The organism is Variovorax sp. KBS0712, from assembly GCF_006323185.2.
Classification (GTDB): Bacteria; Pseudomonadota; Gammaproteobacteria; order Burkholderiales; family Burkholderiaceae_C; genus Variovorax; species Variovorax boronicumulans.
In genome coordinates, this window is record NZ_VCCD02000005.1 from 110151 (window position 1) to 167821 (window position 57671).

48 protein-coding genes (2 of these 48 cut by a window edge) are annotated in these 57671 nt (G+C 66.4%); 20 read left to right on the top strand and 28 right to left on the bottom strand.

From position 1 onward, the window contains the following. Positions 1 to 891, top strand: partial view of a Bug family tripartite tricarboxylate transporter substrate binding protein gene (locus FFI97_RS31225; RefSeq protein ID WP_139700544.1) — the 3' portion only. Its footprint begins 99 nt before the window's first position; the window shows 891 of its 990 coding nt (coding positions 100-990); its start codon lies off the left edge, out of view; its stop codon occupies positions 889 to 891. A 110-nt stretch (positions 892 to 1001) separates the two neighbouring features. On the opposite strand, the gene FFI97_RS31230 is transcribed toward FFI97_RS31225, so the two are convergent. The 4 genes from FFI97_RS31230 to FFI97_RS31245 are packed head-to-tail and all read right to left on the bottom strand — an operon-like array spanning position 1002 to position 3366. Further along, positions 1002 to 1259 carry a hypothetical protein gene (locus FFI97_RS31230; RefSeq protein ID WP_062473877.1) on the bottom strand — a complete coding sequence of 86 codons (258 nt, stop codon included), beginning with the start codon at positions 1257 to 1259 and terminating at the stop codon, positions 1002 to 1004. Between the two features lie 19 nt (positions 1260 to 1278). Then, positions 1279 to 2052, bottom strand: a complete 774-nt coding sequence (locus tag FFI97_RS31235; RefSeq protein WP_139700546.1) for an SDR family NAD(P)-dependent oxidoreductase — start codon at positions 2050 to 2052, stop codon at positions 1279 to 1281. Between the two features lie 58 nt (positions 2053 to 2110). Beyond that, on the bottom strand, positions 2111 to 2590 hold the full coding sequence (locus FFI97_RS31240) for a hypothetical protein (RefSeq protein WP_062473882.1): 480 nt from the start codon (positions 2588 to 2590) through the stop codon (positions 2111 to 2113). A gap of 11 nt (positions 2591 to 2601) precedes the next feature. Then, positions 2602 to 3366 carry a Crp/Fnr family transcriptional regulator gene (locus tag FFI97_RS31245; protein ID WP_062473884.1) on the bottom strand — a complete coding sequence of 255 codons (765 nt, stop codon included), beginning with the start codon at positions 3364 to 3366 and terminating at the stop codon, positions 2602 to 2604. Positions 3367 to 3450: 84 nt separating this feature from the next. Between FFI97_RS31245 and FFI97_RS31250 the strand changes: the two genes are divergently transcribed. The 7 genes from FFI97_RS31250 to FFI97_RS31280 all read left to right on the top strand — a co-directional run bounded on the left by FFI97_RS31250 (position 3451) and on the right by FFI97_RS31280 (position 11787). Continuing rightward, positions 3451 to 5415, top strand: coding sequence for an AMP-dependent synthetase/ligase (locus tag FFI97_RS31250; protein WP_139700548.1), 1965 nt, complete (start codon positions 3451 to 3453; stop codon positions 5413 to 5415). After that, positions 5412 to 6197, top strand: coding sequence for an ABC transporter ATP-binding protein (locus FFI97_RS31255; RefSeq protein ID WP_062473888.1), 786 nt, complete (start codon positions 5412 to 5414; stop codon positions 6195 to 6197). Before FFI97_RS31250 ends, FFI97_RS31255 begins: the two co-directional genes overlap by 4 nt. Positions 6198 to 6199: 2 nt before the next feature. Beyond that, positions 6200 to 7129 carry a branched-chain amino acid ABC transporter permease gene (locus FFI97_RS31260; protein ID WP_070062998.1) on the top strand — a complete coding sequence of 310 codons (930 nt, stop codon included), beginning with the start codon at positions 6200 to 6202 and terminating at the stop codon, positions 7127 to 7129. Position 7130: 1 nt separating this feature from the next. Further along, positions 7131 to 8195 (top strand): branched-chain amino acid ABC transporter permease, encoded by a 1065-nt coding sequence (locus FFI97_RS31265; protein ID WP_062473892.1) that lies wholly within the window; start codon positions 7131 to 7133, stop codon positions 8193 to 8195. 68 nt (positions 8196 to 8263) lie between these two features. After that, positions 8264 to 9595: an ABC transporter substrate-binding protein gene (locus FFI97_RS31270; RefSeq protein WP_139700550.1), complete on the top strand. Its 1332-nt coding sequence runs from the start codon at positions 8264 to 8266 to the stop codon at positions 9593 to 9595. Between the two features lie 85 nt (positions 9596 to 9680). Continuing rightward, entirely contained in the window at positions 9681 to 10493 is an 813-nt protein-coding gene (locus tag FFI97_RS31275; protein ID WP_062473897.1) for an ABC transporter ATP-binding protein, read from the top strand. 46 nt (positions 10494 to 10539) lie between these two features. Continuing rightward, on the top strand, positions 10540 to 11787 hold the full coding sequence (locus FFI97_RS31280) for a phenylacetate--CoA ligase family protein (protein ID WP_139700552.1): 1248 nt from the start codon (positions 10540 to 10542) through the stop codon (positions 11785 to 11787). Here the strand turns inward: FFI97_RS31280 and FFI97_RS31285 are convergent. Both FFI97_RS31285 and FFI97_RS31290 read right to left on the bottom strand, forming a co-directional pair. After that, a complete protein-coding gene (locus FFI97_RS31285) occupies positions 11778 to 12731 on the bottom strand; it encodes a hypothetical protein (protein ID WP_139700820.1) in 954 nt (317 codons plus the stop codon). The genes FFI97_RS31280 and FFI97_RS31285 overlap by 10 nt on opposite strands. 16 nt (positions 12732 to 12747) lie before the next feature. Then, positions 12748 to 13932: a M48 family metalloprotease gene (locus FFI97_RS31290; RefSeq protein ID WP_139700553.1), complete on the bottom strand. Its 1185-nt coding sequence runs from the start codon at positions 13930 to 13932 to the stop codon at positions 12748 to 12750. Positions 13933 to 14136: 204 nt separating this feature from the next. Between FFI97_RS31290 and FFI97_RS31295 the strand changes: the two genes are divergently transcribed. Then, positions 14137 to 15111 carry a tripartite tricarboxylate transporter substrate-binding protein gene (locus FFI97_RS31295; protein ID WP_139700556.1) on the top strand — a complete coding sequence of 325 codons (975 nt, stop codon included), beginning with the start codon at positions 14137 to 14139 and terminating at the stop codon, positions 15109 to 15111. 80 nt (positions 15112 to 15191) lie between these two features. Here the strand turns inward: FFI97_RS31295 and FFI97_RS31300 are convergent, their stop codons facing one another. Continuing rightward, positions 15192 to 17318 (bottom strand): carboxypeptidase regulatory-like domain-containing protein, encoded by a 2127-nt coding sequence (locus FFI97_RS31300; RefSeq protein WP_139700558.1) that lies wholly within the window; start codon positions 17316 to 17318, stop codon positions 15192 to 15194. 181 nt (positions 17319 to 17499) lie between these two features. Between FFI97_RS31300 and FFI97_RS31305 the strand changes: the two genes are divergently transcribed. After that, the gene (locus FFI97_RS31305) at positions 17500 to 18483 is read left to right on the top strand and encodes a helix-turn-helix transcriptional regulator (protein ID WP_139700559.1); all 984 of its coding nucleotides are present in this window, start codon (positions 17500 to 17502) and stop codon (positions 18481 to 18483) included. Positions 18484 to 18548: 65 nt separating this feature from the next. Here the strand turns inward: FFI97_RS31305 and FFI97_RS31310 are convergent, their stop codons facing one another. Further along, positions 18549 to 20681, bottom strand: a complete 2133-nt coding sequence (locus tag FFI97_RS31310; protein ID WP_139700562.1) for a PQQ-dependent dehydrogenase, methanol/ethanol family — start codon at positions 20679 to 20681, stop codon at positions 18549 to 18551. 143 nt (positions 20682 to 20824) lie between these two features. Between FFI97_RS31310 and FFI97_RS31315 the strand changes: the two genes are divergently transcribed. From FFI97_RS31315 to FFI97_RS31330, 4 genes are all read left to right on the top strand, one after another. Then, on the top strand, positions 20825 to 22084 hold the full coding sequence (locus FFI97_RS31315; protein WP_139700564.1) for a helix-turn-helix domain-containing protein: 1260 nt from the start codon (positions 20825 to 20827) through the stop codon (positions 22082 to 22084). A gap of 266 nt (positions 22085 to 22350) precedes the next feature. Further along, positions 22351 to 25383 (top strand): type VI secretion system Vgr family protein, encoded by a 3033-nt coding sequence (tssI, locus tag FFI97_RS31320; RefSeq protein WP_139700566.1) that lies wholly within the window; start codon positions 22351 to 22353, stop codon positions 25381 to 25383. An 84-nt stretch (positions 25384 to 25467) separates the two neighbouring features. Then, positions 25468 to 30573, top strand: a complete 5106-nt coding sequence (locus FFI97_RS31325) for an RHS repeat-associated core domain-containing protein (protein ID WP_185993761.1) — start codon at positions 25468 to 25470, stop codon at positions 30571 to 30573. A 3-nt stretch (positions 30574 to 30576) separates the two neighbouring features. Continuing rightward, positions 30577 to 30966 (top strand): hypothetical protein, encoded by a 390-nt coding sequence (locus FFI97_RS31330; protein WP_139700570.1) that lies wholly within the window; start codon positions 30577 to 30579, stop codon positions 30964 to 30966. Here FFI97_RS31330 and FFI97_RS34205 read toward each other — a convergent pair. The 20 genes from FFI97_RS34205 to FFI97_RS31425 form a co-directional block, all read right to left on the bottom strand. Further along, positions 30926 to 31273 carry a hypothetical protein gene (locus tag FFI97_RS34205; protein ID WP_260685234.1) on the bottom strand — a complete coding sequence of 116 codons (348 nt, stop codon included), beginning with the start codon at positions 31271 to 31273 and terminating at the stop codon, positions 30926 to 30928. The two genes, FFI97_RS31330 and FFI97_RS34205, sit on opposite strands and share 41 nt — an antisense overlap. A 315-nt stretch (positions 31274 to 31588) precedes the next feature. After that, positions 31589 to 32749 carry an ROK family transcriptional regulator gene (locus tag FFI97_RS31340; protein WP_139700572.1) on the bottom strand — a complete coding sequence of 387 codons (1161 nt, stop codon included), beginning with the start codon at positions 32747 to 32749 and terminating at the stop codon, positions 31589 to 31591. Between the two features lies 1 nt (position 32750). Continuing rightward, on the bottom strand, positions 32751 to 33554 hold the full coding sequence (locus FFI97_RS31345; protein WP_095747145.1) for an ATP-binding cassette domain-containing protein: 804 nt from the start codon (positions 33552 to 33554) through the stop codon (positions 32751 to 32753). A gap of 1 nt (position 33555) precedes the next feature. Further along, positions 33556 to 34746: a sugar ABC transporter permease gene (locus FFI97_RS31350; protein ID WP_095747146.1), complete on the bottom strand. Its 1191-nt coding sequence runs from the start codon at positions 34744 to 34746 to the stop codon at positions 33556 to 33558. A 139-nt stretch (positions 34747 to 34885) separates the two neighbouring features. Continuing rightward, positions 34886 to 35908: a D-xylose ABC transporter substrate-binding protein gene (gene xylF, locus FFI97_RS31355; RefSeq protein WP_409574661.1), complete on the bottom strand. Its 1023-nt coding sequence runs from the start codon at positions 35906 to 35908 to the stop codon at positions 34886 to 34888. A gap of 263 nt (positions 35909 to 36171) precedes the next feature. After that, the gene (locus FFI97_RS31360; RefSeq protein WP_139700573.1) at positions 36172 to 38730 is read right to left on the bottom strand and encodes a hypothetical protein; all 2559 of its coding nucleotides are present in this window, start codon (positions 38728 to 38730) and stop codon (positions 36172 to 36174) included. Beyond that, on the bottom strand, positions 38727 to 39380 hold the full coding sequence (locus tag FFI97_RS31365; RefSeq protein ID WP_221937728.1) for a DUF4376 domain-containing protein: 654 nt from the start codon (positions 39378 to 39380) through the stop codon (positions 38727 to 38729). Before FFI97_RS31365 ends, FFI97_RS31360 begins: the two co-directional genes overlap by 4 nt. A 25-nt stretch (positions 39381 to 39405) precedes the next feature. Next, a complete protein-coding gene (locus tag FFI97_RS31370) occupies positions 39406 to 46089 on the bottom strand; it encodes a hypothetical protein (protein ID WP_139700577.1) in 6684 nt (2227 codons plus the stop codon). A gap of 155 nt (positions 46090 to 46244) precedes the next feature. Next, positions 46245 to 46661 carry a DUF6950 family protein gene (locus FFI97_RS31375; protein ID WP_139700579.1) on the bottom strand — a complete coding sequence of 139 codons (417 nt, stop codon included), beginning with the start codon at positions 46659 to 46661 and terminating at the stop codon, positions 46245 to 46247. Further along, positions 46658 to 47281 carry a hypothetical protein gene (locus FFI97_RS31380; RefSeq protein WP_139700581.1) on the bottom strand — a complete coding sequence of 208 codons (624 nt, stop codon included), beginning with the start codon at positions 47279 to 47281 and terminating at the stop codon, positions 46658 to 46660. The genes FFI97_RS31375 and FFI97_RS31380 overlap by 4 nt, the downstream gene beginning before the upstream one ends. Then, positions 47278 to 47901, bottom strand: coding sequence for a hypothetical protein (locus tag FFI97_RS31385; RefSeq protein ID WP_139700583.1), 624 nt, complete (start codon positions 47899 to 47901; stop codon positions 47278 to 47280). The genes FFI97_RS31380 and FFI97_RS31385 overlap by 4 nt, the downstream gene beginning before the upstream one ends. Next, entirely contained in the window at positions 47898 to 50597 is a 2700-nt protein-coding gene (locus tag FFI97_RS31390) for a phage tail tape measure protein (RefSeq protein ID WP_185993762.1), read from the bottom strand. The genes FFI97_RS31385 and FFI97_RS31390 overlap by 4 nt, the downstream gene beginning before the upstream one ends. A gap of 119 nt (positions 50598 to 50716) precedes the next feature. Then, the gene (locus FFI97_RS31395; protein WP_139700586.1) at positions 50717 to 51067 is read right to left on the bottom strand and encodes a DUF1799 domain-containing protein; all 351 of its coding nucleotides are present in this window, start codon (positions 51065 to 51067) and stop codon (positions 50717 to 50719) included. 17 nt (positions 51068 to 51084) lie between these two features. Continuing rightward, positions 51085 to 51435: a hypothetical protein gene (locus FFI97_RS31400; RefSeq protein ID WP_095950412.1), complete on the bottom strand. Its 351-nt coding sequence runs from the start codon at positions 51433 to 51435 to the stop codon at positions 51085 to 51087. Positions 51436 to 51502: 67 nt separating this feature from the next. Next, on the bottom strand, positions 51503 to 52432 hold the full coding sequence (locus tag FFI97_RS31405; protein WP_139700588.1) for a hypothetical protein: 930 nt from the start codon (positions 52430 to 52432) through the stop codon (positions 51503 to 51505). A gap of 62 nt (positions 52433 to 52494) precedes the next feature. Next, on the bottom strand, positions 52495 to 52974 hold the full coding sequence (locus tag FFI97_RS31410; RefSeq protein WP_139700590.1) for a hypothetical protein: 480 nt from the start codon (positions 52972 to 52974) through the stop codon (positions 52495 to 52497). 174 nt (positions 52975 to 53148) lie between these two features. Continuing rightward, on the bottom strand, positions 53149 to 53421 hold the full coding sequence (locus tag FFI97_RS31415) for a hypothetical protein (RefSeq protein ID WP_235944287.1): 273 nt from the start codon (positions 53419 to 53421) through the stop codon (positions 53149 to 53151). Further along, positions 53418 to 54068 (bottom strand): hypothetical protein, encoded by a 651-nt coding sequence (locus FFI97_RS34210; RefSeq protein WP_260685236.1) that lies wholly within the window; start codon positions 54066 to 54068, stop codon positions 53418 to 53420. Before FFI97_RS34210 ends, FFI97_RS31415 begins: the two co-directional genes overlap by 4 nt. Then, the gene (locus FFI97_RS31420; RefSeq protein WP_095950431.1) at positions 54065 to 54640 is read right to left on the bottom strand and encodes a lysozyme; all 576 of its coding nucleotides are present in this window, start codon (positions 54638 to 54640) and stop codon (positions 54065 to 54067) included. The genes FFI97_RS34210 and FFI97_RS31420 overlap by 4 nt, the downstream gene beginning before the upstream one ends. Positions 54641 to 54754: 114 nt before the next feature. Next, on the bottom strand, positions 54755 to 55477 hold the full coding sequence (locus tag FFI97_RS31425; protein ID WP_221937729.1) for an XRE family transcriptional regulator: 723 nt from the start codon (positions 55475 to 55477) through the stop codon (positions 54755 to 54757). A 167-nt stretch (positions 55478 to 55644) separates the two neighbouring features. Here FFI97_RS31425 and FFI97_RS31430 point away from each other — a divergent pair, with 167 nt between their 5' ends. From FFI97_RS31430 to FFI97_RS31450, 6 genes are all read left to right on the top strand, one after another. After that, complete coding sequence (locus FFI97_RS31430) at positions 55645 to 55908, top strand: helix-turn-helix domain-containing protein (RefSeq protein ID WP_139700824.1); 264 nt, start codon at positions 55645 to 55647, stop codon at positions 55906 to 55908. Between the two features lie 112 nt (positions 55909 to 56020). Further along, positions 56021 to 56173, top strand: coding sequence for a hypothetical protein (locus FFI97_RS33730; protein WP_185993763.1), 153 nt, complete (start codon positions 56021 to 56023; stop codon positions 56171 to 56173). Next, positions 56173 to 56592: a hypothetical protein gene (locus FFI97_RS31435; RefSeq protein ID WP_144004552.1), complete on the top strand. Its 420-nt coding sequence runs from the start codon at positions 56173 to 56175 to the stop codon at positions 56590 to 56592. Before FFI97_RS33730 ends, FFI97_RS31435 begins: the two co-directional genes overlap by 1 nt. Next, the gene (locus FFI97_RS31440) at positions 56589 to 57014 is read left to right on the top strand and encodes a hypothetical protein (RefSeq protein ID WP_139700593.1); all 426 of its coding nucleotides are present in this window, start codon (positions 56589 to 56591) and stop codon (positions 57012 to 57014) included. The genes FFI97_RS31435 and FFI97_RS31440 overlap by 4 nt, the downstream gene beginning before the upstream one ends. Beyond that, on the top strand, positions 57011 to 57397 hold the full coding sequence (locus FFI97_RS31445; RefSeq protein ID WP_139700595.1) for a hypothetical protein: 387 nt from the start codon (positions 57011 to 57013) through the stop codon (positions 57395 to 57397). The genes FFI97_RS31440 and FFI97_RS31445 overlap by 4 nt, the downstream gene beginning before the upstream one ends. Positions 57398 to 57408: 11 nt before the next feature. Further along, on the top strand, positions 57409 to 57671 hold the 5' portion of the coding sequence (locus FFI97_RS31450; RefSeq protein ID WP_095950404.1) for a DUF3164 family protein. Its footprint extends 358 nt past the window's final position; 263 of the gene's 621 nt are visible here — the first part of the coding sequence; it begins with the start codon at positions 57409 to 57411; its stop codon lies off the right edge, out of view.

Sequence of the window (57671 nt, forward strand, 5' to 3'; positions counted from 1 at the left end):
GCCAAGCCGATCCGCATGGTCGTGCCCTTCCCGCCCGGCGGCGGCACCGACATCCTGGCGCGCCTGGTCGCGCAGAAGCTCACCGAGGCCAACCACTGGACCGTGGTGCCCGACAACCGCGCGGGCGCCGGCGGCACCATCGGCATCGCCGAGGCCGCGCGCGCCACGCCCACGGGCTACGACATCGTGATGGGCCAGAAGGACAACATGGTCGTCGCGCCCTGGCTCTACAAGAGCCTGAGCTACAACCCGGTGAAGGACCTCACGGCCGTGGCCCACGTGGCCTACACGCCCGTGGTGATCGTCACGCAGGCCAACTCGAAGTTCAAGACGCTGGACGACGTGGTGAAGGCCGCGCGCGCCGCGCCCGACACCATCACCTACGGCTCGCCGGGCAACGGCACCACCATCCACCTGGCCGGCGAGATCTTCAACGGCGCCGCCAAGATCAAGATGCGCCACGTGCCCTACAAGGGCTCCAACGCAGCCATGATGGACGTGCTCGCGGGCAACGTCGACCTGATGGTGTCGTCGGTGCCCTCGGCCATGGCGCAGATCAAGGCCGGCAAGCTGCGCCCGCTGGCGGTCACCTCCGCCAAGCGCAGCACCTCGCTGCCCGACACGCCCACAGTGGCCGAGCTGGGCTACAAGGACTTCGACGTGAGCACCTGGTACGGCGTGTTCGTGCCGGCCGGCACGCCCAAGGACATCGTCACCACGCTGAATGCGGCAGTCAACAAGCTGCTGGCCACGCCTGAAATGAAGGCGGCCATCATTGCCCAGGGCGCCGAGCCGCAGAGCATGACGCCGGAGCAGTTCGGTGCGCTGCTGAAGACCGACTACGAGAAGTGGAAGGGGATCGTGCAGGCCTCGGGCGCGACGATCGAGTAAGAGGGGTTTTCACCAGGAACACCGCGGAACCGGCTTTGCCGGGCCGCTGGTGTTGCCCCCGGCAGGGGGTTGGCGAAGCGACACGAAGTGCGCGAAGCCTGGGGGCGAGCTCAATCAGGCACGAACTTGGCGTTGAAGATCTCGACGTCCGCCGCATCCTCGAACGTCGCCACCTGCCCCATCTTTCCGTCGCTCATGCGGCAGGCCGAGAACAGGCTGTAGCGGCCCTTGAAATAGAACTCGTCCATCACGATCAGCGCGTACGGGTACGGCACGAACACCTGGTGCTCGAAGACGATGCGGTGCACGTTCCTCGGCGACGGGAAGAGCTTGTATTCGACGGTGTCGATGGACTTTGCGGTGGCCATGATGTGGTCGTCGCCGCGTTCAGGCCGGGTCGCGCACGTCGGCCACGGGGTTGCTGCCGAAGTCCGCGCGCGCCAGGTAGGCGAGCACCTTGGCCGCAGCGCTCTGGGGGCTGTCGAGCCGGCCTTCTTCCTTCATGCTCACGAAACGCGTGCGGTCCGGGAACTGTTCGGCCGACGCGCCGCGCAGCTGCACCTGCATGTCGGTGTCGATGATGCCGGGCGCCAGCGACACGATGCGCGTGCCGTTCGGTGCATGCACCTCCTCGAGCGCCACGGCGCGCGAGAAATGGTCCATGCCGGCCTTGGCCGCGCAATACGGCGCCTGGCTGCCCAGGGCGTTGCGGCCCAGGCCCGACGAGATGTTCAGCACCTTGCGCGCGCCGCGCCATTCGCGCGTGCCGCCCAGGAAAGCGGCCGTGAGCAGCATCGGCGCCTCGAGCCCGATGCGCAGCGCCTGCGCCAGTTCGGCCGGCACGGCGCGCGACAGCGGCGCGGGGTTGCCGACGGTGCCGGCGTTGTTGATGAGCGTGACGCTGTCGAAGCGCTGGCCGTCCAGCGTGCGCAGCCAGTCCGACAGGCGCGCCGCGGCGGCGACCGGGTCGGACAGGTCCTGCTCCCATTGCGTCAGTTCGGCACCGCCGGCCTTGGGGGCTTCGGCCAGTTCGGGCGAGGACTTGCGCGCAATGCCGAGCACCGTGTGGCCAGCCTGCAGCAGCTGTTCGGCCATGGCACGGCCCAGGCCGCGCGAGGCGCCGGTGATGACGGTGAGGTGGGAAGAGGCGGAGGTGGTCATGGTTGTGTAGGGGCAAGAGAAGGCCGCAAGGCTAAGGGATATCGAAAGGCCGCGCGCGTCAGCCGGTACGGAACTGGGCGCGCAGGAAGTTGCGATGCCGGGCGATGTGCTGCAGCTGCGCGGGTGCGATGGAGCCGCCGAGGTCGACCTCGTCCGCGCCGTTGAGCACCGCGTTGGCGTTCGCCATGGCGCGGGCCACGACCTCTTCCTCGCTCACGCCGAGCTGCGCCGCCAGGTCGAGCGCGACGCGGCGCATGGCGCGCTGCGACAGCATCCACATCGCGCCGAAGCGGTCCCAGGCCAGCGCGGCCTCTTCCGACTTCTCGCGGTCGGCCAGGATGTCCTTGAGCGGGCGCGCCAGGATCTCGTTGAGCGCGTCGATCTGTTCGCCCAAGGCCTCGGCGCGGTCGATGGCTTCTTCCAGCGTCGGGCCGTCGTCTTCCTCGTTGCGGGCCTGCGTGGCCTGTTGCTGCTGCGGCGGAAGAAAGCTCGCCTGTGCGTCGGCGGGAACGATCTGCAGGTGGTCGGAGAGGGCCATGTTTTTTTCTTTCAGTTCGAAGTGCTGTTGTTCTTGCGGCTGGACATCGCGGTGGCGCGCAGGCCCGGCAGGTCAAGCACGCGCAGGCCACCGTACTCCACGCGGATCAGCCCCTGCGCCGACAGCGCATTGAGCGCCTCGTTCACGCGCTGGCGCGACAGGCCGACAAGGTACGCAAGTTCCTGCTGCGTGATGCGCAAGACCTCGCCCACGCCGGGGTACAGCACCGGGTTGAACAGCGACACCAGGTTGCGCGCCACGCGTGCGTCGGGGTTGTTCAGGCGGTCGATCTCCAGCGCCGCGATGAACTGGCCCAGCCGCTCGTTGAGCTGGTTCATCACGAAGCGGTTGAAGCCGATGGAGTGGTCCAGCAGCCAGTGGAAGCTCTCGATCGGCAGCCCCGCCACGAGGCTGCGGCGCAGCGCCTGGATGTTGTAGCGGTAAGGCTCGCGCTTCATCACCGTGCCCTCGCCGAACCAGCCGCCGGGCGGCACGCCGGTGTAGGTGACCGAGCCGCCGTCGGCGTTGTCGTTGCTCATCTTCAGGAGCCCCTCGACCACGCCGAACCAGTAGGTGGGCGAACGCCCGACGCGGCACACCAGGTCGCCGGGCTCGGCCTCGCCCACCACGAGCGTGGCCTCGGCGCGGCGGCGCTCGGCGGGCGTGAGCGTGGGCAGCCACGGAATGCCGTCGAGTTCAGCGGCATTGGCAGGGCGCACGCGGTCCTTGATGGAACCGCCGAGCACGTTCTGTGGGTTGAGGTTGCCAGGAGGCATCGGGAAACTCCGGGGAGTAGTGTCCCTAGGATTGTCGTTGGAACGACAACCGGGCGTCAAAGTGGGACCTACGATCCGGCCACTGTGCAAACCACCGCCCCCACCTTCCCCCGTCTGCTGCTCGCGCATGCCGAGGCCCGTCCCGAGGCTCCCGCCGTGCGCGAAAAAGACCTTGGCATCTGGCAAACCTGGACCTGGAACGCCGTGGCGCAGGAAGTGCGCGAGATGGCCTGCGGTCTGGCAAGCCTTGGCTTCAAGGCCTTCGACAACCTCGCGATCGTCGGTGCCAACCGACCGCACCTGTACATGGCCGTGCTCGCCGCGCAAAGCCTGCGCGGCGTGCCCGTGCCGCTGTACCAGGACGCGGTCGCCAGCGAGATGGTCTTCATGCTGAACGACGCGAGCATCGAGTTCGTGATCGTCGAAGACCAGGAGCAGGTCGACAAGCTGCTCGAATGCCGCGAGCTGCAGCAAGGCCAGGAGGGCCAGCAGCAGGGCATCCGCCACATCATCTACGACGACCCCAAGGGCCTGCGCCATTACGAGCAGCCGGGGCTCATGAGCTACGAGCAGCTGCGCGAGCTGGGCCGGGCCTTCGACAAGGCCAACGCCGGCTACTACGACCGCGCCGTGGCCAGCGGCGAGGCGTCCGACGTCGGCGTGATCCTCTACACCTCGGGCACCACCGGCCGCCCCAAGGGCGTGTGCCAGACGCACGCCAGCTTCATCGCGGCGGGGCGCGGCGGCGTCGAGACCGACAAGCTCGGCCCCGGCGACAACATCATGAGCTACCTGCCGATGGCGTGGGTGGGCGACCACCTGTTCTCGGTGGCGCAATGGCTGGTGGGCGGCTTCACGCTCAACTGCCCCGAGTCGGCCGAGACGGTGATGAACGACATGCGCGAGATCGGCCCGAGCTACTACTTCGGCCCGCCGCGCACCTTCGAAGGCCTGCTCACGGCCGTGTCGATCCGCATGGAAGACGCGGCCGCGCCCAAGCGCTGGCTGTATGCGAAGTTCATGGCGCTGGCGCAGCGCGTGGGCGCCGACATCCTGAACGGCGCACCGGTGAGCACCGGCGACCGCTTCATGTACAGCCTGGGCAACCTGCTCATCTACGGCCCGCTGCGCAACGTGCTGGGCATGAGCCGCATCCGCGTGGCCTACACGGCCGGCGCGGCCATCGGGCCCGACCTGTTCCGCTTCTACCGCTCCATCGGCGTGAACCTCAAGCAGTTCTACGGCCAGACGGAGACCTGCGCCTACGTGTGCCTGCAGCAGGACGGCAAGGTCAAGCTGCAGACCGTGGGCACGGCCGCGCCGGGCATCGAGCTGAAGATCGCCGACGACGGCGAGGTGCTGGTGCGCGGCGTGTCGGTGCTCAAGGAGTACTACAAGCGCCCCGATGCCACCGCCGAGGTGCTCGACGCCAACGGCTACTTCCACACCGGCGACGCGGGCGTGCTCGACAGCGAAGGGCACCTGCGCATCATCGATCGCGCCAAGGACGTGGGCCGGCTGGTGGGCGGCGCGATCTTTGCGCCCAACTACATCGAGAACAAGCTCAAGTTCTTCCCGCAGATCAAGGAGGCCGTGTGCTTCGGCAACGGCCGCGATGAGGTCTGCGCCTTCATCAACATCGACTTCGAGGCGGTCGGCAACTGGGCCGAGCGCCGCGGCCTGGCCTACGGCGGCTATGTGGACCTGGCCGGCAAGCCCGAGGTGCTGACGCTGGTGGCCGAGTGCATCGCCAAGGTCAACGCCGACCTCGCGGCCGAGGACGGCATGGGCGAGACGCAGATCGCGCGCTTCCTCGTGCTGCACAAGGAGCTCGACCCCGACGACGACGAGCTGACCCGCACGCGCAAGGTGCGCCGCGGCTTCATCGCCGAGAAATACGCCGTGCTGGTCGATGCGCTGTACGGCGGCAAGACCGCGCAGTACATCGAGACCCAGGTCAAGTTCGAGGACGGACGCACGGGGGTTGTCAGCGCCACGCTGAAGATCAACGACGCCAAGACCTTCCCCATCGTGAAGGCCGCCGCATGAGCAATCGGAAAATTGGCGACGTCATCCTCGACGTCCAGAACATCTCGCTGAGCTTCGGCGGCGTGAAGGCGCTGACCGACATCAGCTTCAACGTGCGCGAGCACGAGGTGCGGGCCATCATCGGCCCCAACGGCGCGGGCAAGAGCTCGATGCTGAACTGCATCAACGGCGTGTACTGGCCGCAGCAGGGCTCCATCACCTTCCGTGGCCAGACCTTCAAGCACATGAACTCGCGCCAGGTGGCCGAGATGGGCGTGGCGCGCACCTTCCAGAACCTGGCGCTGTTCAAGGGCATGAGCGTGCTCGACAACATCATGACCGGGCGCAACCTCAAGATGAAGAGCGGCCTGTTCGCGCAGGCGCTGCGCTGGGGCCCGGCCGAACGCGAAGAGCTGCAGCACCGCGAGTTCGTCGAGCACATCATCGACTTCCTGGAAATCCAGGCGCACCGCAAGACGCCGGTGGGCCGCCTGCCCTACGGCCTGCAAAAGCGCGTCGACCTCGGCCGCGCGCTCGCGATGGAGCCGCAGGTGCTGCTGCTGGACGAACCCATGGCCGGCATGAACGTGGAAGAGAAGCAGGACATGAGCCGCTTCATCCTCGACGTGAACGACGAGTTCGGCGCGACCATCGTGCTCATCGAGCACGACATGGGCGTGGTGATGGACATCTCCGACCGCGTGGTGGTGCTGGACTACGGCAAGAAGATCGGCGACGGCACGCCGGATGAAGTTCGGAACAACGAAGACGTGATCCGGGCATACCTCGGCGTGGAGCATTGACCATGGGATTTTTCCTCGAAACTCTTTTCGGCGGCCTCATGGTCGGCATGCTGTATTCGTTGATCGCGATCGGCTTCGTGCTGATCTACAAGGCCTCGGGCGTCTTCAACTTCGCGCAGGGCGCGATGGTGCTGTTCGCGGCGCTGGCCATGGCGCGCTTCGCCGAGTGGTTCCCGCAGTGGTTCGGCTTCCAGAGCCAGATCCTCGCGAACATCCTGGCCTTCATCGCGGCCATGGCCGTGATGATCGTGGTGGCCTGGCTCATCGAGCGGCTGGCGCTGAGCAAGCTGGTGAACCAGGAAGGCATCACGCTCCTGATGGCCACGCTGGGCATCGCCTACTTCCTGGACGGCGTGGGCCAGACGATCTTCGGCAACGACATCTACAAGATCGACGTGGGCATGCCCAAGGAACCGCTGATGGTGCTCGAAGGCACCTTCCAGGGCGGCCTGCTGCTGAGCCAGGAAGACCTGATCGCCGCGCTGGTGTCCGCCGCGCTGGTGGTGGTGCTGGCGATCTTCTTCCAGAAGACCGCCACGGGCCGGGCGCTGCGCGCGGTGGCCGACGACCACCAGGCCGCGCAATCGATCGGCATTCCGCTGTCGCGCATCTGGGTGATCGTGTGGTCGGTGGCCGGCTTCTCGGCACTGGTGGCCGGGATCATCTGGGGCTCCAAGCTCGGCGTGCAGTTCTCGCTCTCGCTGGTGGCGCTGAAGGCGCTGCCGGTGGTGATCCTCGGCGGGCTGACCTCGATCCCCGGCGCCATCATCGGCGGCCTGTTGATCGGTGTCGGCGAGAAGCTGTCTGAAATCTATCTCGGCCCCATGCTCGGTGGCGGCATCGAGATCTGGTTTGCCTATGTTCTAGCACTGGTCTTCCTGCTTGTGCGGCCCCAAGGGCTGTTCGGCGAAAAGATCATCGATCGGGTCTGACATGTTCTACAGAGAAAACGGCCAGTTCAAGTCGAGCTACCGCGCCGACCAACAGATCTTCCCGATCGCGCAGGACCGCCTGGCGATCCTGGTGCTGCTGCTCGTGGCGTTCGTCGTGGTGCCGATGGGCGTGTCCGACTACTGGATGCGCGCCATCCTCACGCCCTTCCTGATCCTGTCGCTGGCGGCGCTGGGCCTGAACATCCTGGTCGGCTACTGCGGCCAGATCTCGCTGGGCACCGGCGCCTTCATGGCGGTGGGCGCGTATGCGGCCTACAACTTCCAGGTGCGCATCGACGGCATGCCGCTCATCGCCTCGCTGCTGCTGGGCGGGCTGTGCGCGACGGTGATCGGCGTGCTGTTCGGTATTCCGAGCCTGCGCATCAAGGGCCTGTACCTGGCGGTGGCCACGCTGGCCGCGCAGTTCTTCACCGACTGGGCGTTCCTGCGCATCCAGTGGTTCACCAACAACTCGTCGTCGGGCTCGGTGAGCGTGGCGGGGCTGAACGTGTTCGGCGTGCCGATCGAGTCGCCGGTGCAGAAGTATTTGTTCTGCCTGATCTTCGTGGTGGTGTTCGCACTGCTGGCCAAGAACCTGGTGCGCAGCGCCATCGGCCGCGAGTGGATGGCGATGCGCGACATGGACGTGGCCGCCGCGGTGATCGGCATCCGCCCGGTGTACGCCAAGCTCACGGCCTTCGCGGTGAGCAGCTTCATCGTCGGCGTGGCCGGCGCGCTGTGGGGCTTCATCCACCTGGGCGCTTGGGAGCCGGCGGCGTTCAGCATCGACCGCTCGTTCCAACTGCTGTTCATGGTGATCATCGGCGGGCTCGGCTCGATCATGGGCAGCTTCTTCGGCGCCGCCTTCATCGTGCTGCTGCCGCTCTTCTTGAACCAGCTGCCGGGCTGGCTGGGCTTCTCGATCTCGACCGCACTGGCCTCGCACCTGGAGACCATGATCTTCGGCGCGCTGATCGTTTTCTTCCTGATCGTGGAGCCGCACGGCCTGGCACGGCTGTGGTCCACGGCCAAGGAAAAGCTGCGGCTGTGGCCCTTCCCGCACTGACAAGTTCTTGTTTGTTGTTGTTCGTTCGTAAAAACCCGGCACCGAGGTGCCCACAAAAGGAGACAGGCATGACACTGAAATCGCTCGCTCTGACCGCCGCCCTGGTGGCCAGCACCCTCGGCGCGGCCTTCGCGCCTTCGCTCGCGCAGGCCCAGGCCAAGGAACAGTTCTTCCCGCTGCTGGTGTACCGCACCGGCCCCTACGCGCCCAACGGCACGCCCTGGGCCAACGGCAAGCAGGACTACATCAAGTACATCAACGCCACCGGCGGCATCAACGGCGTGAAGATCACGTACGAGGAATGCGAAACCGGCTACGCCACCGACAAGGGCGTGGAATGCTACGAGCGCCTGAAGGGCCGCCCGGGCGTGACGCTGTTCGATCCGCAGGCCACCGGCATCACCTTCGCGCTGACCGACAAGGTGCCCACCGACAAGATCCCGCTCATCACGCTGGGCTACGGCCTGTCGGCCTCGCAGGACGGCGGCGTGTTCAAGTGGAACTTCCCGCTCATGGGCTCCTACTGGACCGCGGCCGACATCCTGATCCAGCACATCGGCAAAAAAGAAGGCGGCATGGACAAGCTCAAGGGCAAGAAGATCGCCCTCGTGTACCACGACTCGCCGTTCGGCAAGGAACCGATCCCGCTGCTGCAGGAGCGCGCCAAGCAGAACGGCTTCGAGCTGTCGCTGATCCCCGTGACCGCGCCGGGCGTGGAACAGAAGTCGGCCTGGCTGCAGGTGCGCCAGTCGCGTCCCGACTTCGTGCTGCTGTGGGGCTGGGGCGTGATGAACTCCACCGCCCTGAAGGAAGCCGTGGCCACGGGCTACCCGCGCGAGAAGATGTACGGCGTGTGGTGGGCCGGCGCCGAACCCGACGTGAAGGACGTGGGCGCCAACGCCAAGGGCTACAACGCGCTGGCGCTGAACACCTCGGGCACGCAGCCCAAGGTGATCCAGGACATCCTCAAGCAGGTGCACGACAAGGGCCAGGGCACGGGTCCGAAGGACGAAGTGGGCTCGGTGCTCTACACGCGCGGCGTGATCATCCAGATGCTGACCATCGAGGCCGTCAAGCGTGCGCAGGAGCGCTTCGGCAAGGGCAAGGTCATGACCGGCGAGCAGGTGCGCTGGGGCATGGAGAACCTTGCACTCGACCAGAAGAAGCTCGACGCACTGGGCTTCTCGGGCGTGATGCGTCCGGTGAGCACCTCGTGCCAGGACCACATGGGCTCGACCTGGGCGCGCGTGCACACCTGGGACGGCGCCAAGTGGGGCGGCATGTCCGACTGGTACGAGGCCGACAGCCAGATCATCAAGCCGATGGTGAAGGCGGCTGCCGACAAGTACGCCGGCGAGAAGAAGCTCACCCGCCGCGAAGCCGCGGACTGCCAATCCTGATGCACTGAGTGCCGTGGCGGCTCGCAAGAGCCGCCATTCGCAAGGACGGCGATGTGCCGTTCTTGCGAATGCTTCGGACCACACCATGAGCGAACCCAAGATCCTTCTCAACGTCAACGGCATCGAGGTCATCTACAACCACGTGATCCTCGTGCTCAAGGGCGTGTCGCTGACCGTGCCCGAAAGCGGCATCGTCGCGCTGCTCGGCGGCAACGGCGCCGGCAAGACGACCACGCTGCGCGCCGTGAGCAACCTGCTCGCGGGCGAACGCGGCGCCGTGACCAAGGGCACCATCGAGCTGCGCGGCGAGCGCATCGAGGCGCTGTCGCCGGCCGAGCTGGTCAAACGCGGCCTCATCCAGGTGATGGAGGGCCGCCACTGCTTCGCCCACCTGACCATCGAAGAGAACCTGATGACCGGCGCCTACACGCGCACCGACGGCAAGGCCTCGGTGCAGGAGACGCTGGAGAAGGTGTATGCGTATTTCCCGCGCCTGAAGACGCGCCGCACCTCGCAGGCGGCCTACACCTCGGGCGGCGAGCAGCAGATGTGCGCCATCGGCCGCGCGCTGATGGCCAACCCGACCATGGTGCTGCTGGACGAGCCCTCGATGGGCCTGGCGCCGCAGATCGTGGAAGAGGTGTTCGAGATCGTGAAAGACCTGAACACCAAGGAAAAAGTGACCTTCCTGCTGGCCGAGCAGAACACCAACATGGCGCTGCGCTACGCCGACTACGGCTACATCCTGGAGAACGGCCGCATCGTGATGGACGGCGAGGCCAAGAGCCTGCGCGAGAACGAGGACGTGAAGGAGTTCTACCTCGGCGTAGGCGGCGCGGACCGCAAGAGCTTCCGTGATGTGAAGAGCTACAAGCGCCGCAAGCGCTGGTTGGCCTGAAGTACCGACCCCAGAGCGACCGAATCGATAGACGAAGGGTACGGACATGAACGACCACTACGACCAACTGGAAATCCGCGACCCCGCCGAACGCGAACGTGACCTGCTGGCCGCGCTGCCCAAGCAGATCGCCCAGGCCCAGACCGCCTCCCCCGCTTTCACGAAGATCCTCGACGACGTGAAGCCCGGCGACGTCACCTCGCGTGAAGCCCTCGCCAAGCTGCCCGTCACCCGCAAGTCGGAACTGCTCGAGCTGCAGAAGGCACGCCGCGCCGACGACCCCTTCGGCGGCTTTGCGTCGATCGTGCGCGGGCCGCGCATGCCGCGCATCTTCGCGAGCCCCGGCACCATCTACGAACCCGAGGGCGAGGCGCGCGATTACTGGCGCACCGCGCGGGCCTTGCATGCGGCGGGCTTTCGCAGCGGCGAGCTGATCCACAACAGCTTCAGCTACCACATGACGCCGGCCGGCTCGATCATGGAAAGCGGCGCGCATGCCATGGGCTGCACGATCTTCGCGGGCGGCACGGGCCAGACCGAGCAGCAGCTCGAAGCCATCGTCGACCTCAAGCCCGACGGCTACGCGGGCACGCCGAGCTTCCTGAAGATCCTGCTGGAGAAGGCCGAAGAAAAAGGCCAGAAGCTGCCGTGGTTCACCAAGGCGCTGGTGTCCGGCGAGGCCTTTCCGCCCAGCCTGCACGACTGGATCGCCGCGCACGGCGTGCAGGGCATCCAGTGCTACGCGACCGCCGACCTGGGCCTCATCGCCTACGAAACCAGCGCGCGCCAGGGCCTGGTGATCGACGAGGGCGTGCTGGTCGAGATCGTGCGCCCCGGCACCGGCGACCCGGTGCCCGACGGCGAGGTGGGCGAGATCGTCGTCACCACCTTCAACCCCGACTACCCGCTGGTGCGCTTCGGCACCGGCGACCTTTCGGCCGTGCTCGCGGGCACCTGCCCCACGGGCCGCACCAACAAGCGCATCAAGGGCTGGCTCGGCCGCGCCGACCAGACCACCAAGGTGCGCGGCATGTTCGTGCACCCCTCGCAGGTCGCCGAGGTCGTGCGGCGCTTTCCCGAGATCGTGCGCGCGCGGCTCGTGGTGTCGGGCGAGATGGGCGACGACCAGATGACCTTCAAGCTCGAATGCGCCGGCGCCCCGACCGGGCTCGACGCGCGCATCGCCGACGCGGTGCGCGAAGTGACCAAGCTGCGCGGCACCATCGAGCTGGTGGCGCCGGGCAGCCTGCCGAACGACGGCAAGGTGATCGAGGACGCGCGCAGCTACAAGTAGGGGCGGTACAGGCGACGCGTGATGAAGCGCGTGAGCAGCACGGTCAGTAAGGGGTAGAGCGGTACGAGCGCGGCCAGCAGGATGACCAGGTCGCCGACACCGGCCATGCTGGTCTGGGACGGCTCCAGCAACCCCAGTCCCGCGAGGATGACTGCAGCGCAGCCCGCCAGCACCAGCACAAAGGCCAGCACCGACGCGGCCACGGCCCGGAAGGGCCGGACCCGTGTGGGGAGCGGGCCACGGCCGATGCCGAGCCACGCGCCCCAGAACGCCAGAGCAAAGACCAACAACGGCGGCGCGACCCAGCTCAGGAAGGGCGCCACGCGGTCCATGGTCCTCATGGCCTCGTGCCACGGGTCCGTGACCATCGCGCACCAAATCTGGATCGACGCGGACACGGCGGCGATCAACAGCGCTACCGTGGCGCGACCCGGCGATGCGCTCGCGGGCGCCACGGCGTCGGCATCGCCCGCATCGAACGACGCGGCCGATGCCTGAGTGCCCTGCCTCAGCGCAAGCCAGGTTGCCAGCCACACGCTCAGCACCAGCATCGCCAGTTGCACCAGCCGACCGCCCGGCATGTAGAGCAACCCCAGCCCGTAGAGCCACGGGCTCAGCACGAAGTAGTCCAGCACCCGCACGATGAGATAGGCCCCGGCATGGCGCACACGCGGGCCGCGCAGCTGCGCCAGGCGCGCACCGCCACGCACCTCCAATGCCTGGCGCGCATGGCTCCAGGCCAGTGCCGCCGCCAGCACCCAGGACATTGCGAGGTTGGCCGCCATGCCCGCCCACACGTCCAGGCCATAGCCCTCGTGCCCCGAGCCGGGCCACAACTGCCTGCCGAAGTGGACCCCCACGATGGCCGCTTCGACCGCCACGGTGATGAGCGCGAAGTCGCGCGGCAGGCGCCACGCGTTTGCGATGGAAGCGGGAGACGTCATCAAGGCCAATGCCCGGCTACTTCTTGCAGCTCGCCGGCAACGCCTTGTCCTTCAAACCCTCACCCGCGCTGCAATGCCACGCAATGCCCCGGTCGGTCGACGACGGCTCCATGCGCAGCGTGCCCTTGGTCGTGGCCACCTCCACCACCATGCTGTCCGGGTCGAGCGTGAGGGTCGCGCCGTTGGGCAGGTTCTCCGGCAGGCCGACGGCGGCCAGGGTGTCGGGGATCTCGGCCTTTTCTTCATAGTGGCGCGTGAGCGCGTTGCGCACCGGCGCGCCCTCGGACCAGGCCTGCGCGACAACGGCGCGGGTCTGGTACTCCTGGTAGGCGGGGATGGCTGCAGCCGCCATGACGCCGATGACAGCCACCACGATCAGCACACCCGCTGCGCCGCCACCCGCGCGCCCGGCGTAGGGCACGAAGAGCGCGAGCAGGTACGCCACCGGGTTGCGCTCGGGTAGCTTGGCGCCCGGGTCGATGGCGCGCGCGACGCGCTTGGTGAGCCAGGGGTAGCCGCCGATGAGTTCGTGGAACGAGCCCCAGAAGCCGCGGTTGCCGGCCGACTGGGCGGCGTAGCGCTGCAGGTTCACGTTGCGCCACTGCTGCGCGCCGGCAGCCAGCGCGACCAGCGCGCGCGGCGCGGAGTCGACCTCGCGGCAGCAGGCGGCGCCGTGCAGGTCGCAGGTGTATTCCTTGGCGCGCGCATAGGCCGCGCCCAGGAGCGGCAGCCAGAGCACGGGCGCGCGCCAGATGTGGCCCGTGAGGTGGCCGCGGCGGATGTGGCCCAGCTCGTGGCCCATGTAGAAGTGGATGCCGTCGGGCTGCGCCTCCATGGCGTCGACCACGTCGGACAGCAGCACCACGAAGTTGCGCCCGAAGAAGCGCGTGGCGAAGGCGTTGAACATGCCGTCGCCGTGCAGCAGGTAGGCCTCGGGCGGCTGCGCGATGCCCAGGCGGGTGCAGCAGTCGACGAAGCGCGCGTGCAGCTCGGGCAGCTGCTGGGGCGACAGCTTCACGCCCGTGCCCTTGATCCAGGCGATGACCGCCGACTGCGCGAACACGTAGCCGATGAAGCCCAGCAGCACGTACAGCAGCGCGATGCCCAGCGTGCCGACGACGATCAGCGCCCAGGCCAGCAGGCCCAGAACGAGCGTGAGTTTGCCGAGCCAGCGCTCGCGCGGATAGACCCAGGGATCCATTGGTTTCTTCTCCTCGATGCCGCCCGTCGGGCTGGCCTGTTTGTGGTTGTGGTCACCCCGGCGCGGGTGCGCGGGACGGGCGTGATCATGCCCCAGCATGGGGCGAAAACGGTGACATTCCTAAGGGCTATTCGGTATGGGTCAGCCCCCGGTCAGCCGATAAGATCGCGACCCTTTCCATTTAAAAACTCCGTCGGAGACATCATGAAGAAACTGTTTGCCCTCGCGGCGATTGCCGCGGCCGCCGTCGGCGCACACGCCCAGGATTTCCCCGCAGGCAAGCCCGTGACGCTGGTGGTGCCTTTCTCGGCCGGCGGCCCGACCGACCGCGTGGCCCGCGACCTGGCCGAATCGCTGCAGAAGACGCTGGGCACGACGATCATCGTGGACAACACCGCCGGCGCCGGCAGCTCGATCGGCACCGCCAAGGTGGCGCGCGCCAACCCCGACGGCTACACGCTGCTGCTGAACCACATCGGCATGTCGACGATGCCGGCGCTGTACCGCAAGCTGCCGTTCAACGTCGAGAACGACTTCGAATACCTCGGCATGGTCAATGAAGTGCCGATGACGCTCATCGGCAAGCCCGGCCTGCCCGCCAACAACTACAAGGAACTGACGACCTGGATCAATGCCAACAAGGGCAAGATCAACCTGGGCAACGCCGGCCTGGGCGCCGCCTCGCACCTGTGCGGCCTGCTGTTCCAGAGCGCGTTGAAGATCGAGATGACGCCCGTGCCGTACAAGGGCACCGCGCCGGCCATCGCCGACCTGCTGGGCGGCCAGATCGACCTGCTGTGCGACCAGACCACCAACACCACGTCGCAGATCGAGGCCAAGAAGGTCAAGGCCTACGCCGTGACCACCGCCAAGCGCCTGACCACGCCCGCGCTGAAAGACCTGCCCACGCTCGACGAGTCGGGCCTGAAGGGCTTCGAAGTGTCGATCTGGCACGGCGTGTACGCCCCCAAGGGCACGCCCGCACCGGTGCTGAAGAAGATCAACGAAGCCATCAAGGCCGCCATGAAGGACCCGGCGTTCATCAAGCGCGAAGAAGGCCTGGGCGCCGTGATCACCACCGACAAGCGCGTCGAGCCGGCCGAGCACAAGAAGTTCGTCGCCGCCGAAATCGCCAAGTGGGGTCCGATCATCAAGGCCGCCGGCGTGTACGCGGACTGATCCTTTCGATCTCCCATCGAAAAAGCCGCCGACCCGAAAGGGCCGGCGGCTTTTTTCATGCGGTGACAGCAGGAAAAGAATCAGGGAGGCGAGTAGGTCCACGCCTCGAAGTTCTTGCGCACATCGACCTGGCGCGCGGTGCGTGCCGTGAAGATGAAGCTGCTGACCGACGAGCCCTGCGCGTATTGGTAGGCGTTGTTGCCGACGCTCACGCAGTGGTTGTCGCTCGGCGAGTTCACCGGCTGGCAGTAGATGACGGCCTTGCGCGCCGAGGTGCGCACGGTGATCGAGTCGGTGAAGCGGTTGTTGTTCGGGCCACGGCCGGCCACCAGGAAGGTGGTCGGGGCGTAGGCGCCGCTGGGCACGGCCCAGCCGTCGAGGTTGCCCTCGGCGCTGAAGTCGATGTTGTTAGCGCTGGGGTCGGAGGGCACCGGCGCCGGGAACACGATGCCGCGCGGAACACCGTCGATTTCCTGCATCAGCTCGGCGCGCAGGGCGGGCGTCATTTCCACGGTCGGCAGTTGCACGGCCTCGGCAAGGGTCGGCGCGCGCGAGAAGGTGCGCACGTACTGCACCGGGTTGGGCCCGCCGGCCGCCAGGAAGAACTCGAGCTTCCAGACCGCCTGATCGGGAATGGCGCTCAGCTGCGTGTCGTCGAACTGCGGCGCTGCGAAGAGATTGCCGGACTCGACGCTGCTCGGGTTGCCGCCTTGCGCCGGGTCCACGTAGCGCGCGGCCATGCGCCACAGCGAGGAGTTCAGCGCGCCGTTGGCGGTGCCGTCGGTGGTGAGCACCAGAGTGGTCAGCCCGGCCCGGGGCACGAGGACCAGTTCACGGCCCGGCAGCGCGGACGAGGTGGCCACCACCTTCGTGAAGATCGAGTCGCCATTGCCGTCGAGCACGTTGTCCACCGACACGTTGTAGCCCGCGGCGTGGTACTTCAGGTTCGCGTGCTTGAGGAAGTCCTTCAGCTCCTGCTGCGGACGCACGGCGGCGCGGTAGGCGTTGCTGTTGCCGGTGAGCTTGAGCGCGCCATTCACGATCCTGGCGTTGAACACGTCGTTGTCGGTGTTGCCCACGCTGTCGGTCCAGCGGTAGGTGAGCGCGATGTCGCCGCCCGGGTGGAAGTATTCGAAGTTGCCGCGGTCGTGCTTCAGGTTCGTGGGGCCGAAACGGAACAGGCTTTCGAAGGGTCGGCGCGGGCCGCTCGACGCGCGCCCGATGTGCAGGCCGGCCGCGACGAAGCTGGCCGGGTCGTCGCCCACGAACAGCGTGCGGCAGGCCGGCGCGACCACGTTGGCGGCCTCGCCGAAGGCGTTGCCGTCGGAGCCGATGGTGCTGTCCACGCGCTCGTTCAGCGGCAGCGCGTAGCAGGCGTTGAGGCGGTCCAGCAGGTCCTTGACCATCGCCGGCGTGGGCGGCTGCACGAGGGCCGCGGCATCGACCGCGGGCAGCGGCGCGATGCTGCTCTCGCCGGTGCGAAACACGATGGACACCGGCGCGCTCTCTTCGCTCGCGGGCTGCGCCTTGACGGTGATCTCGATGTTGGCGGCGGTGCCGTCGGGGCGCACCGATACGTTCAGCGTGTCGAGCACGCGGTCCTGTCCCGTGCCGTTGGCCTGGAAGGTGCCGCTCATCGGGTCGATGCTGGTGTTGAGCGCGTCCAGCAGTGGTTTGAGCGCGGCCACGAGTTTGGCCACCTGGTCGCTGATGGCGCCCGGGGTGACGGCGCCGGCATCGGCCTGCACCGCGGCGGCGAGCTTCGACGGATCGCCGTTGGGTGACAGCTGCGCCACCACCACGGTGGTCAGCGGCGTGACGTTGGTGGTGCCGGTGGCGGTGCTGGCGGTGGTGCTGTAGAGCGTGAGGTCGTCGCGCACGGCCTGGATCACCAGCGGCGCCTTGGTGCCCGCGGGCAGCACGCAGCTGTAGGTGCCTTCGGCCGGCACGGTCACTTCGCAGACCTTGGCGCCGGTCTGGTCGAACACGGTGAGCGCGGCACCGGCAAAGGCCGCGCCGGTGGCCACGGTGCCGCTCAGCGTGCCGGGCGACTCGGCGGCGGGCGGGGTGCCGCCGTTGCCGCCCGTACCGACGGGGAATGCAAAGCCACCACCGCCTCCGCCACCCCCACCGCCGCCGCAGGCGCCGAGGATCAACAGGGTGGCAAGGGACAGGGCGTGGGGGATTCTGGAGGTGGGGTGGGGCATCGTGGGTCTCTCGAAAAGGGAAAGGGCCTGGGCAGCAACCGAGGGCGCTGCAAACAATAGCTTTCGCTTTTGGAAATCAAATGATGCAAATGCACCATTCTTGAAACCGCACGGCCGAGCCCCGCGCGCGTCACCGGAACATGGGATGGGCATGCAGCGGCTGGACTGGAAGACTCCCCGCATGACCTTCACGGCCGGTGTCCCGCGCGACTTCAGCGACCTCCTGTTGCGGCTGTACCGCCTCTCGCACGAGTTGCCCATCGACGCCTTCCAGGACGCCGCGCTCGACCTCCTCAAGCCCGTGCTGCCCTTCGACTCGTCGATGTGGGGTACCGCCACCCGCACCGACCACGGCATCGACATCCACACGATCCACCTGCACAACCAGCCGCTCGAGATGGTCACGGCCTACGAGCAGGTCAAGCACATGGACACGGCCGCCGGCGAGGTGGCCAAGCAGTCGAACGCCACGCTCGCCTTCAATGCGCAGGCGTGGTTCTGCCGCGACGACCAGGCCGAGCTGCGCGACTACGGCCGCCGCTTCGAGCAGGCCAACTTCTTCATCACCTCGGATTCGAACCCTCAGACGAGCTTCGTCCACTGGCTCAGCCTGTTCCGCGCCGACCCGGAAGCCCACGGCACGGAGGAAGAGCGGCAACTGCTCGCCAGCCTCGCGCCGCACGTGATGCAGGCGCTGGCGCTGAACCGCGTGATGCACCTGGACCGCCTCGAGGCGGGCAGCGCGTCGCCCGGCGGCTCGGCCATCGGCGACCTGCGCGGCGTGCTGTACCACGCCGACCGGCTGTTCGAGGCCATGCTGAAGGCCGAGTTGCCGGCCTGGCACGGCCGCACGCTGCCCGATGCGCTGCTGCAGCACTTCCTGCAGGGCCACGCGCGCTTCAACGGGCGCGAGATCGTGGTCACGCACCGCGTCGAGCAGCGCCTGCTGTTCCTCAAGTGCCGCCATCGCTGCCGCGCCGACAGCCTCACGCCGCGCGAGCACACCATCGCCGAACTGCTGGCGCGCGGCGACACCCACAAGGAAGTGGCCGCCATCCTGAACCGCTCGCCGGCCACGGTGCGCAACCACATCCAGTCGATCTACGACAAGCTGCAGGTGGGCAACGTGGCGGGGCTGATCCACGAGCTGCGGCTGGCGGGCTGACAAGCGCCCTGCCCCCAAAAGAAAAGGCGCCGTCGGCGCCTTTTCTGTTTGGTTGCGCGATGCGCCTACTTCGGCCGGATCGCGTCCGCCGTGCCCTGGATGAAGGCCTTGATGCTCTCGATGTCGTCGCCCGAGAGCTTGCCCGTGAAGTCGGGCATGCCGCGCGACATGGCCGGGCCCTTGAGCACGAACTTGTCCAGGTTCTCGATGTAGGCCGGGTCGAGGTAGCCCAGGTTCGGGATGTTGCCGCCGCGGTCCACGCCCGGCACGCCGTGGCAGAACACGCAGTTGCTCACGTACAGCATGGTGCCGGCCTGGACCTTGGCGGGGTCGTACTTCACGCCCTGCACCAGCTTGGCCATGCGGTACTCGACGAACGCGGGCATCTTGGCCGTGCCGCCGACCGCGAAGGTGTAGACCGTGCCCGGGCCCTGGCGCTCGGTGGCGCGCTGCGCCAGGCCGTACACGCCGCCCCAGCCCACGGCCACCGACACGTACTGCTTGCCGTCCACCATGTAGGTCGCGGGCGCCGCCACCACGCCGGTGCCGGTGGGCGTTTCCCACAGCTTTTCGCCGGTCTTCGCGTGGTAGGCCACCAGGCGCCCGTCGGCCGTGCCCTGGAACACCAGGTCGCCGGCGGTGGTCAGCGTGCCGCCGTTCCACGGCGAGGCGTAGTCCACGCCCCAGGCTTCCTTCTGCTTGATGGGGTCCCAGGCCACGAGACGGCCGAAGGGCTTGCTCGTGGGCGGCTCGACGTTGGCGAACTTGCCCAGGTTCCAGCCCAGCGCCGCGTGCGGGCGACCAGGGGCGTTCTCGTCGAACTTCCAGGCCTTGTCGTCCATCAGGTTGATCGGCACGTGCTGGGCCGGCAGGTAGGCCAGGCCGGTCTGCGGGTTGTAGGACATCGGGTGCCAGTTGTGCGCGCCGAACGGGCCCGGGATGCTGTCGCCCGGCTTCTCGTTCTGCCGCGCGGCGGGGACCTCGATGGGCCGGCCGTTCTTGTCGTAGCCCGTGGCCCAGTTGACCGCGACGAAGTTCTTCGCCGAGATGAACTTGCCGTTGGTGCGGTCGATGACGAAGAAGAAGCCGTTCTTGGGCGCATGCAGCAGCACCTTGCGCGCCTTGCCGTTCAGCTTGACGTCGGCCAGGATCATCGACTGCGTGGAGGTGTAGTCCCAGTTGTCTCCGGGCGTCTCCTGATAGTGCCACTTGTACTTGCCGGTGTCGGGGTCGAGCGCCACCACCGAGCCCAGGTAGAGGTTGTCGCCGCCCTTGGGGCTGCGCGCCTTGGCCGCCCAGGGCGAGCCGTTGCCGGTGCCCACGTACATCAGGTTGAGCTCGGGGTCGAAGGCGAAGCTGTCCCAGGCGGTGCCGCCGCCGCCGGCCTCCCAGTACTTGCCGCTCGGGTCCCAGGTCTTGGCGGCGCGCGCCATCGACTCGTCCTCGAAGGGCTTGCTCGGGTCGCCGGGCACCACGAACCAGCGCCATTTCTGGTCGCCGGTCTTCGCGTCGTAGGCGGTGACGTAGCCGCGCACGCCGTACTCGGCGCCGCCGTTGCCGATGATCACCTTGCCCTTGAACACGCGCGGCGCGCCGGTGATGGTGTAGCTGCCCTTCTGGCCCTCGATGGTGTTCTTCTCCCACACCTTCTGGCCGGTGGCGGCGTCGAGCGCGATCAGGCGGCCGTCGTAGGCGGCCACGTAGACGCGGCCTTCGTACAGCGCCACGCCGCGGTTGACCACGTCGCAGCAGCCCCTGAAGCCTTTCGTGCGGTCGACCTGCGGATCGAAGGTCCAGATCTTCTGCCCGGTGCGCGTGTCGATCGCATGCACGATGCTCCACGAGGCCGTGACGTACATGATGCCGTCGACCACCAGCGGCGTGGCTTCCACGCCGCGCGTCGATTCGAGGTTGTACGACCAGACCAGCCCGAGCTGCTTCACGTTGCCGGTGTTGACCTGGTCGAGTTTGCTGAAGCGCGACTCGGCGTAGTCGAGCCCGTAGCTGGGCCAGTCGGGCGTCTTCTTCGCCGCGTTGGCGCGCACGAAGTTGCCGTCGACGCGCTTGGCGGCCGCGCCGGCGCGGTCCTGCGGGCTGACGGCCGTCTGGGCCAGCGCCGGGGCCGTCAGGCCCAGGCACAGCAAGGCGCCCGCAAGCAGGCGCCGCCCGGAAAGAGGCTGTGTCGTTGTCGTCTTCATCGGGGTCTGTCTCCTTCTTCGTTCTGCCCCAAGGATCGTTCGCACGGCATCGGCCTTCACCCCCGGGATTTCCCCAATCAAGCCTTGTTCCATTGCGGAACACATTCGAGAGGGTCCCTGAACCCGGAAGAGGCGGCGAACCCATGGCGCTCGACAGGCTCGGCACGGCGGATGCGCCGCGCCAACTCTTTGCCAGCACGCCGGCGCAGCGCGTGGCGCTGGCGCGGCAGCAGTTTTTCGAAGAAGGCGTGCGCCCCTCGGGGCTGGTCGGCGAGGCGGTCATCCAGTCGTGGATGCGCTGCAGCCGCACCCACGCCGACCGGCAGCGCGTGGTGGCCTTCGACGCCGTCACGCCCAGCCGGCTGCACACCACGCTGGCGCGCAACCGCGAGCTGCTCGACGTGGCGCGGCACGAGCTCGTGCAGATGGAACACATGCTCGCGGGCACCGACTGCCGCGTGATCCTGACCGACCGCGACGGCGTGGTGGTGCATGTCACGAGCCAGCCCGCCGGCACGCACCAGCCCGTGCTGCGCCAGACCGCGCGCCTGGGCGTGAACATCTCCGAGCGCGTCGTGGGCACCACGGCGCCGGGCATCGTGGCCAGCACCGGGCAGGCCTGCACCGTGGACGGCGCCGAGCACTACTACGACGTGCTGTGCCACATGCAATGCGCCGCGGCGCCGATCCGCGACGTGAGCGGCCGGCTCGCGGGCGTGCTCGACCTCACGGTGGAGGCGCGGCGCTTCGGTTTCGACGCGGCCTCGATGGTGGCGCTGCACGCCACCATCATCGAGAACCGGCTGCTGCAGGCGCAGTCGCGCGACCACCTCATCCTGCGCTTCCAGGCCAGCCCCACGCTGCTGGGCACGCCGCTCGAGGCGCTCGCGGGCATCGCGCCCGACGGCACCATCGCATGGCTCAACAACGCCGGCGCGCGGCTGCTGGGGCGGCTGCCCGAGGCCCCCGACGACCGCGACGTGGAATGCCTGCTGGGCCATGACCTCGCGAGCCTGCTGCGGCTGGGCCGGCGCGAGGCCGCGCAGCCGCTGCGGCTGGCCAGCGGGCTCGGCGTGTGGATGCAGGCGCAGCTCAAGGGCGCGGACGGCGCGGACTTCCGGCACGCGGTGGCGGTGCCGGAGATGGCGAGCGCGCAGGTCGATGCGCCCGCGGCGATCGACGTGCAGGCGCAGCCGCCCGTGGCGCTTGCTCCCGCCAGCGACATCGAGCCGGTGCCGCCCACCGAAACGCTGCGCGAGCACAGCCGCAAGCTGATCGAAGACACGCTCGCGGCGCATGGAGGCAACGTGTCGCAGGCGGCGCGGCAACTGCGCGTGTCGCGCGGCACGCTGTACCGGCGGCTGCGCGGCTGGCGCGACAGCGAGCAGCCTCAGGCCGAATGAAGTGCGGGCATCGTCTGCCCATTGCAGAGAGGTTGAGAACACGATGCCTGAATGATCGTGCAGCCATCCGGCCAAGCGGATGAGCGGTGGCCGCCTTGGGCCGCGAATCGCTCTTCGCTCCAGCTCACTCGAACTCAGTTCCACGAATTTTTCACGCCACGCTGCGCCAGCTGCACGCGTGAGCCCTGGTTGACCATTGTTTGCAACGGTGCGGCGCGTGTGTGCCACAGACTTTTTGGATCCCTGTTCTGCCAGAGGTTCAACACGTGTCACACACCCTTGCGGTCACCAGCCCCGCGCTGCCCGATGCCCTCGAACCCGTGCGCCTGTCAGGCCACGAAGGCCTCAATGCCTTGTTCGAATACGAGCTGCTGCTCAAGACCGCCGATGCACTCAACTTCAGTTTCAGCCAGGCGGCCGACATCGACCTGGACGCTCTCATCGGCTGCGAGATCAGTTGCTCGATCGAGTTCGATGGTGCTGGAGAGTTTGCGGCAGGCGCCGTGGGCGGCAATGCAGGCGGGCTGGGCGCAGGGACCCGGCAGATCAATGCGCTCATTGCCGGTGCGCAACTGTGGGGCGAAGAAGGTCGCCACATTCAGTACAAGCTCACGTTGCGTCCATGGCTGCATCTGGCGACCCTGAGCACTGACTGCAAGATTTATCAGAACAAGACCGTCGTCGACATCCTGGGCGAACTGTTCGCCGATTACTCCTTTCCCGTCGACAAGAATTTCACCGAGACCTACCCGGCTCGGGACTACCAGACGCAGTTCAACGAGAGCGATTTCGCGTTCTTCGAACGCTTGTGCCAGGAGTGGGGAATCTCCTATCACTTCCGCCACAGCGACGGCAAGCACCGCCTCGTACTCACCGACAACATGGGCGCGCACCCGCCCATGGAGAGCGTGGCGTACCAGCAGGTGGAATACCACCCCCCGGGCTGGAAGGTCGATGCCGAATACATCAGCAGCTTCGTTCCGCATCACCAGCTCACCAGCGGCCGCTACGTCAGCCGCGACTACGACTACACCCGGCCCAAGGCCGACCTGAGCACCGAGCAGGCCGCACCTCGCCCGACCGGACAGGCAGACCTGGAGGTCTACCAGTGGCACCACAGCCAGGCTGGCAGCCACTACGTGCAACCGCGCGCAGGCACGGGCACCAACGAACCCCTTGCAGAAGGCAACCGCATTGCGCTGCTGCGCATGCAGGCCCTGCGCACCCACGGTGCGAGGGCCAAGGCCAGTGGGCAACTGCGCGGCATGGTTCCTGGCGGCACGTTCCAGTTGCAGAAGCATCCGCGCGAAGCAGCCAACGTCCAGTACCTGGTGCTCGACAGCCGATTCCTCATCGAGAACGTCGCGCAAGAAAGCCAGGGCATCGACGCGGCCTCCCATCGCAAGCAGCAATGGCGTGTCGAGGTCGACTTCACGGCCCACCCGATCACAGAACCCCTGCGCCCGGAGCTGCTGCGGCTCAAGCCGCACACGCACGGCCCGCAGGTCGCGGTGGTGGTCGGGCCTGGGGGCGAGAACCTGTGGACCGACGAGCTGGGCCGCATCAAGGTCCAGTTTCCGTGGGACCGCCTGGGGCAGAAGAACCAGCACTCCACCTGCTGGCTGCGCGTGAGTTCTCCATGGGCCGGCAACCAGCTGGGCGGCGTGCAGGTGCCGCGCATCGGTCAGGAGGTGATTGTCGATTTCATCGGCGGCGACCCCGACCTTCCCATCTGCACCGGCCGGGTCCACAACCAGATGAACCTGCCGCCCTGGGAGTTGCCCGGGCAGGCCGCGCTGTCGGGGTTCAGAAGCCGCGAACTCGTCAAGGAGGGCGGCAACAGCGCAGGCGGGCGCTCCAATCACCTAGTCCTTGACGACACCGACCAGAAGATCCAGGCGCAGCTCAAGAGCGACCACCAAAGCAGTTCGCTGAGTCTTGGCCATGTCACGCGCATCGACAGCAACGCAGGCCGGCTGGACGCACGCGGTGAAGGTTTTGAATTGCGCACCGACGCCCATGGCGCCATCCGGGCGACGCAGGGCCTGCTCATCACGACCGAAGCGCGTCCCAACGCAAGGGCCCATCTGCTCGACAGTGGCGAGACGCGTCAGCGTCTGGTCGAGGCCCGCGATCTGCACGATGCCGGCGCGCAAGAGGCGCAGAAGAACAAGGCCCAGGAGGGCAATGACCAGGCCGAGGTCGCCAAGTCTCTTCAGGAGCAGAACGATGCGGTCAAGGGTGACGGCGCTGCCGATGTCGAAGCCGGCCGGTTCCCCGAGTTGGCACAGCCCCACCTGGTGCTGGCCAGCCCCGCCGGCATCGAGACCACCAGCCAGTTCAGCACCCACATCGCCAGTGTCGAGCACACGGCGATCACCAGCGGCAAGCACACGAGCATCACCAGCGGCGACAGCCTGCTGGGCGTGGCCCTGCAGGCCATCAAGCTCTTTGCAGCACAGAAGGGCATCAAGGTCGTCGCGGCCCAGGCCGACATCGACATCCAGGCGCTGAAGACCTGCATCAACCTGCTGGCCAAGGACGAGATCACGCTGCGGGCCGACAAGATCACGATCGAGGCCAAGACCGAGTTGCTGGTCAGCGGAGGCGGCAGCTACACCCGCTACAAGGGCGGCAGCATCGAAAGCGGCACCACCGGCCCGCACATCCAGCGCGCCAGCGTGCACAGCATGGTCGGCCCCAGCAGCACAAGCCGGCCGAGCCTGCCGGAGGGACTGAAGCCAGGCAAGGGACAGCTCGAGCTCACGCACCGCTATGCCAACGGCGAGGGCTTGAAGGGTGCCGACTACAAGGTCACCGATTCGACTGGGCAGGTCAAGACGGGCACGCTCGACGCCAAGGGCTTTGCGGCTGTCTCGGGGTTGGCGCCGGGTGGTGCGCGCATCGAACTGGGCAAGGACCCGCGCAACCCATGGGACGAGGCCAGCTACATCGGCAAAACCACATGGCCGCCCGAGAAGACTGACGGCGCGGCGGACATGGCGAGCACTCCTGCAAACGACATGCTCTCCGGCCTCTTGAAGCCTGCCAGCGGCACAACGAGCGGCGCGATCGGCGCGACGGCCGCAATGGCTGGCGGTCGGCTCGCCAAGTTGGCGAGCGATGCCGCCGGCATTGCGGGCATGGCCGAGGTCGCTCGCACCGTGATGCGCGGCAACTTCGTCGGCATCGCCAAGACCGCCGTGACATCTGTTGCGAGCAGCGCGGTGGGTGACATGGCCGCCAAGACCGGGGCGCGATTGCCACCCGGCGTGGTACGGCCCCACACCACGGTCTAGAGCCCAAGCCGGATGCGCGCGCATTGCGCGCATCCGGTGCATTCAAAAAATCAACAAGAGCCAAACGGCTCAGGGAGTTCCAGCATGGCCGACATATCGCAAGCGGAGATGACGAAGAAGGAAAACGAACAGGAGATATTCGTCAAGCCGTTGGACCAGATCGACCCCGCGGAGCTTCCGGGCGCCAAGAAGGTTGTCAACGACTGGCTCAAGAGCATCAGCGGCGACTACGTCACGGTGGACCGAGTCATGGCGGTCGCCAGTGCCGTTCCCATTCTCGGCAACATCCTGGCCGCCATCGATGCCGTGTGCGACATCATCGTTCTTGTCCAGAACAAGACCTCCAGCAGCGTCGAGAAGGCGCTCAACTGGGTCAGCCTTGGCATCAACCTGATCGGAATCATTCCGTTCCCTCCGACCATGGCTGCGGCGCGCACCAGCCTGAGACCTGCACTGCATCTTGTGCGAAGCAAGTTGCGCACCGTCGGCCACGGCCTCGACGATGCCCTCGTCGCACTGCTTGTTGACCACCTCAATGCCACGCTGGCCGGTGAGATCGACAAGTTCGTGGACGAGGCCATCAAGAAGCTCGAGGGCATTCTGGACGAAGCCGCCACCATGGCGCATGACCTGATCTCCGGATTGGGCAGCGCATTGCGCAAGCTCGCATCGGGCAAGCCTTTCGATACCAGCGCACCGGCACCAGAAATTTCCTTGAAGCGCGATCCCAAGACCACCTACGAGAGCGGTGTCTGGGGAGCCATCAAAGGAATTGCCGACGATGTCGGAGAGGGGATCTCAGAGGGAGCCGGGTATGTCGGCGGGAAGGTCGCGCAAGGCGCCAAGGTTGCAAGCAATGCCGGCGTCGGCCTGGCCATGCGCAACACCGAAGCCGGTGGCAAGGCCTCCAAGCTGATGAACACCTATGCCGACTTGCTCGACGATCTGGCCAGAACGGCGAAGACGAAGATCAAGGCGTTGGGCGATGCGCGTGCCGACATGTCCATCGGTTGGCTTCTCAAGAGGCTCAAGGACGCTGTCTTGCGCTTTCGCGCCAAGGGCAAGGTGGGAGGCGCCACAGTCAACCCAACGACCACCGGAAAGCACGATCAGAAGAAGCCGGAAGGGGAACTGGATACAGGGGGCTCCGAGCGCACGAGGCGAATACAGGATGCCAATCGCTGCAAGGACTGTGAAACGGCCGCTCGAACGCCCGGCTCCATCAGCTTCGCAACCGGCAGCGAAACTTTCACCCATACCGATTTCACCTTGCCGGGCCACATGCCCATCGTCTGGAGTCGCACGTACCACTCGCGCCTGTCAGCTTACGACCCACTGGTGCAGCAATCCAGACAGGTCGGCACCAGCGCTTACCTTGGTGCCCGGTGGACCAGTCCCTACACCACCCGCATCGATCAGGCCGCAGATGGCACGCTGAGCTACTTCGCGGCCGATGGCCGCGAGCATCGCTTCCCCAAATTGGCCGAACCTGAAGATGGCAAGGCCGGCCAGACTCACCACAACGCCATTGAAGACCTCACCCTCGGGCGAGGCAATGCCGGCCTGCTCGTCCTGAGCCATGGGCGTGACTACGTCGAGACCTTCGAGCTCGCCCCCCAGTTCGGGCGCGAGGGCAAGGCGCGTACGCAAGGCAAGGCCGTGCATTACCGCCTGACAAGCCAGCGCACGCGCAACGGCCACACCACGACGTTGGCCTATCGCCATGAAGGCGGACAGCTCTCCGACATCGTCAGCGGCCAGACCCATGTCAGCACTGCCATCGACGAACTTGGCCGCATTCAAAGCCTGTGGCTCGTTCAGGACGGACAAGCCGTACGCCAACTCGCCGCCTATACCCATCAGGCGTTGGCCGATGGCAGCAGCGACCTCATCGCCGCCGAGGATGAGAACCAGCAACGCTGGCACTATGAATACCAGCCCGCCGGTGAGAAGGCCAGCACCCATCTCATCTGCAGGTACACCGACCGCACCGGCCGTGGCACCCACCTCCATTGGAAGCACGAAGACGGCTTCTCCATTGCGCTGACCGCCGACAACAGCGCCCAGGCCAAGGCGTATCGCGAACACGCCGACGACGGCAGCTTCGACACCACCATCGTCTGGAACAAGCACATTCGCCTGGCCACCGTCATCGACGCCCTTGGCGCGCAGACGCGCTACTACTTCGACTTTCTGGGCTACACCTACCGCATCATTCATCCAGAGGTGCGCGGCACGGACGGCCTGCTCTATGCGCACGAAGAGTGGTTCTTCCGAGATGCAAACAAGAACATCACCAAGCATCTGCACCCCGACGGCAGCCAGGACCGCTACACCTACGACGCGCACAGCAATCTCGTGAGCCACACCCGCGCCGATCACAGCACGGTGCACTTCGCTCACGATGGCATGGACAACCTCATCGGCATTCGCGATGCCGAGGGCCATGCGTGGAAGCGCACCTACGAAGGTGCCAACCTGATCGAGGAAATCGATCCACTGGGCCACAAGACCGCGTACGCCTACAACGACGATGGTCTGCCGGTGGAGATCACCGACGCCAAGGGTGGCAAGAAGCAGTTGGCGTATGACGACGCTGGTCAGCTCACCGCATACACCGACTGCTCAGGAAAGACGTCGAGTTGGACCTACGACGACCGGGGGCGCTTGGCGAAAGCGTCGAATGCGGCCGGAGAGACCACCCAGTACCGCTACGAGCGCGGCCAACTGGCACGCATCGTCAACCCCGATGGCACCCAGGAGCAGTTGGCGCACGATGCCGAAGGACGCTTGCTCTCGCACCGCGACGCGCTGCAGCGCGAGACACGCTACGAATACAACGCCGTCGGCCTCATCGCCCAGCGCCGGGATGCCAACCACCACACCGTTGACTATCAGTGGGATCGCCTGGGCCGTCTGGTAGCGCTGCGCAATGAGAACAGCCGCACCTACAGCTTCAGCTACGACCCGCTGGGCAAGCTACTGTCGGAAGTGCAGTTCGATGGCAGCAAGACCGTGTACGGCTACACCCCCGCCACGGGCGTGCTGCAACAGGTCGCCGAAGGCGATGCGGTCACCCAGTTCGATTTCGATCCCACGGGGCGCCTGACGAAACGCACGGCGGGGCTGTACAGCGAGCCCCAAAACCCCGAATCCCGCCCCGCCGGACGCACGCTGGATCCGAAGAGCATCCAAACCGACAGCTATGCCTACGACGGCAACGGGCAGCTCATCGATGCCCGCAACCCGCACATTCACTTGCAGTGGTTCCCTGATGCAGCCGGCAATGTGAGAACCGAGCACCATCACTACCTGATCAACGAAGAGGGCAAGCCGAGCAGCCAGCCGATGACGGCCGTCTGGCAGCATCGCTACGACGAACTGGGCAACCGCATCCAGACCACGCGCCCAGATGGGCACACCACCACCTGGTTGACCTATGGTTCGGGCCACGTGCACGGCCTGATGCTCGATGACATGGAGGCCTTACAGATCGAGCGGGACGACCTGCACCGCGAGGTCAAGAGAACTCAGGCCAACGAGGTAGCGCAGGAGCAGCACTACGACCCTGCAGGGCGCCTGAAGGCCCAGGTTCTCAGCCGCGTGGAGAAGCTGGGCCAGAGCCGAGGCAGCTCTTCGCCTTCTGCCCCAAACGCCAGCGCGCTCGGCATCCAGCGCAAGTACAGCTACGACCGCGCCGGCCAGCTCACCGACATCGGAGACAGCCGCCGCGGCAGCCTGAGCTACCGCTACGACCCTGTGGGCCGGCTGCTGCAGGCGCAAAGCCAACTGGGCACCGAGACCTTCGCCTTCGATCCGGCCAGCAACATCCTGGACCCGATGACACCGGTGGCCAAGGAAGCCGGGACGATCCACAACATCCCCGCCATCCTGAACAACCTGGTGAAGGACTACGCTGGCACGCACTTCGAATACGACAGTCGCGGCAACATGGTGCAGCGGCTGCACAACGGCCATCGCACGCACTTCAGGTGGGATGCATTCGGATGCCTGACCGAGGCGCGCACGCAGGACACGCGCACATCATTCCTGTACGACCCGCTGGGGCGGCGCATTGCCAAGCGCAGCGAGCCGATCGTCATCACCAGTTCGGTGGACGGCAGCCACTACCACGCAGCCGAGTACCGGCGTCAGGTGCATGAGCGTGGCCTGGGGATGGTGCTCTTCGGTTGGGATGGGGATCAGATGGCCTGGGAGACTGACTCAGCACGACATCGGACGGTGCACTACGTGTTCGAGCCCAACAGCTTCGTGCCGCTTTTGCAGGGCAGCTCCCAGGTCGATATGCGCCAGGCGATGCTGCAACGGCCGAAGGCGATGACGCCAAGCTATGTCGATGCGCAAGGCAACTACGACCTGGATCAGGACCCGCTGTACAACGGGATGTATGAGCCGGGGTTCGCCGAGAACGGAGATCCGCCAGCGCCACTGGAGAACATTCACTACTACCAGTGTGACCACCTGGGCACGCCGATGGAGTTGACCGATGAGGGCGGCAACATTGCTTGGGAGGCGAACTACAAGGCCTGGGGTGAGGCCTGGCTCACGATCAGCGAGACGGCCAAGAAGGCGGGGCTGAAGAATCCGATTCGGTTCCAGGGGCAGTATCTGGACGAGGAAACCGGGCTGCACTACAACCGGTATCGGTACTATGACCCCGCCAGCGGGCGGTTTGTGTCCAATGATCCGATCAAGTTAACTGGCGGGCTTAATCTTCAACAGTACGCACCAAATCCGTCAGAGTGGGTTGACCCTCTTGGATTGGCTGGGAACAGAGCGACTCGGCGTGCGGGAAAAATCTTACAGGACATGGATGCGCGGGGCGGAGGCCATACGCATGCACGGCATGGAGCACACACAACAATGCCTGAGCAGGAGCATCGGGCCATCACTGGTATTCCGCCCGACAATCCATGTCCGAGAAGAGCGCGCCCGACTGACTCCACTCGTTTCCTGAGCAACGTAAATCACTTGGATGCGATTCAGCGAGCAATGCAGAAGATGGCAGCCTCTGGGCGCGATGCAGTGACAGTCGACATGGGACGCGTGATCGGCGAGGGGTATCGAGCCGGCGGAGGTTGTCCTGTCACCACGAAAAGGGCCACTGTGGTCAGGGGGCCGAACGGGATCATCACTGGGTACCCTGAACTAGGGCAAGGGAGGCCCTGATTCATGCAAATTTTTCTCGACTACATCCATGAGATGTACTACTACTTGCTCTCCATGAGCGATGACGACCTCGATAATTTTTACATCAACGACGAGAGTTGCCGCGCCAAGCTGTTTGATGCAATGAAAACTGACTTCAATACCTATGGACCGGTCAGCAAACAAAGAGTTCTGGAGGCAATTGAGTTCATTCTTTCGTCTGGTGACGTCGAGCAGTTTTGGCGGGCCGTGGTCCCGCACGCGGTTCCGCTCGATGATGTCGAAGACAAACGCGGTTACTTGCTTTCGCTATACGAGTATTTGGCTGGGCGCGTGCCGCAGCCGAGAGACTTTGGTCCCGATGTGCAGTTGGTCAATGCCATTGGACCCGACGGCATAGACGTAAGGCTTTAGGATTGGCCGCGGGCTGGCCGCGCACGTCGCCGGTGCGAAAGTGCCACGCCTCCTCGAGCTGTGCGACGTTGGCCGGCGTGATCTGGTCGAGCGCGGAGCAGCGCTGGCCGAAACCCGTGCCGCTGTAGGCAGTCCAGTCGTCGGCTGCGTTGCTCGTTGCGTCGGGCAGCGGCGCGATGCCCCCAATGCGGCCGGGTTCGCGCGTCCACGAGAACACCGCGGCGACCCAAAAGGCCGCGAGCACGCCGCCGCGTGCGGCCAGCGGCCACCAGTCGAAGCCCACTTCCCACACCGACCAGACCAACATGACCCCCACCACCGTGCATAGACCAGCAGCCCGATGTCGCCACCGCGCTTCAGTAGCAACGCGGAAACGATGAGCCCGAGCCCCGCGACGAGGTAGTACCACGAGCCGTCGAGCGCGATGAGCCACGCACCCGCCATCGCGAGCGCCAAGCCAGCGAGGCCGAGCACCACGGCGGTGACAACCAGCAAGGTGGACGTCGACGAAGACCCGGCAAGCCGCGTGAACTCGGCGGAAGAATGCATCATGGCTGGAGCGCCCCTGGGACGGAACCCTTACCGTAGACCTACGCCCGCGCCGCGCGCGTAGGCCGAACGCTCAGACGACGGTGACAAGACCTTGTGCGGCGCGCGCGCGTCGCGTGCGGGCATCGGGCTGCAGCGGCCGCAGGTAGTCGTGCAGCGCCAACGCCGCCGCCCCCACCGCGGGCGCAAGCGCTTCGTATCGCGCCGTGCGCAGTTCCGGCGCAGGCATGCCGGCACGCTCCGCATGCCCCTTCACGCCTTCGAACGCGGCCTGCGCGAACTCCGGATGCTCGGCGCAGACCTTGCCCCCGAGCACGATCGCGCGCGGGTTGAAGGTGACCCACAGGTTCTGCAGCAGCACGCCGAAGAACGCAGCAGCGCGCGCCATGTCCGCGCCCTCGCGCGCCAGCACGCGCGAACCGAAGAAGGCCTCGGCGCAACCGCGCCGGCCGCACGAGCACAGCGGCCCGTCCAGCTGCAGGATGGTGTGGCCGATCTCGCCGGCCATGCCTTGCGCGCCGGTGAAGAGGCGGTCGTTCAGCACCACGCCCGCGCCCACGCCGACGTCGCTGTTGACGAAGATCAGCGGGTCTTCGCCCTCGCCCGCGGCGAACTCGTACTCGCCGAGCGCGGCGGCATCGGCGTCGTTCTGCAGCTGCACGGTCACGCCCGGCAGGCCCGCCGCGGCCAGCGCCTTTTCGAGCGCAGGCAGCAGGTTCACGTTGCGCCAGCCGAGGTTCGGCGCGAAGCGCACGACGCCCGTGCAGTCGTCCACCGCGCCGGGCACGCACACGCCGATGCTCGACAGGCGCAGGCCGCGCTGGTCGAGCTGCACGTGCGCCGCCGCCGCCATGCGCGCGAGCTGCGCGCACACGCGGGCTGGCGTGCCGTCGTCCAGCGGCTCGGCCTGCGCGTGCAGCACCTCGCCCTGCAGCGAGACGCACACGAGGCGCAGCGTTTCGACGGCGATCTCCACGCCCATCAGCGCGCGCACGCCGACGTTGATCCGCAGCGGCGTGGACGGCCGCCCGAGCCCGTCGGCCACGGCGGCGCCCGATTCGCTGAGCCAGCCTTCGTCGAGCAGCTCGCGCACCAGCAGGCTCACGGTCGACTTGGTGAGCCCGCTTTCGCTCGCGAGCCGCGCGCGCGACAAGCCCGGCTGCGCGCGCAGCAACCGCAGCAGCACGCTGCGGTTCAGGCGCTTGAGCAGCTGCTGGTCGCCGATGGTCTTCATGTCATGCCGCTGCGGTGGCCGCGGTTGCTGCGTGGTGCGCCTGTTCGCGTCCCTCGGGCCGCTTGCCGGCAATGATCATCCCGAGCACCTCGTCCTCGGTGACATCGGCCGTGCGGTAGGTGCCCACGAGCTTGCCGTTCTTCATCACCGCGAGCCGGTCGCTCAGTGAGAACACATCGGGCATGTCGTGCGTGATCAGGAAGATGCCAACGCCGTCGTCCTTCAGCTGCTTGACCAGGCGCCCGACCATCGCTGTCTCTTCGGGGCCGAGCGCGGCGCAGGGCTCGTCCATGATGAGGATGCGCGCGTTGAAGTACAGCGCGCGCGAGATCGCCACCACCTGCCGCTGCCCGCCCGACAGGCGCCGCACCGGGATGCGGATGTTGGTGAAGTTCTTGTTCAGGCGCTGGAACACCTTGCGCGCCTGCACTTCCATGAAGTGGTCGTCCAGCGTGTTCCACGCCGTCATCTTCTCGCGACCGAGAAAGAGGTTCGCCACCGAGTCGAGGTTGTCGGCCAGCGCGAGCGTCTGGTAGATGGTCTCGATGCCCTGCGCCTGCGCCTCGGCGGGCGTGCGGATGTGGACCTTCTCGCCGGCAATGAGCGTGTCGCCCGAATCGATCGGGTAGGCGCCCGCGAGCATCTTCATCAGCGTGGACTTGCCCGCGCCGTTGTGGCCCAGGAGCGCCACCACCTCGCCGGGGTAGAGGTTGATGCTCACGCCGTCCACGGCCTTCACGCCGCCGAAGGCCTTGCGGATCTCGCGCAGCTCGACGAGCGGTTTTGTCTTGTCGATGTCGGCCATGTCAGTTCTCCCCGAACTTGCGGCGGTACAGCACGTCGAAGACGACGGCCACGATCAGCACCTGGCCAATGATCACCATGCGCTTGCCGATGGGCACGTCGAGCAGCAGCATGCCGCTGTCCAGCGACTGCATGATCAGCGCGCCCAGCACCGAGCCGAAGATCGAGCCGCTGCCGCCCGCGAGCGCCGTGCCGCCGATGACGGCCGCTGCGATCACGTACAGCTCCATGCCCGTGCCCAGCGAGTTGGTGCCCGCGTTGAGCCGCGCGATCGACACGATGGCCGCCACCGTCACCAGCACCGCCAGCAGCGCGAACAGCATGAGCGTGACGCGCTGAACCGGAATGCCCACCAGCGCCGCCGCGTCGGGGTTGCCGCCCATCGCGAACACATAGCGCCCGAAGCGCGTGCGGTGCACGATGAACGACAGCACGATGGCCACCGCCGCCCAGATCAGCACCGGAATCGGAATGCCCTGCGGCTCGCTCTTGGACGAGATCTGGTAACTGTTCATCACCCAGGCGAAGCCGACCACCACCGCCACCGGCACCGCCGTGAGCAGCACGTCGAGCCACAGCGCCTCGGTCGGCATGTCGTAGCGCTGGCGCGCGCGGCGCTTTTGCACCATGCGCCCGAACAGCACCAGCGCCACCAGCCCCGCGAGCACCCAACTGGCCGTGACGCCGATGCCGCCGTCGTAGCCGCCGCCCAGGCGCTGGAAGAACTCGTCGTTCACCGGCTGCGTCTTGCCGTCGGCCACCAGGAAGGCCGCGCCGCGAAACGACATCAGCCCGCCCAGCGTGACCACGAACGAGGGCACGCCCAGCACCGCCGTGAGCCAGCCCTGGTAGATCGAGACCAGCAGCGCCACCGCGAGCCCTGCGAGGCAGGCCGTGGGCCACGACCAGCCCGAGGTGTACTGCAGGTAGGCGATGAGCACGCCGACGAAGCCCATCACCGAACCCACCGACAGGTCGATGTGGCGCGCCACGATGATCAGCACCATCACCGTGGAGACGATGCCGACCACCGCCGTCTGCTGCGCGACGTTGTAGAGGTTCTCGGGCGAGAGGAACACGCCGCCCGACATGATGCTGAACGCCACCGCCATCACGGCCAGCAGCACGCACATCAGGAGCAGGCGCAGGTCGATGCCGGTGCGGCGCCACCAGCCGGGTGTTGGATCGCTCATTTTTTTCAAGCCCCCTCAGGACGGACTACAGGTGCGCAACCGCCCACCGGCAGGCCCTTGCGGGTCGGCCGGAAGCGATGTTGCGAAGAGATGGAACGGCGCGCTCAGCGGGAAGCCGAACGCGCCGTTGGTTGCGGCGTTACTTGCAGGCCGCGGGCGCGTTCGCACCCGAGACGCCCTTGCAGAGTTCGTCCTTCTTGATCCAGCCGGCCTTGACGATCACGTCGAGGTTGTCGCGCGTGATCGGCACCGGCGTCAGCAGGCGCGAGGACAGCGAGAGCTTCTTGGCGCCGCCGGCCCAGGGCGCGGCCTTGTCGACCGGCTTGCCGGCCGCCAGCGAGACCGCCGCCGTGGCGGCTTCGCGGCCGAGCTCGCGCGAGTCCTTCCAGATCGTCGCGGTCTGCGTGCCCAGCGCCACGCGGTTCAGCGCGGCAAAGTCGGCGTCCTGGCCCGACACCGGAATGCCGCGCAGGCCCTTGGCCGTGAGCGCAGCGACCGCGCCGCCGGCGGTGCCGTCGTTGGCCGCCACCACCGCGTCGACCTTGTTGCCGTTCTTGGTGAGGATCTGCTCCATGTTCTTCTGCGCGACCTCGGGCTTCCAGCCTTCGGTGTACTCGTCGCCGACGATCTTGATGTCGCCCTTCTTGATCGCAGCGTCCAGCACCTCCTGCTGGCCGGCGCGAAGGAAGTCAGCGTTCGGGTCGCTCGGCGAGCCCTTGATGATCACGTAGTTGCCCTTGGGCTTGACCTTGAGCACCTCGCGCGCCTCCATGCGCCCGACCTCGACGTTGTCGAAGGTGATGTAGAACACGCCCGGCGCCTCGATCAGCCGGTCGTACGCCACCACCGGCACCTTCTGCCGCGTGGCCTTCGTGACGGCGGGCAGGATCGCGTCCTTGTCCATCGCCAGCACGATGAGCGCCTTCGCGCCCTTGGACATCAGGCCCTCGATGTCGCCCAGCTGCTTCTCGGGCGAGCCGCCCGCGTCGGCGCTGATGTACTTCGCGCCGAGCTTCTCGAGCTGCGCCTTGATCGCGGCCTCGTCGGTCTTCCAGCGTTCTTCCTGGAAGTTGGACCAGCTCACGCCGACCACGGTCTGCGCCATCGCGCCCACGGCCGTGAGACCGAACGCCAGGGCGGCCAGGGTGTGTTTCGTTGTCAGTTGCATCGGTGTCTCTCCTCAGAACGGTGTGCCGGGGTAGTTAGTTTGAGTGGCGAACTAACTATCCCATCGGCGGGGGGTTCCGGGCACCCGGGAATTCCCCGAGACGTGGGCGAAGGCACGGATGGGTGATGGGTTGGCAGTACGAAGAAGGATTGCCTGGAGATGCTGGGAACTCGTGAGCGGGCATGAAAAAGGCCCCCGAAGGGGCCTGGTGTGTGATTGCGCTTTTTCGCGCTGGGCCTGCGGCCAGGGTTACTTCCTTACGCCGTCAGTGCCACCACTTCCGCATCCGTGAGCTTCTGCGGCTGGTAGCGCACCGCGCGGACATGGAAAAAGGGTTGATTGCTGCCGCCGTAGGACAGGTTTCCAACGCCAAGGTTGGCGAACGGCGGGACCGTTGGCAGGGCAGCCTTGAGGAGTTGGCCGTTGCACGCGAACCGAAGGCCATCGGCGCCATAGCTGAGGGCGACCTTGACCGGGCCCCCAACAGGTGTTCCCTGGAGTCCGACCGAGACCGTATTCGGCCCGGACGGACCGTTGACAGCCGAGTAGGCGTAGGCGAGCGCCGATGCAGTGAACCCGATGCCTACGCGATTTCCGACCGCTGTGCCAATCTCGACAAGATTCCTTGCCGTTGTGTCTCCCTCTTTCGGCCGTCCAAACTCCATGAAGATGGTGCCTTCAGCGGCATTGCACCAGCCCTTCTTTGCGTCGACGAGGACGAGATCACCTGCTCTCGTGGTTGCCCCGGAGGTAGCGGCGTCTGCCTGTCGGGTTGTCGTTGCTGAAGTGGCGCCGTCAGCGAGACGCGTCACTGCCGCCGTCGTTGTCGGGATGTAGCTCGACGCGGACGACGCCTGTTCCAGCTGCAAGCCCGTGAACTTGAAAGTGCGGGCGCTGTTGGTGCCGTACTTCCAGATACCCGACACAGTGCTGGGAACGGATGCATCGGTGGTCCGCGTGCCGGTGACACGGTACACGCCGCCGCCGACATGGGTCATGGTGCAGGCAAAGGCGGAAATTGCCGAGTTCGCGATGACGAGTGCGAAGTCCGCCGCCCCGCCGGACGCCGGCATGCTGGGCGCTCCGCCGTCATCCATCTTCACGAAACAGGAAATCACGTAGGTGGTCGACGGCGCAAGAACAGGCGACTTGGCGGCATAGAACGCGAACGTGCCGGCCGGCGGCGGCGCAGGGAATGCGATGCCTGTCGCGAACCCCAGCTCGCTCCAGGACGCCGCCGCGCATCCGATCCTGACGGACGCATCCGCAAGTCCATTGCGAAACTCGCTCTCAGCCAGCAGATTCGTACTGGACACCTCTTGCATGAGCCAAGGTGCGATGGTCAGGTCGGCGGGGTTGTAAGTCATCCGCGCGGCGCCCGCCGCAGCGGTCTTCATCACACCCGTAGAGTCGAAGTAGGTGCCGATGGATGCGCGGCTGGTGAAGGTCTCGGTGCTCGGGATGTAGCTGGTGGCGAACGCACCGGCTTCGAGCTGGGCACCCCAGGCCAGGCAGGCCCCGTTGTCCGCTCGCGGTCCAGAAACCACTGCGTAGACCGTCAGAACATCGCCCACCGCGATGGCGATCCTCGACGTGTAGATACAGCGAAACCACCCGTTGCCCGCATCACGCATCTCCCAACCCGCCCCCGAGATCAACGGATTCGCACCGTGCAGGATCACGCCTGCGCCGATGTCGTTCGTCGCAGTTGTAGTGTTGCGCAGCAACAGGTCCACGTTGGCAGTCCTCGACACGTTCTTCAGATAGATCGAGTACGTCATCACGGTCGCTGTCGCGACGGCGCTCTGCGTGTTGGGTGTGGTGGACGTCCCCGAAAACTCAACTGCTCGAAGCGTGCCATCGGGCGCCAACCTTCCCGTGACGCGTGACATCCCGCCGCCCGTCCAAGGCGACAGGTGCATGTCGCCACTCTTGAGCAGAATGTTCGTGCGCTGTTCCTCCACCATCAGCAAGGGCGGCAGCGTCAGGTTCGACGGCTCGTAGCTATTGCGCGCCACGCCCGCGCCTGCATAGCGCATGACACCATCGGCGTCGTAGTAGCTTCCAATGGACGCGCGCCCGGAGAGGGCCTCGACGTTGCAGATATAGGAGCTGGGGAATCGCCCCTCCTCGAGTTGCGCGCCCCAAATGTAGAGACCGTCGACGCCGTTGCCCACGCTCCCCGACGCAGTGCCGGGATAAATCGCCGCGACCAGCGTTGCGGATGCATCCGTCGTGAAGACAATCTCGACCCTGCGCCACCCGTTGCCAACATCGACCACCCTCTTGGACACGTCCACAAAGCCGCCGGAGGCGGCGCCTGACACAACCATCGTGGACAGATTGAAGGGAATGCTGACGCAGTCGACGCCTGCTGCACCTCGGGCATAGATCCACCCGTTGAGCGCGCCAGCAGGCTTCGCGTAGAACGAGTACGCATAGGTGGTCGCGGTCGCAGCTTTCGCGATGCTCTGGGAGATGTGGCCGTTGCCGGCGTTGTTCGTACTGTTCAAGATCAGCTTGCACGCATCCCATCGCCCATTGGGAGCGATGGCAGCGTCCGGGACCGGCGTAGCGCCCGATCGGGTCCATGCCGAAGACCTATCGAATCGCGACGAGAAGGAAAGCAGATTCGTTCGCGTGCTCTCGATGAGTAGCCCTTTGGCGACCTTGGTGAGGGGGTCGTGGTCGAAACGCGGCACGGGGCCCGGCGGCTTCGGTTGAATCCAGCCCTGTGCATTGACGAAGGTACCTTGTGCTGCCCCTGCGAAGGTGAACAGTTCGGCGAATGTTTTTTCAGTGAGCGTGGTGGTCATTGCGTTTCGATGCTGTTGTGGGTGAGGGGCCAGAGGGTCGCTAGGTCGTAGGCGTCGATCTCAGCCTCGGTGAGGTCTTTCATGGCGTCGTGGTGCGCGCGCTCGGCGCTGAAACAAGCTTGCACGTGCAGGGCGATAGCTCGGGCGACCTCTCGCACCTCTTCGAGTGTCAGATGCCCCCACCCGTTGGCCGCCTTGAAGTCGACCGCGGCGATGCCAGCAGCCTCAGCGGTCAGGATCAGCGCCGCGATGTTGTCTCGGTCGGCCCGACCGGTGAGCACGCGCATGCCATTGGGCATGGTGATGCCGCCCGTCTCGGCCTCCCAGCGCCGCTGTGCGACCAAGGCGCGCATCGCGTCCTTGCGCTGCTCCAGGGTGCGGGGGTCGACCCACGTGTCGGCCACGAAGTCGAACACGTGTGCCTCGCTTGGCCGCTGGGGGTATGGCACGACAACGCCGTCGCACACGTACCCTGTCTGATGACTGCTGACCCGCACGTAGGCCAGGCCGCTCATCTGAGCCACGTATTCGACGCGCGACTCATCGACCGTGGTGGTCATCTGGATCTCGCCAGAAGTCGGCCTTCCGGCGGTCGGCTTGTAGAGCGCAAGGGTTGCGAGGACCGGCAGGCCGTCGGCGACGGGGGGCATGGTTTCTTGAGTGGATGTCATGGCTTTATCTACGTGTGGCAAGGATCAACAGCGAACGCCGCGTGAACACTGTGCGGAAGTCGGAGCTAGTGCCTGCAAAAGCTGCCTCGTAGTTGGCGGGACCGTCGCCAGAGGGAATGTCTACGACCGCTGTTCCCAAGACGGTCTCCGCGAAAACTTGCACGCCATTGCGACGGATGATCACGCGAGCCGGACCGCCTCCGCCAACGGCCACCGAAACGATGGCCGTGACCCGCGTGCCGCGCGAGTCATGTGCCCACACCCACACGCCCCCGATGTAGCCGTCACCAGCCACACCGCTGACCTCGTTGTCCGCCCAGCCCATCCGGTTCACGGTGACCGCATCGCCGCGAATCTGCAGTGTGTCGATCACGTTGACTTGACTGATCGTCAGGCCGCCCGGGTCGAGATTGAAACCTGGCCCCCACATGCGGAAGTCCGTGGTGTTGGTCGGCCCGTCGTAGCGCATCTTCAGGCCGGCCCCGCCCATCTGCATATCGATAAACACCCCGTTGGTCGGGTGATTTGCCAAGATCCATCCCCAGTTGCCGTCCAGCCACTTTGCGGGGCTGCTGCGAATGAAGCCCCAGTCGTTGCCGACAAGGTCACTCCTCATCGTCATTTGGCCACCCTCGATGACTTTCAGTCTCGAGATATTGGCGGCCAAGTTGGTGACGTTGATCTCTCGGGCCGTGAGTGTGCCCGCCTTGATCTTGTCGCCAGTGATCTCGTCACCCTTGATGTGGGTGCCCCGGATCTGCTCGGCATCGATCATGCGGGTCTTGATCGCACCATCAACGAACAGGTTGCCATTGATCCCGACCGAAGGCGTACCACCGATGCTGCCGACGATGAAAGGGAACGTCGGCACGCCGCCCGGGCCGTCCTGCGCGATGGCGAACTTGTCGACCAGCACGACCAGCTCAGACTTCGTGCCGTCGTTGTTGAGGATCATGCCCGCGACCTTCTTGTCCGCGTTGACGTTCAGGCGCCATTGCGACTTGACGGTGCCATCTAGTGTTGCGATGGCAGAGGCGTTGGTCGAGATCGACGAGGTATGGCCGTTCACCGTCGCAGTCAACGAAGTCATCGCGTTGGCCTGGGCCGTGATCGAGCCCTCGGCGCTTGTGACTCGCGTGGTCAGCGCATTGACCGCGCTGGCATCCGCCTTCGTGGTCTCCGCCTTGGTGATCCGCAGGCTGTCCGTGACATCCTCGAAGCGGAACCCCTGGATCTCCGAGTAGCCCGTCGTGCCGCCCGTGTGGTTCAGGGCAAAACCGGGGCTGACCGAGGTGTCGCCGAAGGCGCTGCCGAGCAGGTCCAGTGAGATCCGGGTCCAGACGTTGTTGGGCAGGCTGCCGAGTGAGATACCGCTGTTGCCATAGTTGCCCAACGTATTGCGCCACCAGGTCCAGTAGTGCGTACCATTGGCATCCACGCGTCGAACCCATGCCGTGAGGCGATAGGTGCGCACCGGGTCGATCACCACCTTGCTCTTCGAGTAGTTCCAGAAGCTCGCGCCCCCCACAGGCGACCGGCACACCGTCGTGGCGACCTTGCCGGTCGTGGTCGTGACGAAGAACGTCGACAGGTTGGTGCCGTAGTGGCTGCGCCATGCCGTCGCATTCGCCAGGCTCTCGTCCGCCGTCAGGCTGGCCTGCGAGTCGGCACGTCCCAACTCCAGCCCGCTGTTGATGCTGGTGATCGCATCGCCCTGCGACGTGATCAGGCCCTCCGCATTCGTGACGCGCGTCGTCAATGCGGTCAGGGCCGTGTTGCTGGCCTTGCTCGGCAGGCCGTTCGTCGTGTGGTTGACGGTGGCCGACAGCGCCGTGATCGCGTTGGCGTTCGCCGTGTCCGCGGTGACGCGGGCACTCTGCTCCGCCGTCACGGCCGCAGCGGCATCCGCCTTGTTCGTGTTGACGACCGCTTCGAGCGCTTGCCGTGCAGACACCTCGGCCGCATCCGCCGTGATGCGCGCCTGGCGCTCCTCGTAGATCAAGCCGCTGGCGAGCGTGGGGCCCGTCGGCTTCTCCCAGACTTCGAAGGCATTGCGCACGAAGTCGTTGACCAGCGACGCACCGATCACCGTGTCCAGGCTGCCCGAGGTATCGGGAACGCCCGTGAGCGCCACGGACAAGCCCTGCCGCTGGATCGCCTCTGCGCTGTCCGCCTGCGCCCGTGCCACCGCCTCGGCCTGCAGCGCTGCGGAGCCGGCCGTGGCATTGCCCGTGACCGTCGCCTGCAAGGCGGTGATCGCATTGGCATTGGCCGTGTCGGCGGTGGCGCGCACGCTCTGCTCGGTCACCAGCGCGGCATCGGCGCTGGTCTTGTTGCTCGCGACCGTGGCCGCCAGCGCCGTGCGGGCCGTGATCTCCGCGTTGTCGGCGGCGATGCGTGCCTGGCGCTCGCTGTAGACCAGGCCCGAGCTGACAGCCCCCACGTCCGTGCCGGTGTAGGCACCGCGCACCTGCGTGGCCAACGATTCGCGCGCCGTGACTTCCGCCGTGTCCGCCGTGGCCCGCGCGCTCTGTTCGGCGTTGATCGCGGCATTGACGGTGGCCAAGTTTCCGGCCACGGTCGCGGCCAGTGCCTGGCGGGCCGTGACCTCGGCGGCATCGGCGTTGGCGCGTGCCGTCTGCTCCGCCACGAGCGCGGCATCCGCGCTCGTCTTGTTGCTGGTCACCGTGGCTGCCAGCTGTTGCCGGGCCGTGACCTCGGCGCTGTCCGCGCTCACCCGTGCATCGCGCTCCGATGCCAGGAGGCCCGAGCTCAGTGCGCCGATGTCGTTGCCGTTGTAGGCGCCGCGCAGTTGCGTTGCGAGGTTCTCGCGCGCCGAGACTTCCGCGGCGTCCGCACTCGCACGCGCAGCGATCTCGCTCTGCAGCGCGGCGTTCGAAGCACCCGGCGACGGACGTCCGATGGCGACCCAGTCGATCTCGAAGTACGCCGTGGCAGTCTGCGCCGCCGACAGCTCGATCCGGAGCTGATCGATGGTCACATCCCAGCCGGGGCTGACCGTGACCATGCCGATGCCTGCGCCGTCGTAGGTCGGCTCCGTCATCGTCACACGCCGCGACGCATCGAAGCCGCTGTCGCTCGCTGCGCGCCAGGACAGCGCGCCGTCCCATGCGGGCGCACCGACCTTGCGCACACGCATGCGGATCTGGCCGTAGGTCGAACCGTTCGCGGCAATGCCCACAGGCGACACGATGAAGGGATCGGTCGCATGGTTGGCGGGGCGGATCCACCCCGCTGCCACCGAGGGCGTGCCGTTGCCCGTCCAGGCCTCCAGGCCGGAATCGAAGTACCAGATCTTTGCGTAGTCGAACTGCTCGCCCACGCCTGCCGAGATCAACGTGATCTGCTGCGCCAGGGCTTCGTCGCTCGTGGCGCGCGCACTGCGCTCCTGGTAGATCAGGCCACTGACCACCTGCGACAGGTCCGACCCGCCGTAGCCACCGGTGAGCTGCGCCTGCAGCGTCTCGCGCGCGCTGACTTCGGCGGCGTCAGCCGCCACTCGGGCCTGGCGCTCTTCGGCGATCAGGCCGCTGCCCACCTGCCCCAGCGCCGGCGCCTGCCAGACGCCGTAGCTCTGCTCGGCAAACCCGATGTCCAGCGACGCGCCATCCACGTAGGCCAAGGTGGCGGCGAGGTCCGTCGCGCCGACCAGCGCGACCGTGAGCGACTCGCGGCTGCGGGCCTCGGCCGCGTCCGCGGCACTGCGCGCCGAGGCTTCGTTGCCAATGGCGGCAGTCAGCGATGCGTCGGCAGCCTGCAGCTGCGTGGCCAGTTGCTGGCGTGCCGATGCTTCCGCTGCATCGGCGCTGGCGCGCGTCGTGGCCTCGGTCTGCAGTGCCGCCTGCGCGGTGCTCAACGATGCGTTCAGCGTCGTGAGGCGTGACGACAGCGACTCGTCCGCGGTCTGCCGCGCCGTGGCCTCGTCCGCGATCGCGGCGCTGCGGGCATTGGTTTCGGCAAGCAGCGCCGCCGCCCGCGCGCTCTGTTCGGCGGTGATCGCCGTGGCGCGGGTGCTGGCCTCGGCCGTCACTGCCGCCTTCCGGTCGGCCACCTCCTGTGAGACGGCCGCCACACGTGCCGTGATCTCGGCCTGGTCGGCCGCAGCGCGGGTGGTGGCTTCGGCGGTGAGCGCATTCGTCACCTGCGTGACCTGCTGCGTTCGCTGCTGGGCCTCGGACACCAACGCCGCCGAGCGCGCGGCCGTTTCTGCCGCAAGGGCAGCCGCTCGCGCAGCCGCTTCGGCGCTCAGGGCCTGCGCGCGATCCTGCGTTTCCTTCGTCAGCGCCTGGCCCTGCGCCTGGTCGACGGCCTTGAGTTCGTCGACGGCCTCGTTCAGGCCCTTTTCGAGTTCTTCCAGCGCTTCGTCGATGCCGGGCAGCACCGTGAGTTGCACATACGCGGCCGCACTGCCGTTGCCGCCGGCATCGACGGCGCGCACCCAGTAGCGCCAGCTGCCCGTGGCTTCGGTGCGAACGAAGGTCCGCTCAGCCGTGCGTCCGATCTCTTCGGAAGTCTCGAGCGTGGCGCCCCGGCGCAGCTCGTAGTACGCGATCGGCTGCATGGTCTTGCAGTCCTGCCAGGCCAGGTCGATCTCGTTGCGCCAGACAGTGCCGTTCACGATCGGCTGCGCGGGCGCCGCGATGTCGATGGACGCGGAGACCGGCACCGACCATTGGTTGGCCGTGCTGCCGTGCGAAGCCCAGACACGCTGGGTGCCGGCGCGCAGCCATCCGAGGTTGGCCGCCACGCCCTTGGCGGAGAACACCTCGTCGGCCAGCTCCCAGCTGGCGCCGATGCGCACGCGGGTCGTGCTCCAGTCGAGCAGGTCGAGCCCGATCGGCTGACCCCAGGTGGCGACGATGCCGGCGTCGGTCACGTCGAGTGTGAGCCCCGCCACGTCGCCAGGCACGCCGCCCTTGCCGACCAGCGTGTGCTCGGCCGTGGCCCACGGGCTCGATGCGTAGGGCGTTCGAAAGCGCGCACGCACCTGGTAGAGGCTGCGCACCGACAGTCCCAGCAGGAAGGTCTCGGTGGCATCGCCCGGCAGTTGCGACGAGTGCCAGTCGCTCACCGGTGCCAGCGAGCGCCATTGCACCTCGACCGCGCCGCTCTTCAGGATGTTGAGCTCGTTCGATTTCGCCCACGAGACGCGGGCGCGCGCCACCATGCCGCCGTCCTGCAGCGACATCTGCGACGGGCCGCTTTCCACCTTGAAGTCGAACGGTGCCTGCGGTTGCAGGAACGGGCTCGGCAGGTTGGTGTTCGGCGCCGCGTCGGCCAGCACCTCGTCGGCCAGGTCGTAGTAGGCCGGCACGTCCTCGATCACGAGCAGCGACAGCGGTGCGTTGCGCGCGTAGGTCCAGTCGGTGACGCGGAAGGTCTTGTTGGTGAAGCCGTACAGCGCGCTCGAGAGCACGATGCGGTCGCCGGGCTGCAGATGCCAGGCCAGCATCTTCGGATGGATGCGCAGCACGAAGCCGCCGCGGCTCTGCTCGACCACCACGCGGGCGATCTGGTGGCAGCGCACATGCGAGGTCGTGAAGGCCAGCGCCATGTCGGTGAACTTGTCCTTGGCGTCGAGCGCACGGAAGGCCTGGTTCTGGTAGGGCGTGAAGTCTTCGCTCACCCCGTTGCGCGCCGCGTTGACATAGGTGCCGCGCATGCCATTGAAGCGGCTCGCGCCAGGGTTGGCGGTTTGCATCACGGCCGTGGGCGCCAGCATGTCCTCGTCAGTGAGGTTGAGCACCGGTGTCGACCAGGCACCGGCCTGGATGCGCCAGACACCACCCGATTCGAGGCTGAAGCCCGCCATCGAATCCTCGAGCTGTTGCCGTGTCGACTCGCGGTCCTGGTCCGAACGGAACATGCCGTCGCAGACATACCGTGCCTTGGAGCCACCGTGGTTGACGGCATCGACGGCACTGTAGACCTCCTGGTCGCAGGCATTGGCCGCTGCAATCAGCGCGTTTTCGTCGATCTGATCGGCAGCTGCGAGGTAGCCGGTCTCCGAGCGAAGGAAGTCGGCCAGGCACAGCGCCGGGTTGCGCGAGTAGGCGGTCTGGCCGGTGCGGGGGTCGTAGACCTTCTTGCCGCGCAGCCTGGCCGTGATCTCGGGAAGGCCGCCCTGGAAGCGCTCGAACAGCATGTTGAGCGTCACCACGGCATAGGTGCAGCCGCTCAGCTTGTGCTGCTCCGTCCAGAGATTGGCGCCTGGAAGGGTCTGGTCGACATTCCAGCGAAGGAACGCATCGGCTGTGTCCACGCCGCCAGGCGACGTGTGGAACTGCACGTTCACTGCCGGGCCTTCCGAAGGCCAGCCCGTGAACAGCGGTGGCATCTGGAATTCCGAGCCGTCGGTCCAACCGAACTCATTGGGCCGCCCCACCGATGTGCCGTCGATGAAGATCTCGTCGATCGCCTCGCATTCGTGCGAGGCGAAGACCATCACGATGTGCTTGAACTGAGCCATCGGCCCGCTGTCGAGCACCGCAACGATGGATCCGCCGACACGTGCGGGCGCGCCGTAGACCGTGGCCCAAGGCGCTTCGGAACTGACCAGCGTGGCCGTACGGTCACGCAGGTTGGCCACGTCTTCCGCGAACTTGCGGGCAGCGGCTTGTCGCGCCTTCTTCTTGGCCTGCGAGGACGCGTAGGCATTGCTGACCATGGAAATCGCGGTGCTGACGATCAATCCGCCAACCGCGGCCGCGGCCCCTGCGCTGGCGCCAACAGCCGTACCGATTGCCGTAAAGAAGCTCACAGGATCCGCCATTGCAGCGGTACAGACGCCCAGAAGGGCGCCAAGGACCAGGAAAAAGCGAATCAGACGCGCCATGCTGCCACCCCCGCCGTCAAAGGCAAAAATTGGAGGCGATCCTTGCCAGGCGCCACGATGTTCGAGCCGGTGCAGATGCCGAAACTGTGGCCCGACACACGGCCCACACGGCCACCGCTTCGTGCCAGCACCACGTCTCCGCGTTGAGCCCGCAGGCCGGGCAGCGCCGGCCCGAGAAGGGTGGATGCAGCGGCTTGAAAGCCGCCGACCGCACGCACGTGCCTGAGCGCCGTCAGCAGCCTCTTGGGCGCCAACGCGCCGCCTTGCGCGCGCAGCGGCTCGAGCGGGTCGGTTCCGCGTTGCTCACGCACCCAATCCGCTGCAATGGTCGCGCAGTCGTGCTCGAAGTAGGCGAAGCCGATGTGGCGTCGCGCGTCGATGAAAGTGTCGAGATCAATGCTCATTTGCTGTGCACACCCAGGTTCTGTCGATATTGAAGATTGGCCTGCAGCCACTTGCCGACCCAGACGGCCGGGTTGCCGATCAGGCTGGTGAGATAGACGAAACCCAGCTCACCCGGATGCCGTGCCTGGTGCTGCGCGTTGTTCATGCGCAGCGCGGCGGGATTGCTGCGCACGTCGTAGCTGGCGGTGCGGCAGTCCATGCTGATCGAGGCGTTGTTGCCATCGCGAGCGATCTTCATCTGGTCCATCACGCCGACGAAGCGCAGCACGGGCGCGCCGGTGATCTGCAGCGTGTTGGCATCGAGCATGGCGATCCAGACCCGCACACGACGGTCCTGGTAGTCGGCGGGATCGCCCAGAGCCAAGGCACGCGTTCCGATGTCCACCGGCGAGAGCGTCAGCGTGAGCTTCTCGGCCGCACCGTCTTCGCTCTCGTGCAGCTCGCCGATGGAGCCGAGGTTGCCCACGCCCTGCCAGGTCTCGCCCATGACCTGGACGCTGAGCGGCCAGTTCGTGAAGCGCGCCGTGCCCGAGCGCAGTTGCAGTTCGACCAGTGCGAGTTCGCCATAGGCGGCGGCGCTGGCGGTGGCCTGAAAGCCGCTGTTGGTGGTGACTGTCATTCCCAGGACTCCATGAGATCGAGGCTGAAGCCGCCCTGCGTGCGTGACTCCGACGACCAGTTGTTCTTGGCATCGACCTTGCGCATGAGGCAGGTCGGACGATCCCAGACCACGGCGCTGCCGGCGGCCACGGCCACGCGCAACACCGGCTCGACCGACACCACGATCAGCCCCGACGCGTTCGCCACGGCATCGGCCTGCACATGCAGCAGCTGTCGCTGGATCGATCCCTGGTTGACGCCGATCCAGTCGCCCTGCAGCAGGGTCTTGCCGGCCTGGGCCGCCCCCATCTGGATCGACAGCGACGACGCACCCGCCGCGGCGGCCAATGCCGTCCATGTGCCCCGCGCGCTACCGCGCGGGGCCGGCTGCAACATGTCGCTGACCGCGAGCACGTTGACCTGGCCGCGCAGCGCATGCACCAGGCTGCGCCACATCGCGGCCTCGTTCATCAGCGGGATGCGCTCTTCGCTCACGAGCGCACAGGTACGGCGCGGCGGTGCCAGCACGGCGACCTGCGACGAGCCGGTGTCGCCACTGCTGAAGCTCAGGTCGAAGGTCTGGATGCCGAAGTCCTGCCGCTTGACAGGCAGGGTGGGGGGCAAGGTGATGATGCTCATTGGGGCACCACCCGCATACGCTTGAGTTGTTCCATTTGGCCTTGGTTGTTTGCTTGAAGTGCACGGTCCAGATCAGCCATCACGGCGCCGCGATCGGACCTCGAATCGATGTGGAAGACAGTGGAGGGTGCGTAGTGCAGCGCGCCGCCGCCACTCGCACCTTGAGCGCTCACGCCAAGGCGGCCGTCGGAACCACGGCGCAAGGGCATGATGGCTTCGGGCCCGGCCTCGCCCATGAGGCCGATGCCGTTGGCGAAGGGGAAGAAGGTGGGCTTGCCGACCACGCTGTTGGCGTAGGCGTGCAGGCCGGGGGAGGCGAAGACGTTGCCGTTGGCGCTCTTGACCAAGCCCATTGCGTTGACCATGAACCCGAGCGGATCGCTCCCGCCGAACGTGTTCGCGAGCCCGGCGGCCGTAGACCCCGAAAACCCGCCGAACAGGCCAGAGACGGCACCCAGAATGCCTCCAAGCCCCGACAAGGAACCACCACCGGACTTGGCACCGTCCCCGCCGGACATCGCGTTCTTGAGCGAGCCCGACAACCATTTGGAGAAGCCGTCCACCGCGTCCTTCAGCGTTGCGTCGTAGAACGCATCGGCCAGCGACTGCACGAGCTTCTTCTTGAGCCCTTCGCCCATCTTGTCTATGGCATCCCGACCGCCGCCTTCCAGGAGATTCACGAAGCCGTCGCGGAACACGCCACCGATTTCGCCGGCCATCTTCTTTGACTTTTCCTCGTCCTTTTCCTTCTCCTTCTTCTGCTTCTCTTCGGTGGTTTTCAGGCTTTGAGATCTTTGAGTGACCTGCAGCAAGTCTTGCTCCGCGCTCAGGCGATCACGCAGGGACTGGATGTACGCGGGGTCGACGTTCTCGGTGGCATCGAGCTCCGTGACCTGCCGCTCCAGTTGCGCAATGTTCAGCTTCTGAATCTCTTCCTTGGACAGGCCGTACATGGCGTTCTGCTCTTCCAAGGCGCGCGTCTGCTCGCGGATTTTTTCGGTGGCCTGCTGCGAAGTTTTGAGCACCGCGTTTCGCGGCGTTGCGTCCAGCTCCGCATACGACCTTTCGGCATCGTCATTGACGAATTGGCGTTGCTGCTCGACAGCCTTCGAACGAACTTCCAGCTTCTGCCTGTCAGCAGTCGACCCTTTCTTGGAACCCAACAAGCGCAGTTCGGCCTGGATGGCGTCTTCCTGGTCTTTCAGGTCTTGCAGGCGAAGATCTCGTTTGCGGCGAACGACGTCGTAGTCGGTCAGCAGGTCCTGCTTTCGCAGACTGTCGATCTTCTTGAGACCTTCTGCTGTCTCCCTTGCTTTGGTGCTGTACGCCTCGCGTACGGCTTCAACGCCGGCTCGGAGACCTTCATCTTCGGCACGATTGATACCTGTGGATTCCCCTTTGGGGGCGAAGGATTTCTTGAGCTCTGCGACTTCTCTTTCTTGCTCGACCGCACTCGGCACTGAGAGCCTTGCGGCCTTGGCATCGACAATGCTCTTTCTATACAGATCGACGGCTGCAGCCGCTTCATCCTTCTTGTTGAATCGAGCACGGAGCTCTTTCAACGCTTCGCCCGCCTGGATGCCTTTCTGATCGACGCGAGCGCGCTCCCCTTGAAGAGTTGCATCCCTACTGTTCAGCCGCAGATCGTCCTGCAGCATCGACTGCTTCAGCCTCAGTGTCTCGATGTTGTTCTTCTTGGGAACCCCCACAGCGGCCCCGCCACCCGTTTCGGCGAACGTGCCACTGTCGTCTCCATTGCGCTTGCGGTAGCGCTCAATCTGCTCCGAAACCTCATCGATCTTCTTTTGCATCGGCTCGGCTCGACCGATGTTGCGAATGGCGTCGCTGGCGCGATTGATGGTGCCGATGATGCCCATCCACGCACGGTCCATGGTGCCGAGATTGCCAACCACCTGCTGTGTCCGTTGGCTCATGGCATCGGCGAAGGACTTCTGAGCCAAAGCTGCAGCGTCTTCCTTGCGGCCCTGGTCTTCCAACGCCTTGATTCGCTCGTACGTGCTCGCGTTCAGGTAGTGATAAGTCTCGTTGAGGCTGGCAGATGCTTTGGATGGCTCATTCGCAAGCTTGACGAAGTTCTCCGTGGCCTCGCTGATCGCAGTTCCGAGCACGCGGTTCATTTCCGCGGTGGCGCCCGCCACTTCGCTCAGGACTTCACCGCCGATCTTTCCGGTCCCGACCGCCGCCGTCAGGGCTTCGGCAGCTCGCGACTGCGTGCCTTTCGTTCCCGCGATCTCCACGGCTTTGGTCTGGAGTTGATCGTTCGTCTGACCCGCGTAGTTGCCGGAAAGGATTCTCGCGTTGGCGTAGCTTGTCGCCTCTTTGCTGCCCTGCACATAGGCGTCAGTGAGCGTGACGACGGCTTGTGTTGCCAAGCTGAGGGGAGACAGCAAGCCCTTGATGTAGCCACCCACCGCCCCGGCAGCCGGTCCAATGCCACCAAAGGTGGAAATGAGCTTGGTTCCCTCTCCCACCAGCGATGTCAAAGGCGATTGACCGCCCTGGATGCTCGAAAGCAGGCTTTGAAAGGATGAGGCGACCTCTTTGGCAGAGGCTGCGGCCTTGGCCTTGGCTTCTTCCGCCTGACTCGCTCCACTGGAGATTCTTTCGACAAACTTCGAAAATTCATTGAGGACCCGGGAGAGGTCCGCATTCATTGACGAAGCGTCCATCGTCATCCGGATTCCTATTTGGTGTGTCGCAGCCATGTCTGTATGGTCCGTTTGAGAGAAAGAAAAAATAAGGCCGACATCTGCCGGCCCCAAGCTCCTTCGATGGCCGTCGGCCCGCGCTGTCGCTAGACGTTCAGCACCGCAATGCCTTCGTCTTCCATCACCTGCAACTGCAGGAACACTTCACGCTGGCGCACACGCGGAATGCCCAGGCGCCGCATCGCCACGTCGACCGCACCGAAGTCGAGCCCCTGGAACCACGCGCCTGCCGCACCGGCGACCACTCGCCATTGCGTGCGGCAGGCGTGGAACACCTCGAAGGCTTCCTGGTGTTCCGGCCACAGCTCGAATGGCGGCGGGCCGTCCCCGTTCGCCATCGAGGAGACGAGCTTTTTCGGGTCGAGCCCGAGCGACGCGCACTGGCTGCGGAGATCGTCGTCCAGCTCGTCATGGACGCGATGCGCAACTCCGAGCACGAAGCGCGCGGTGCCCCTCAGTTTTTTACGGCGGCCGGGTACGCGTGCTCGAAGTAGCTGTAGGCAATGGCCGCCTCGAAAGTCGGCCAGTCCTCGGCTGCGGCGGCACGGTTGTCGGGCGTGCAGATGAAGGGCGCGTTGTCTTCGCCCTCCAGGCCCTTCCAGTCGGCCAGCACCATGTCGAGCAGTTCGCGGTCGGTGAGGCTGCGCGCGTCCAGCCGCGCCTGCAGCGTTTCGTTGTCGGTCTTGGACAGGCGTTTGAAGACGGCGTCGAAACGCACCTCCTCGACCTGGCCGTCACCGGGCACACGCATCACCACGGGGGCGATGAAGGTGGGCTTCACGGCGATCTTGAGCTTCTGGGGCATCGGGTTCTCTTCCTTGTGTCTTGAATGAATGACTGGGTGCTTGAGCGAATGAAGAAGAAGGCCGTGCTCAGCGCACGACGATCGACCACTCGTCGTTGCCCGAGCCGCTGGGCACGAACTCGAGCGGCACGGTGACCATCTGCACGCCGTCGACGTCGCTGTAGGTGGGCTTGCCGATCTGCGCGCGCGGCGAGAGGAACTCGACCACGTTGGTCGCGCCCTGGCCGTGCTTGAGGGCCAGGGGCACGCGCTTGCTCGAACGCGCCATGCCGATCCAGTCCTTGGTGGCCACCGAGGTGTTCTCGAAGGTGACCGAGCCGGTGGAGACGCGGGCGGTGATCTCAACCGAGTCGACGGTCATGAGGTCGCGCTTCACGACGGTGTTGCCGGCATCGAAGCTGAAGGCACTGGCCGCCACGCCCAGGCCGTCGAGCGTGAGGGTGGTGTTGGCCTTGTTCACGCCCAGCGGGTCCATGAACTTGGTGTAGTCGGCCGTGGGCAGCGGTGCATCGGCGGCAGGCACGAACAGGCCGGTGAACTCGAACTGCCACTTCGGGATGCCCTTGGCGTCGATGGTGGCCTTCACGTTGCCGTGCGCGTCGGTCATCTTGTAGACGGTGCCGTCGACGTTGCCGTAGATGGTGAGCGACTCGAGGCCGTCGGTGGCCGGTGCGAAGGTGGTGCTGACGCCGGCGGCCGTGGTGACGGCGATGGCACAGCCGCGCATGAGCGCGGCATAGGCCGGCACGTCGCCGGCGGCGGCGACGCCCGCGATCTCGACCGAGAAGGCGATCTTGCTGTACTGGGTCACCAGCACGGAGCCGCGCGAGCCGAAGTAGGGTCGCACGTTGTCGCGCTGGACCACATCGCCTTCGATGGGGGTCAGGGTGACTTCGCTGACCAGGATGGCGTTGGCCGCACCGGTCGGAAGGGCGTCGGTACCGCGTACCGTTTCAGCCTTGGCCAGGATGGCCATCTTGCGCATGAGTTTTGCCATGTCGGCGTTCTCCGTAGGTTGGTTGATGGATGAAGGGAGGGGAATGAACAGAGGGGCCTGGCTCAGAGGTAGCGCCAGGTCCGCAACTGCAGGGAGGCGCCGTGGCACTGCACGCCGCAAAAACTGACCGCACCGGTGCCGCCGACCTGCATGCCGTCGGTGGCTTTCTCGTCCTTGATCGGGCTGGGGGCGCATGCACCGCCGAAGCCCGGATCGGCGCGCACGGTGTCGCGCACGGCCTCGATCAATGCGTCGAAGGCGAGCTCCGAAGCAGCGGCGTCGTCGACGGCCATGTAGCCGTGCAAGGTCCAGGTGTCGACGCTGAGGGTGCGCCCGACATTGAGGCTGCGCTCCTCGGTGGCGTCACGGCGCAGCCACCAGCCGCGCAGCTGCTGTGCGCCGCCGGGCAGCGTGTGAAGGTAGAGCGCGCGCAGCGCGGCCTCGTCGCTCGCGAAACGCTCGCGGTCGTGAACGCGGCCGATCTGCGGCACGCCGTTCAGCGTCTGGACAATGGCCGCGCGCAGGGTGTCGAGGCCGCTCATGCCGCGGCTCCGGCCGAATGCTGCGGCGTGAAGATCGTGTGGATGGAAGTGGTGTGCATCGTTTGCTGCGTTGGTTGGTGAATCAACTGTCGCGGCCGGGCCCGAAATGCAAAAGGCCGACATCTGTCGGCCCCTGGTGCGAAAAGACGGCGGCGCACGCCTTCGTTCATGCGTTCAGTTCGCACCGGGACCCCCACCACGAAACCACTGTTTGATGGCCTCGATGAGCAGCGCAGTGCCGATGGCCATCGCGCCGCCCGAGGCGGCGCCAAACACGGCCGCGCGCTGCTCGACGGCACGCAGCCTTCCGTCGAGTGCATCGAAGCGCGCATCGAAGCTGTCCATGCGCCGGTTCTGCTGGTCCTGCCCCTCCTTCAGGGCTTGCACGAGGCCGTGGATCTGGCCGAGCAACAGCAGTTCCTGTGCGCGGGCGTGGGAGTCGCTCATGGGACGGGCCTTTCTGTGATGAACTCGATCAGCGCGCGATGCCGGAGGCGATCGGCGGCGCAGGATTCCGCGTTGAGGTGGTGGTTGTCCCAGGCGTCGTCGACGGTGAGGCCGGCGTCAGCAGCACAGGCTTCGACGGAGGTGTCAGCAAGTCCGCAGGCACCGGCGGGAACGTCCGTGCCCGCGAGGGCGCTGTTCCACAGCCAGACAGCAGCAAGGCTGAGGCGATGACCGCGGTCGACAGGGTCGCGCTGTGCATCGCCAGGCGCGACAGCATCCGGGTCCGCTCGCGGCGCGACAGGTCGCGCAGGATCGCCAGGCCGCTCAGCGCGGCGATCAGGAACAGCAGGAGGAACGACAAGAGAAACGCGCCGGCGTAGATCATGGAACGGGCCTTCGAGAGTGAAGTAGCGGGCCTGCAGGGCGCTGGCGCCGAGCTGGTAGCGGGTCGATGCGGCGCGCCCGCGCGCGTACTCGGCTTCGAGGTCTTTCGCGAATTGCGCGGCGCGCTGTGCCTCCTTGTCCTGCCAGAGGACACGCTCCTTGGTGCGGCCTGCGTCGTGCACCGCCCATCCACCGACGGCGAGCAGCAATGCGCCCGCACCGACGGCCACGGCGATCACGGAAAGTCGTGTGCCGAAGGTCATGGCGCATTCCCCTGGCATTGCGCGTGCAGGCGCAGACGGTCTTGCCAGAGTCCGCCGCAGGTCTTGTTGCCGGGCGCGGAGCAATCGGTCTTGCCCGCGTACTTCCAGCCAAGGATGGCGTCGCATGCGCCTGCGTAGTCCCCGCGGTTGAGCCGCTGCACCAGCACCGAGGTGTGGCCCGCGCGGCCGCCTGTGCAGAAGTTGAAGGCGCCGATGTTGTAAGCCAGGCTCACATAGGCGTCGTACTCGTGTTGGTGCAGCGGCACTTGCACGCACTGCTTGAGCGCGCTTTCATACGTCTGCACATCGCGCAACGCGCGCTGCAGCGCGGGCACGGGCGCCGTGGTGTCGCCCATGCGCACGCCGCCGGTGGTGCCAAAGCCGATGGTCGGCACCGCGGTGCCATGCACGGGATCGGGGTACGCCTTGTCGCTGTAGCCCTCGCGCGCGACGATGCCCACCAGCCCGGCCGCGCTGAGCGCGAGGACGGTCAGCAGTTGGCGCGGGGACGCGCCCCCTTTTTCGGCGGACGCAGGTCGCCGCCGGAACCTTCGAAAGATGTCATTGCCCATGCCCTGATGGTCGGGCGCGGGGGCCGATCGGCTGAGGTCGACATCCGCCAACCTCCTTTTCCGCGCGGGGCGCTGCCTACACTGGCCTGCCCGCCGATCGCGGGAACGCGCGGGTCAGATCTCGCCGCCGTGCCAGACGACGCGGCCGCTGATGTGCAGTTCGGCCGCCTGCTCGGCGCTGAGCACCTGCGGCTTGTAGGCGGGGTTGTAGCTGATGATCTGCAGGCCGCCGGTCGAGAAGTCGCGCTGCAGCACCTTCACGTAATCGTGGCCGTCGAGCTGGATCACGTACACGCCGTCCTGGTCGAGCGACTTGGTGGCGGTGTCGACCAGCAGGATGTCGCCGTTGTTGATCTTGTCGGCCATCGAGTCGCCGCGCGCATGGACGATGCGGGCATAGGCCGGCTTCACGCCCTTGCGCGCCATCCAGGCCCGGTTGAACGCGAAGCGGCCCATGTCTTCCTGCGAGCCGTTGTACGAGCCCCCGCCGGCGCTCACGCGCACGTCGAGCAGTTCCACCAGCACGAAGGTCTCGTCGTCGAGCCCGTTCGACAGCGGGCTGGCCGGCTGGGCGGACTGAAAAGGATTCAGCTCCGCCGGATCGACGCCCAGCGCCAGGGCCATCACATACAGCTGCGCGAGGCTGGCGTCGCTGACGCCCCGCTCGATGCGCCCCACCGTATTGAAGTGCAGACCGCTGCGCTGCGCGAGGTCGTCGATGGTGAGGCCCTTGCGCTTGCGCAGATCCCGCAACCGCGCACCCTGTGCAAGGGCCAGCTCGTTGACGCGGGCGGTCACCTGGGTGTCGTCGAAAGGGGTAGGGGTGGGCGACGTCACGATCACTCTGCTTTGTGCGAAGGCGCACATATTAAACACACAAAGGTACTTTCTCAACCCAAAAAGTGTTTCGTCGACAAGAAATATCGCTCTGCGTGTTTTTTTAGATTGTCAAAACCTGTTTTGTGTGCATAATCAAGGCCATCAACACAAAACGAGATTTTTCGATGGATTGGCACCCGGCTCAGGTTAAAGCTGCACTTGCAATGGTCGGAACCAACCTGTCGAAGTTGGCCAAAGAACACAAATACGCGCACATCAATGAAGTTCTGTACCGCCCCTGGGTTGCGGCGGAGCGCATCGTGGCCCGCGCGCTGGCGCTGGAACCCGAAGCGATCTGGCCCAGCCGTTACCGGCGTCCGCGCCACCGCGGCATTGCGATGACGCGCAATCCGCATGCGCTGGCGCCTCCCTGCGAAGGGCCGGACTGAGCCTGGCCAGCGGGCGCACCGTACGGGACTTGGCCGGGTTGCCCGGCTTGGCTCGCCAGGGTCTGGCGTGTGCGGAGGAGGAAGAAGAAACGCGTGATTTCAAGAGTGCCCGATGAAGGTTGCAGCCTTCACCGGGCGTGCCAGTGAACTGAGCAGTGCCACGAGCGAGGAGAAATGTACTGTGAGAAAAGGCTTCGTCAAGACCGAGAAAAAGACCGCGTTCGACGGCGCGATGCGCTTCGAACGACTGGCAGGAGGTGCGTGATGCAGGACACCGCCTCTTCCTCCGAATGGTTCGTCGCCAAGGCCTTGCTGGCACTCGCCGAGCAGCGCATCGCGAACGCGCAGGCCGAAGCGGCCGCGCCGCCACCGCCGCCCGACGACACCCCGGCCGAGCCGATGGCGGGCGACGGCGCCCCTTTCGCCGAACGCCTGTGGCGCCTGCTGCGCATCCGCCGCGCACTGACCACCGACGAAGCCGCGAGCCTGCTGGGCGATGCGGACGACGACGTGGCCGAGACCCGGCGCCAGGCCGGCGCACTGATGCTGTCCTGGTCGCGGCAGCGCCCGAAGGACGTGCGCATCGGCGCGCGCCGCGTCGACGGGTTGAAACGCTACGTGCTTCAGCGCGACGTGGGCGCCACGCCGCCGCAACGCACGGCAAGGGAAGGACACCCCGCATGAACGACACCACGGACCAGGCAGATCGCACGGATCGCGCGTGGGAGCAGCGACTCGCACGGGCCGTTGCCGCGCACCTCGAAGCACACGGCACGGCATCGGCCGGGGAACTCGACCGCATGCTGGCGCACCACCTCGCGGGCTACCGGCCCGAGCCGGGCAGCCCGGCGCTTCGCCGGCAACTGGCGCGGCTGGCGGACGGCGGCCACGTCCACGCCGTGACGGTCGGCGGCCGGCGGCGCTGGCGATGCGGCCCCGGGCCCGTGGCCGAGCGCATGGCCTCGGCGCGCCGCGTGACGCGGCTCGACACCAGCGTCTACATGCCCGTGCACAGCCCCGTGGTGCGGCCGGGCGCGCTTGACTTCACGCGGGTGCCGAGCCTGCTGCTCGGCACGCGGTTCGGCTACTGGGGGTCCGCGCAATGAGCAGCGCCGACCCGACCCTCACCGCCGCCCAGGTGCTGGCCGAACTGCGGACCTGCGTCGGGCGCGCGCACGGCCTGCACGTGCGCGATCTCGTCGCCCGCATCACCGGCCGCTCGACACCGGCGCCCGCCCAGGAACGCCGCGCGCGCGAACACGTCGCCGCGCTGCGGCTGCAGGGCGAGCACATCTGCGGCAAGCCTGACACCGGCTACTTCATGGCCGCCACGGCGGCCGAGCTCGACGAGACCTGCCGCTACCTGCGCAGCCGTGCCGTCTCCGGCCTGCGCATCGAAAGCCGGCTGCGCCAGGTGTCGCTGGCGGCCCTGCTCGGGCAGCTCGCCCTTTCCGACAACGACACCCCCAAGAACAACGCCAACTCCTGAGAGGACATCCCATGCAAGAAGCCATCGCACACCACCCGGGTTACTGGAAAGACGCCAACGACGCGCTGATCCCGGTGTCGAAGATCAAGCCCATCGACAAGGACCGCCATGCCGTCGTCAGCGAGCTCTGCGAGCAGGCCCGCCAGCAGAGCGCAGCGCTGATCGGTTTCAAGGTGGCCGCCATGAACGCGGTGCACGCCTTCATCGAGCGCAGCCTGGCGGCCTACGACGTGAAGCAGGGCGGCCGCAAGGGCAACGTCACGCTCGTGAGCTT

Bases quoted from the DNA above. Each gene is read 5' to 3' on its own strand.
- FFI97_RS31345 (WP_095747145.1), bottom strand. From the start codon at position 33,554: ATGGCCGACATCGACAAGACAAAACCGCTCGTCGAGCTGCGCGAGATC.
- FFI97_RS31405 (WP_139700588.1), bottom strand. From the start codon at position 52,432: ATGGCAAAACTCATGCGCAAGATGGCCATCCTGGCCAAGGCTGAAACG.
- FFI97_RS31315 (WP_139700564.1), top strand. From the start codon at position 20,825: ATGGCGCTCGACAGGCTCGGCACGGCGGATGCGCCGCGCCAACTCTTT.
- FFI97_RS31435 (WP_144004552.1), top strand. From the start codon at position 56,173: ATGCAGGACACCGCCTCTTCCTCCGAATGGTTCGTCGCCAAGGCCTTG.
- FFI97_RS31385 (WP_139700583.1), bottom strand. From the start codon at position 47,901: ATGAGCATCATCACCTTGCCCCCCACCCTGCCTGTCAAGCGGCAGGAC.
- FFI97_RS31260 (WP_070062998.1), top strand. From the start codon at position 6,200: ATGGGATTTTTCCTCGAAACTCTTTTCGGCGGCCTCATGGTCGGCATG.
- FFI97_RS31270 (WP_139700550.1), top strand. From the start codon at position 8,264: ATGACACTGAAATCGCTCGCTCTGACCGCCGCCCTGGTGGCCAGCACC.
- FFI97_RS33730 (WP_185993763.1), top strand. From the start codon at position 56,021: ATGAAGGTTGCAGCCTTCACCGGGCGTGCCAGTGAACTGAGCAGTGCC.
- FFI97_RS31440 (WP_139700593.1), top strand. From the start codon at position 56,589: ATGAACGACACCACGGACCAGGCAGATCGCACGGATCGCGCGTGGGAG.
- FFI97_RS31340 (WP_139700572.1), bottom strand. From the start codon at position 32,749: ATGAAGACCATCGGCGACCAGCAGCTGCTCAAGCGCCTGAACCGCAGC.
- FFI97_RS31410 (WP_139700590.1), bottom strand. From the start codon at position 52,974: ATGAGCGGCCTCGACACCCTGCGCGCGGCCATTGTCCAGACGCTGAAC.
- FFI97_RS31240 (WP_062473882.1), bottom strand. From the start codon at position 2,590: ATGGCCCTCTCCGACCACCTGCAGATCGTTCCCGCCGACGCACAGGCG.
- FFI97_RS31350 (WP_095747146.1), bottom strand. From the start codon at position 34,746: ATGAGCGATCCAACACCCGGCTGGTGGCGCCGCACCGGCATCGACCTG.
- FFI97_RS31310 (WP_139700562.1), bottom strand. From the start codon at position 20,681: ATGAAGACGACAACGACACAGCCTCTTTCCGGGCGGCGCCTGCTTGCG.
- FFI97_RS31275 (WP_062473897.1), top strand. From the start codon at position 9,681: ATGAGCGAACCCAAGATCCTTCTCAACGTCAACGGCATCGAGGTCATC.
- FFI97_RS31445 (WP_139700595.1), top strand. From the start codon at position 57,011: ATGAGCAGCGCCGACCCGACCCTCACCGCCGCCCAGGTGCTGGCCGAA.
- FFI97_RS34210 (WP_260685236.1), bottom strand. From the start codon at position 54,068: ATGACCTTCGGCACACGACTTTCCGTGATCGCCGTGGCCGTCGGTGCG.
- FFI97_RS31430 (WP_139700824.1), top strand. From the start codon at position 55,645: ATGGATTGGCACCCGGCTCAGGTTAAAGCTGCACTTGCAATGGTCGGA.
- FFI97_RS31370 (WP_139700577.1), bottom strand. From the start codon at position 46,089: ATGGTCAGCAATGCCTACGCGTCCTCGCAGGCCAAGAAGAAGGCGCGA.
- FFI97_RS31390 (WP_185993762.1), bottom strand. From the start codon at position 50,597: ATGACGATGGACGCTTCGTCAATGAATGCGGACCTCTCCCGGGTCCTC.
- FFI97_RS31255 (WP_062473888.1), top strand. From the start codon at position 5,412: ATGAGCAATCGGAAAATTGGCGACGTCATCCTCGACGTCCAGAACATC.
- FFI97_RS31290 (WP_139700553.1), bottom strand. From the start codon at position 13,932: ATGGATCCCTGGGTCTATCCGCGCGAGCGCTGGCTCGGCAAACTCACG.
- FFI97_RS31300 (WP_139700558.1), bottom strand. From the start codon at position 17,318: ATGCCCCACCCCACCTCCAGAATCCCCCACGCCCTGTCCCTTGCCACC.
- FFI97_RS31400 (WP_095950412.1), bottom strand. From the start codon at position 51,435: ATGCCCCAGAAGCTCAAGATCGCCGTGAAGCCCACCTTCATCGCCCCC.
- FFI97_RS31375 (WP_139700579.1), bottom strand. From the start codon at position 46,661: ATGAGCATTGATCTCGACACTTTCATCGACGCGCGACGCCACATCGGC.
- FFI97_RS31360 (WP_139700573.1), bottom strand. From the start codon at position 38,730: ATGACCACCACGCTCACTGAAAAAACATTCGCCGAACTGTTCACCTTC.
- FFI97_RS31285 (WP_139700820.1), bottom strand. From the start codon at position 12,731: ATGACGTCTCCCGCTTCCATCGCAAACGCGTGGCGCCTGCCGCGCGAC.
- FFI97_RS31230 (WP_062473877.1), bottom strand. From the start codon at position 1,259: ATGGCCACCGCAAAGTCCATCGACACCGTCGAATACAAGCTCTTCCCG.
- FFI97_RS31380 (WP_139700581.1), bottom strand. From the start codon at position 47,281: ATGACAGTCACCACCAACAGCGGCTTTCAGGCCACCGCCAGCGCCGCC.
- FFI97_RS31330 (WP_139700570.1), top strand. From the start codon at position 30,577: ATGCAAATTTTTCTCGACTACATCCATGAGATGTACTACTACTTGCTC.
- FFI97_RS31245 (WP_062473884.1), bottom strand. From the start codon at position 3,366: ATGCCTCCTGGCAACCTCAACCCACAGAACGTGCTCGGCGGTTCCATC.
- FFI97_RS31305 (WP_139700559.1), top strand. From the start codon at position 17,500: ATGACCTTCACGGCCGGTGTCCCGCGCGACTTCAGCGACCTCCTGTTG.
- FFI97_RS31420 (WP_095950431.1), bottom strand. From the start codon at position 54,640: ATGGGCAATGACATCTTTCGAAGGTTCCGGCGGCGACCTGCGTCCGCC.
- FFI97_RS31295 (WP_139700556.1), top strand. From the start codon at position 14,137: ATGAAGAAACTGTTTGCCCTCGCGGCGATTGCCGCGGCCGCCGTCGGC.
- FFI97_RS31415 (WP_235944287.1), bottom strand. From the start codon at position 53,421: ATGAGCGACTCCCACGCCCGCGCACAGGAACTGCTGTTGCTCGGCCAG.
- FFI97_RS31365 (WP_221937728.1), bottom strand. From the start codon at position 39,380: ATGCCCCCCGTCGCCGACGGCCTGCCGGTCCTCGCAACCCTTGCGCTC.
- FFI97_RS31235 (WP_139700546.1), bottom strand. From the start codon at position 2,052: ATGACCACCTCCGCCTCTTCCCACCTCACCGTCATCACCGGCGCCTCG.
- FFI97_RS31280 (WP_139700552.1), top strand. From the start codon at position 10,540: ATGAACGACCACTACGACCAACTGGAAATCCGCGACCCCGCCGAACGC.
- FFI97_RS34205 (WP_260685234.1), bottom strand. From the start codon at position 31,273: ATGTTGGTCTGGTCGGTGTGGGAAGTGGGCTTCGACTGGTGGCCGCTG.
- FFI97_RS31325 (WP_185993761.1), top strand. From the start codon at position 25,468: ATGGCCGACATATCGCAAGCGGAGATGACGAAGAAGGAAAACGAACAG.
- FFI97_RS31265 (WP_062473892.1), top strand. From the start codon at position 7,131: ATGTTCTACAGAGAAAACGGCCAGTTCAAGTCGAGCTACCGCGCCGAC.